56 protein-coding genes and 1 pseudogene (2 of these 57 cut by a window edge) are annotated in these 55,193 nt (G+C 69.0%); 34 read left to right on the forward strand and 23 right to left on the reverse strand.

All coding sequences use genetic code 11. The features are described from left to right. A protein-coding gene (locus G6N45_RS01425; RefSeq protein WP_163720097.1) for an acetoin reductase crosses the window boundary here: on the reverse strand, window positions 1-311 show its 5' end (the start). Its footprint begins 469 nt before the window's first position; the window shows 311 of its 780 coding nt (coding positions 1-311); the start codon lies at window positions 309-311; the stop codon falls past the left edge of the window. Window position 312: 1 nt separating this feature from the next. Continuing rightward, window positions 313-1,365: a 2,3-butanediol dehydrogenase gene (locus tag G6N45_RS01430; RefSeq protein WP_163720099.1), complete on the reverse strand. Its 1,053-nt coding sequence runs from the start codon at window positions 1,363-1,365 to the stop codon at window positions 313-315. Between the two features lie 261 nt (window positions 1,366-1,626). On the opposite strand from G6N45_RS01430, the gene G6N45_RS01435 reads away from it, so the two are divergent. The 8 genes from G6N45_RS01435 (at window position 1,627) to G6N45_RS01470 (ending at window position 8,838) form a co-directional block, all read left to right on the forward strand. Continuing rightward, on the forward strand, window positions 1,627-3,447 hold the full coding sequence (locus tag G6N45_RS01435) for a flavin-containing monooxygenase (RefSeq protein ID WP_163720101.1): 1,821 nt from the start codon (window positions 1,627-1,629) through the stop codon (window positions 3,445-3,447). A gap of 91 nt (window positions 3,448-3,538) precedes the next feature. Beyond that, entirely contained in the window at window positions 3,539-5,569 is a 2,031-nt protein-coding gene (locus G6N45_RS01440) for a prolyl oligopeptidase family serine peptidase (RefSeq protein WP_163720102.1), read from the forward strand. Window position 5,570: 1 nt separating this feature from the next. Continuing rightward, the gene (locus G6N45_RS01445) at window positions 5,571-6,200 is read left to right on the forward strand and encodes an LpqN/LpqT family lipoprotein (protein ID WP_163720103.1); all 630 of its coding nucleotides are present in this window, start codon (window positions 5,571-5,573) and stop codon (window positions 6,198-6,200) included. Continuing rightward, window positions 6,197-6,514, forward strand: a complete 318-nt coding sequence (locus G6N45_RS01450; RefSeq protein WP_163720104.1) for a hypothetical protein — start codon at window positions 6,197-6,199, stop codon at window positions 6,512-6,514. Before G6N45_RS01445 ends, G6N45_RS01450 begins: the two co-directional genes overlap by 4 nt. Before the next feature lie 46 nt (window positions 6,515-6,560). Next, window positions 6,561-7,031 (forward strand): YkgB family protein, encoded by a 471-nt coding sequence (locus G6N45_RS01455; RefSeq protein WP_163720105.1) that lies wholly within the window; start codon window positions 6,561-6,563, stop codon window positions 7,029-7,031. A gap of 25 nt (window positions 7,032-7,056) precedes the next feature. Next, a complete protein-coding gene (locus G6N45_RS01460) occupies window positions 7,057-7,692 on the forward strand; it encodes an RNA polymerase sigma factor (protein ID WP_170312422.1) in 636 nt (211 codons plus the stop codon). A gap of 14 nt (window positions 7,693-7,706) precedes the next feature. Continuing rightward, window positions 7,707-7,931 (forward strand): anti-sigma factor family protein, encoded by a 225-nt coding sequence (locus G6N45_RS01465; protein WP_163727581.1) that lies wholly within the window; start codon window positions 7,707-7,709, stop codon window positions 7,929-7,931. A gap of 10 nt (window positions 7,932-7,941) precedes the next feature. Next, window positions 7,942-8,838, forward strand: coding sequence for a crotonase/enoyl-CoA hydratase family protein (locus G6N45_RS01470; protein WP_163720107.1), 897 nt, complete (start codon window positions 7,942-7,944; stop codon window positions 8,836-8,838). Window positions 8,839-8,851: 13 nt separating this feature from the next. On the opposite strand, the gene G6N45_RS01475 is transcribed toward G6N45_RS01470, so the two are convergent. Then, window positions 8,852-9,286, reverse strand: a complete 435-nt coding sequence (locus G6N45_RS01475) for a GbsR/MarR family transcriptional regulator (protein WP_179965330.1) — start codon at window positions 9,284-9,286, stop codon at window positions 8,852-8,854. A 145-nt stretch (window positions 9,287-9,431) separates the two neighbouring features. On the opposite strand from G6N45_RS01475, the gene G6N45_RS01480 reads away from it, so the two are divergent. Genes G6N45_RS01480 through G6N45_RS01490 form a run of 3 tightly spaced genes read left to right on the forward strand, consistent with a single transcriptional unit; the run spans window position 9,432 to window position 11,769 of the window. Continuing rightward, window positions 9,432-10,307 (forward strand): ABC transporter ATP-binding protein, encoded by an 876-nt coding sequence (locus G6N45_RS01480; protein ID WP_163727584.1) that lies wholly within the window; start codon window positions 9,432-9,434, stop codon window positions 10,305-10,307. Continuing rightward, window positions 10,304-11,014 carry a fluoroquinolone export ABC transporter permease subunit gene (locus tag G6N45_RS01485; RefSeq protein WP_163720108.1) on the forward strand — a complete coding sequence of 237 codons (711 nt, stop codon included), beginning with the start codon at window positions 10,304-10,306 and terminating at the stop codon, window positions 11,012-11,014. The genes G6N45_RS01480 and G6N45_RS01485 overlap by 4 nt, the downstream gene beginning before the upstream one ends. Then, window positions 11,014-11,769, forward strand: coding sequence for an Rv2686c family ABC transporter permease subunit (locus tag G6N45_RS01490; protein ID WP_163720109.1), 756 nt, complete (start codon window positions 11,014-11,016; stop codon window positions 11,767-11,769). The genes G6N45_RS01485 and G6N45_RS01490 overlap by 1 nt, the downstream gene beginning before the upstream one ends. Before the next feature lie 7 nt (window positions 11,770-11,776). On the opposite strand, the gene G6N45_RS01495 is transcribed toward G6N45_RS01490, so the two are convergent. Both G6N45_RS01495 and G6N45_RS01500 read right to left on the reverse strand, forming a co-directional pair. Then, window positions 11,777-14,314 (reverse strand): DEAD/DEAH box helicase, encoded by a 2,538-nt coding sequence (locus G6N45_RS01495; protein ID WP_163720110.1) that lies wholly within the window; start codon window positions 14,312-14,314, stop codon window positions 11,777-11,779. 41 nt (window positions 14,315-14,355) lie between these two features. Beyond that, window positions 14,356-15,597, reverse strand: coding sequence for a cytochrome P450 (locus tag G6N45_RS01500; RefSeq protein ID WP_163727587.1), 1,242 nt, complete (start codon window positions 15,595-15,597; stop codon window positions 14,356-14,358). Between the two features lie 123 nt (window positions 15,598-15,720). Between G6N45_RS01500 and G6N45_RS01505 the strand changes: the two genes are divergently transcribed. Next, entirely contained in the window at window positions 15,721-18,327 is a 2,607-nt protein-coding gene (locus G6N45_RS01505; RefSeq protein ID WP_163720111.1) for a helix-turn-helix transcriptional regulator, read from the forward strand. On the opposite strand, the gene G6N45_RS01510 is transcribed toward G6N45_RS01505, so the two are convergent. Continuing rightward, entirely contained in the window at window positions 18,315-18,722 is a 408-nt protein-coding gene (locus tag G6N45_RS01510; protein ID WP_246228839.1) for a nuclear transport factor 2 family protein, read from the reverse strand. The genes G6N45_RS01505 and G6N45_RS01510 overlap by 13 nt on opposite strands. A gap of 111 nt (window positions 18,723-18,833) precedes the next feature. Between G6N45_RS01510 and G6N45_RS01515 the strand changes: the two genes are divergently transcribed. Next, complete coding sequence (locus G6N45_RS01515; protein WP_163720112.1) at window positions 18,834-19,019, forward strand: hypothetical protein; 186 nt, start codon at window positions 18,834-18,836, stop codon at window positions 19,017-19,019. On the opposite strand, the gene G6N45_RS01520 is transcribed toward G6N45_RS01515, so the two are convergent. The 5 genes and pseudogenes from G6N45_RS01520 to G6N45_RS01540 form a co-directional block, all read right to left on the reverse strand. Further along, the gene (locus tag G6N45_RS01520) at window positions 18,976-19,860 is read right to left on the reverse strand and encodes a hypothetical protein (protein ID WP_163720113.1); all 885 of its coding nucleotides are present in this window, start codon (window positions 19,858-19,860) and stop codon (window positions 18,976-18,978) included. The two genes, G6N45_RS01515 and G6N45_RS01520, sit on opposite strands and share 44 nt — an antisense overlap. Window positions 19,861-19,919: 59 nt before the next feature. Then, window positions 19,920-20,717, reverse strand: a pseudogene (gene ppk2 / locus G6N45_RS01525) (polyphosphate kinase 2). A 120-nt stretch (window positions 20,718-20,837) separates the two neighbouring features. Next, window positions 20,838-22,358, reverse strand: a complete 1,521-nt coding sequence (locus G6N45_RS01530) for an aldehyde dehydrogenase family protein (RefSeq protein ID WP_163720114.1) — start codon at window positions 22,356-22,358, stop codon at window positions 20,838-20,840. Between the two features lie 53 nt (window positions 22,359-22,411). Next, window positions 22,412-22,930, reverse strand: a complete 519-nt coding sequence (locus G6N45_RS01535; RefSeq protein ID WP_163720115.1) for a mycothiol transferase — start codon at window positions 22,928-22,930, stop codon at window positions 22,412-22,414. Between the two features lie 9 nt (window positions 22,931-22,939). Then, entirely contained in the window at window positions 22,940-23,326 is a 387-nt protein-coding gene (locus tag G6N45_RS01540; RefSeq protein WP_057150894.1) for a VOC family protein, read from the reverse strand. Window positions 23,327-23,348: 22 nt separating this feature from the next. Between G6N45_RS01540 and G6N45_RS01545 the strand changes: the two genes are divergently transcribed. Continuing rightward, window positions 23,349-25,076 carry an N-acyl-D-amino-acid deacylase family protein gene (locus G6N45_RS01545; protein ID WP_163720116.1) on the forward strand — a complete coding sequence of 576 codons (1,728 nt, stop codon included), beginning with the start codon at window positions 23,349-23,351 and terminating at the stop codon, window positions 25,074-25,076. Window positions 25,077-25,099: 23 nt separating this feature from the next. Next, window positions 25,100-25,474 (forward strand): pyridoxamine 5'-phosphate oxidase family protein, encoded by a 375-nt coding sequence (locus tag G6N45_RS01550; protein ID WP_163720117.1) that lies wholly within the window; start codon window positions 25,100-25,102, stop codon window positions 25,472-25,474. Here the strand turns inward: G6N45_RS01550 and G6N45_RS01555 are convergent. Next, window positions 25,464-26,459, reverse strand: a complete 996-nt coding sequence (locus tag G6N45_RS01555) for a zinc-binding alcohol dehydrogenase family protein (RefSeq protein ID WP_163720118.1) — start codon at window positions 26,457-26,459, stop codon at window positions 25,464-25,466. The two genes, G6N45_RS01550 and G6N45_RS01555, sit on opposite strands and share 11 nt — an antisense overlap. A 130-nt stretch (window positions 26,460-26,589) precedes the next feature. Between G6N45_RS01555 and G6N45_RS01560 the strand changes: the two genes are divergently transcribed. Then, the gene (locus tag G6N45_RS01560) at window positions 26,590-27,420 is read left to right on the forward strand and encodes an endonuclease domain-containing protein (RefSeq protein WP_163720119.1); all 831 of its coding nucleotides are present in this window, start codon (window positions 26,590-26,592) and stop codon (window positions 27,418-27,420) included. Window positions 27,421-27,534: 114 nt separating this feature from the next. On the opposite strand, the gene groL is transcribed toward G6N45_RS01560, so the two are convergent. After that, window positions 27,535-29,160, reverse strand: coding sequence for a chaperonin GroEL (gene groL, locus G6N45_RS01565; RefSeq protein WP_163720120.1), 1,626 nt, complete (start codon window positions 29,158-29,160; stop codon window positions 27,535-27,537). A 176-nt stretch (window positions 29,161-29,336) separates the two neighbouring features. Next, window positions 29,337-29,891, reverse strand: coding sequence for a TetR/AcrR family transcriptional regulator (locus tag G6N45_RS01570; protein ID WP_163720121.1), 555 nt, complete (start codon window positions 29,889-29,891; stop codon window positions 29,337-29,339). A gap of 99 nt (window positions 29,892-29,990) precedes the next feature. On the opposite strand from G6N45_RS01570, the gene G6N45_RS01575 reads away from it, so the two are divergent. After that, window positions 29,991-30,911 (forward strand): SDR family NAD(P)-dependent oxidoreductase, encoded by a 921-nt coding sequence (locus tag G6N45_RS01575; protein ID WP_163720122.1) that lies wholly within the window; start codon window positions 29,991-29,993, stop codon window positions 30,909-30,911. Here the strand turns inward: G6N45_RS01575 and G6N45_RS01580 are convergent. Continuing rightward, the gene (locus G6N45_RS01580) at window positions 30,879-31,925 is read right to left on the reverse strand and encodes a PE-PPE domain-containing protein (protein WP_163720123.1); all 1,047 of its coding nucleotides are present in this window, start codon (window positions 31,923-31,925) and stop codon (window positions 30,879-30,881) included. The genes G6N45_RS01575 and G6N45_RS01580 overlap by 33 nt on opposite strands. A 43-nt stretch (window positions 31,926-31,968) precedes the next feature. Between G6N45_RS01580 and G6N45_RS01585 the strand changes: the two genes are divergently transcribed. Together G6N45_RS01585 and G6N45_RS01590 are read left to right on the forward strand one after the other, a co-directional pair. Further along, window positions 31,969-32,490: a cupin domain-containing protein gene (locus G6N45_RS01585; protein WP_163720124.1), complete on the forward strand. Its 522-nt coding sequence runs from the start codon at window positions 31,969-31,971 to the stop codon at window positions 32,488-32,490. Between the two features lie 117 nt (window positions 32,491-32,607). Further along, window positions 32,608-34,314 carry a DEAD/DEAH box helicase gene (locus G6N45_RS01590; RefSeq protein ID WP_163720125.1) on the forward strand — a complete coding sequence of 569 codons (1,707 nt, stop codon included), beginning with the start codon at window positions 32,608-32,610 and terminating at the stop codon, window positions 34,312-34,314. On the opposite strand, the gene G6N45_RS01595 is transcribed toward G6N45_RS01590, so the two are convergent. Further along, on the reverse strand, window positions 34,291-34,776 hold the full coding sequence (locus G6N45_RS01595; RefSeq protein WP_246228840.1) for an SRPBCC family protein: 486 nt from the start codon (window positions 34,774-34,776) through the stop codon (window positions 34,291-34,293). The genes G6N45_RS01590 and G6N45_RS01595 overlap by 24 nt on opposite strands. Before the next feature lie 35 nt (window positions 34,777-34,811). Beyond that, window positions 34,812-35,627, reverse strand: coding sequence for an HAD-IIA family hydrolase (locus G6N45_RS01600; RefSeq protein WP_163720127.1), 816 nt, complete (start codon window positions 35,625-35,627; stop codon window positions 34,812-34,814). Between the two features lie 75 nt (window positions 35,628-35,702). Between G6N45_RS01600 and G6N45_RS01605 the strand changes: the two genes are divergently transcribed. From G6N45_RS01605 to G6N45_RS01630, 6 genes are all read left to right on the forward strand, one after another. Further along, a complete protein-coding gene (locus G6N45_RS01605) occupies window positions 35,703-36,620 on the forward strand; it encodes an SDR family NAD(P)-dependent oxidoreductase (RefSeq protein ID WP_163720128.1) in 918 nt (305 codons plus the stop codon). Further along, entirely contained in the window at window positions 36,620-37,831 is a 1,212-nt protein-coding gene (gene moeA / locus G6N45_RS01610; protein WP_163720129.1) for a molybdopterin molybdotransferase MoeA, read from the forward strand. Before G6N45_RS01605 ends, moeA begins: the two co-directional genes overlap by 1 nt. Before the next feature lie 28 nt (window positions 37,832-37,859). Beyond that, a complete protein-coding gene (locus tag G6N45_RS01615; protein WP_163720130.1) occupies window positions 37,860-38,558 on the forward strand; it encodes a phosphatidylserine decarboxylase in 699 nt (232 codons plus the stop codon). Next, window positions 38,555-39,418, forward strand: coding sequence for a CDP-diacylglycerol--serine O-phosphatidyltransferase (pssA, locus tag G6N45_RS01620; protein WP_163720131.1), 864 nt, complete (start codon window positions 38,555-38,557; stop codon window positions 39,416-39,418). Before G6N45_RS01615 ends, pssA begins: the two co-directional genes overlap by 4 nt. A gap of 2 nt (window positions 39,419-39,420) precedes the next feature. Next, the gene (locus G6N45_RS01625) at window positions 39,421-41,616 is read left to right on the forward strand and encodes an AAA family ATPase (RefSeq protein ID WP_163720132.1); all 2,196 of its coding nucleotides are present in this window, start codon (window positions 39,421-39,423) and stop codon (window positions 41,614-41,616) included. Window positions 41,617-41,687: 71 nt separating this feature from the next. Then, a complete protein-coding gene (locus G6N45_RS01630) occupies window positions 41,688-42,149 on the forward strand; it encodes a DUF1707 domain-containing protein (RefSeq protein ID WP_163720133.1) in 462 nt (153 codons plus the stop codon). Here the strand turns inward: G6N45_RS01630 and G6N45_RS01635 are convergent. Then, complete coding sequence (locus G6N45_RS01635) at window positions 42,116-43,612, reverse strand: potassium/proton antiporter (RefSeq protein ID WP_163720134.1); 1,497 nt, start codon at window positions 43,610-43,612, stop codon at window positions 42,116-42,118. The genes G6N45_RS01630 and G6N45_RS01635 overlap by 34 nt on opposite strands. A 56-nt stretch (window positions 43,613-43,668) precedes the next feature. Between G6N45_RS01635 and G6N45_RS01640 the strand changes: the two genes are divergently transcribed. The 8 genes from G6N45_RS01640 (at window position 43,669) to G6N45_RS01675 (ending at window position 51,338) form a co-directional block, all read left to right on the forward strand. Beyond that, complete coding sequence (locus G6N45_RS01640; RefSeq protein WP_163720135.1) at window positions 43,669-44,352, forward strand: potassium channel family protein; 684 nt, start codon at window positions 43,669-43,671, stop codon at window positions 44,350-44,352. Between the two features lie 91 nt (window positions 44,353-44,443). Beyond that, entirely contained in the window at window positions 44,444-47,329 is a 2,886-nt protein-coding gene (locus G6N45_RS01645) for a Na+/H+ antiporter subunit A (RefSeq protein WP_163720136.1), read from the forward strand. Further along, window positions 47,326-47,796, forward strand: a complete 471-nt coding sequence (locus tag G6N45_RS01650) for a Na(+)/H(+) antiporter subunit C (RefSeq protein WP_163720137.1) — start codon at window positions 47,326-47,328, stop codon at window positions 47,794-47,796. The genes G6N45_RS01645 and G6N45_RS01650 overlap by 4 nt, the downstream gene beginning before the upstream one ends. Next, window positions 47,793-49,412: a Na+/H+ antiporter subunit D gene (locus G6N45_RS01655; RefSeq protein WP_163720138.1), complete on the forward strand. Its 1,620-nt coding sequence runs from the start codon at window positions 47,793-47,795 to the stop codon at window positions 49,410-49,412. Before G6N45_RS01650 ends, G6N45_RS01655 begins: the two co-directional genes overlap by 4 nt. Window positions 49,413-49,440: 28 nt before the next feature. Next, the gene (locus G6N45_RS01660; protein ID WP_163720139.1) at window positions 49,441-49,974 is read left to right on the forward strand and encodes a Na+/H+ antiporter subunit E; all 534 of its coding nucleotides are present in this window, start codon (window positions 49,441-49,443) and stop codon (window positions 49,972-49,974) included. Further along, window positions 49,971-50,258: a monovalent cation/H+ antiporter complex subunit F gene (locus G6N45_RS01665; RefSeq protein ID WP_082597851.1), complete on the forward strand. Its 288-nt coding sequence runs from the start codon at window positions 49,971-49,973 to the stop codon at window positions 50,256-50,258. The genes G6N45_RS01660 and G6N45_RS01665 overlap by 4 nt, the downstream gene beginning before the upstream one ends. Further along, entirely contained in the window at window positions 50,255-50,623 is a 369-nt protein-coding gene (mnhG, locus tag G6N45_RS01670; protein ID WP_163720140.1) for a monovalent cation/H(+) antiporter subunit G, read from the forward strand. The genes G6N45_RS01665 and mnhG overlap by 4 nt, the downstream gene beginning before the upstream one ends. Then, window positions 50,604-51,338 (forward strand): SAM-dependent methyltransferase, encoded by a 735-nt coding sequence (locus G6N45_RS01675; protein ID WP_163720141.1) that lies wholly within the window; start codon window positions 50,604-50,606, stop codon window positions 51,336-51,338. The genes mnhG and G6N45_RS01675 overlap by 20 nt, the downstream gene beginning before the upstream one ends. 9 nt (window positions 51,339-51,347) lie before the next feature. Here the strand turns inward: G6N45_RS01675 and G6N45_RS01680 are convergent, their stop codons facing one another. From G6N45_RS01680 to G6N45_RS01700, 5 genes are read right to left on the reverse strand one after another with little or no spacing between them, the layout of a single operon-like run. Then, window positions 51,348-51,980, reverse strand: coding sequence for an LON peptidase substrate-binding domain-containing protein (locus tag G6N45_RS01680; protein ID WP_163720142.1), 633 nt, complete (start codon window positions 51,978-51,980; stop codon window positions 51,348-51,350). Between the two features lie 2 nt (window positions 51,981-51,982). Then, on the reverse strand, window positions 51,983-53,125 hold the full coding sequence (locus G6N45_RS01685) for a glutamate--cysteine ligase (protein ID WP_057150378.1): 1,143 nt from the start codon (window positions 53,123-53,125) through the stop codon (window positions 51,983-51,985). Further along, the gene (gene sodC, locus G6N45_RS01690; protein ID WP_163720143.1) at window positions 53,106-53,816 is read right to left on the reverse strand and encodes a superoxide dismutase[Cu-Zn]; all 711 of its coding nucleotides are present in this window, start codon (window positions 53,814-53,816) and stop codon (window positions 53,106-53,108) included. Before sodC ends, G6N45_RS01685 begins: the two co-directional genes overlap by 20 nt. A gap of 10 nt (window positions 53,817-53,826) precedes the next feature. Next, the gene (locus G6N45_RS01695; protein ID WP_163720144.1) at window positions 53,827-54,285 is read right to left on the reverse strand and encodes a LytR C-terminal domain-containing protein; all 459 of its coding nucleotides are present in this window, start codon (window positions 54,283-54,285) and stop codon (window positions 53,827-53,829) included. 31 nt (window positions 54,286-54,316) lie between these two features. Then, a complete protein-coding gene (locus G6N45_RS01700) occupies window positions 54,317-54,634 on the reverse strand; it encodes a nucleoid-associated protein NapA (RefSeq protein ID WP_163720145.1) in 318 nt (105 codons plus the stop codon). Window positions 54,635-54,771: 137 nt separating this feature from the next. Between G6N45_RS01700 and G6N45_RS01705 the strand changes: the two genes are divergently transcribed. Next, window positions 54,772-55,193, forward strand: the 5' portion of a protein-coding gene (locus G6N45_RS01705; RefSeq protein ID WP_163720146.1) for a peptide deformylase. 172 nt of this gene lie beyond the right edge of the window; 422 of the gene's 594 nt are visible here — the first part of the coding sequence; its start codon is at window positions 54,772-54,774; the stop codon falls past the right edge of the window.

The following is a 55,193-nucleotide window of genomic DNA, read 5'->3' on the forward strand; positions in this document are numbered from 1 at the left end:
GCGGGCGTCACGTCGATGATCGGGCCGACCAGGGCGATGCCGGCGTTGTTGACCATGATGTCGAGACCGCCGAGTGCGGAGGCGGTGTGCTCCACGGCGGCGAACACCTGCTCGCGCTCACTCACGTCGGCAACGAATGTTGTTGCTTTACCCCCGATTTCGGTGATCTCGTCGGCCACGCGATCGATGCCGTCCCCGGTGACGTCGACCAGCGCGATGTCGGCGCCGTCACGTGCCAGCCGCAGCGCGATGCCGCGCCCGATACCGCGTGCGGCGCCGGTGACCAGGGCGACTTTTCCGTTGAGTGTCATGTCAATTCGCTCCGTTGGGATCGACGAGAACCTTCATCTTGGTGCCGGCGTGCAGCGCCTCGAACCCCTCGTCGACGACGTCGTCGAGCGGGATCCGGGTCACCCAGCCGGTGGTGTCGTAGCGACCGTCGGCCATCAGCGCGATCACTGCTTCGAAGTCCGCACCGGTGTAGCACAGCGACCCCTGGATCCGGGACTCGTTCATCACCAGGTTCAGAAGCGGTGTCTCCAGCGGTTTCTCGTAGATCGCCACGCTGATCATCGGCCGCCGCGAGCCGACGCACGCCAGCGCCGCGCTCACCGCGGGCGTCACGCCCGCGGCGTCGAACACCGCGTCCGCGCCGTTGCCGGAGGTGTGCTCGGCGATGAACGCGGCGACGTCGGTGCCCGTCGGGTCGAGTGTCCGCGCGCCGAGCGCCTCGATGGCCGCACGCCGGGTCGGCGAGGGCTCGACGACGAAGACGTCCTCGAGCCCCTTGCCGCGCAGGGCGAACCACAATCCGATGCCGATGGGGCCGGCGCCGAACACCATCGCGGTGTCGCCGGCCTTGACGTCGCCGAGGGTGGCCGCGTGATAGGCCACCGACATCGGCTCGACGAGCGCACCGAGTTCCAGCGACACACTGTCGGGTAGCCGGTGCAGCATCGACGTCGGCACGACGGTGGACTCGGCCATGCCGCCGTCGGACATCAGCCCGTGGAAGCCGATCTGCTGACAGACGTTGTAGTTGCCTGCCCGGCAGGGTCCGCAGTGGTCGCATTTGTAGATCGGCTCGACGGCGACGCGGTCGCCCTCGCTCCACCCGGTCACGCCGTCACCGACTGCGGTGATGGTGCCGGAGAACTCGTGGCCCATCGTCAGGGGCAGCTGCGCGCCGGTCAGGGGGTGCGGGGACGTCGGCACGAAGATGGGTCCGGCGTAGTACTCGTGCAGGTCGGTGCCGCAGATGCCGTTGTAGCCGACCTGAAGTTTCACAGTGCCGGGGCGGACCTCCGGTTCGGCGACGTCGTCGATCTCGAGCTTGTTCGGTCCGTAGTAGACAGCTGCTTTCATAGCGGCATGTCTATGTGACCGCGGCCACACCGCGAAAGAGTTGCAGGGGGTTGCAGCGGGCGTGCCCTGGGGGTTGCAGCGGGCGTGCCCTGTTACCCACCTGCCCGCCCAAACGTCGGTTTGGGCGCCCATACGCGGCGTGTCGCCACCCAAACGTTGGTTTGGGCGCACGAGGGGGGCGGCGTCAGGGTCGCCGACCGGATAGTTGCAACGCTTCGCAACTCTTGTGCCGCCCTGGCTCCAGGGTGTGGTCTGGCTCACATGACTTCTACTCTCGACCCTCAGACCACCATTGATCTGACCCCGCAGCAGCGCGTCGACGCCTGGTTGGCCGACTTCGAGGCGGCGCTGGCCGTCCGCGACATCGAACGCGCCGTCGGCATGTTCGCCGTCGACAGCTTCTGGCGCGATCTGGTGTCGTTCACCTGGAATCTCAAGACCCTCGAAGGCCGCGACCAGATCGCCGACATGCTGGGTGCGCGGCTGATCGAGACCGACCCGTCGGGCTTCCGCACCAAGGAGGCGCCCACCCAGGACGGGGACGTGACCTCGGCGTTCATCGAGTTCGAGACCGGTACCGGCCGCGGCACCGGACATCTGCGGCTCAAAGGTGATCAGGCCTGGACGCTGCTGACCGCGCTGCAGGAACTCAAGGGTCACGAGGAGCCCAAGGGCGTGACCCGGGTGATGGGGGCCGTGCACGGCGACGACCCCGATCCGCGGTCGTGGGCCGAGAAGAAGGCCGCCGAGGACGCCGAACTCGGCCGCAGCACGCAGCCCTACACGCTGATCATCGGTGGCGGCCAGGGCGGCATCGCGCTCGGCGCGCGGCTGCGCCAGCTCGGCGTGCCGGCGATCGTCGTGGACAAGCACGAGCGCCCGGGCGACCAGTGGCGCAAGCGGTACAAGTCGCTGTGCCTGCACGATCCGGTCTGGTATGACCACCTGCCGTACCTGCCGTTCCCGCCGAACTGGCCGGTGTTCGCGCCGAAGGACAAGATCGGTGACTGGCTGGAGTTCTACACCCGCGTGATGGAGGTGCCGTACTGGTCGAAGACGACCTGTCTGTCAGCCACCTTCGATGACGCCAGCGGAACCTGGACCGTGGAGATCGACCGCGACGGCGAGCGCCTCACGCTGCACCCGACCCAGCTGGTGCTCGCGACCGGCATGTCGGGCAAGCCGCACGTGCCCACGCTGCCCGGCCAGGACGTCTTCCGCGGCGAGCAGCACCACTCGTCGGCGCACCCCGGACCGGACCCGTACGTCGGCAAGAAAGCCGTCGTCATCGGTTCGAACAACTCAGCCCACGACATCTGCAAGGCGCTGTACGAGAACGGCGTCGATGTGACCATGGTGCAGCGGTCCTCCACGCACATCGTCAAGTCGGACACCCTGATGGACATCGGCCTCGGCGACCTGTATTCCGAACGCGCGCTGGCGGCGGGCATGACGACCGAGAAGGCCGACCTGACGTTCGCGTCGCTGCCCTACCGGATCATGCACGAGTTCCAGATCCCGCTGTACGACCAGATGCGGGAGCGCGACAAGGAGTTCTACGACCGCCTCGAGGCGGCCGGCTTCGAATTGGACTGGGGCGCAGACGGATCCGGTCTGTTCATGAAGTACCTGCGCCGCGGTTCGGGCTACTACATCGACGTCGGCGCATGCGACCTGGTCGCCGACGGCCGGATCAAGCTGGCGCACGGGCAGGTCGACCGCCTGACCGAGGACTCGGTGGTGCTGGCCGACGGCACCGAGTTGCCCGCCGACGTGGTGGTCTACGCGACCGGGTACGGGTCGATGAACGGCTGGGCCGCCGACCTCATCGGCCAGGAGGTGGCCGACCGCGTCGGCAAGGTGTGGGGTCTGGGCAGCGACACCCCGAAAGACCCGGGGCCGTGGGAGGGCGAACAGCGCAACATGTGGAAGCCCACCCAGCAGCCCAATCTGTGGTTCCACGGCGGCAACCTGCACCAGTCGCGGCACTACTCGCTGTATCTGGCGCTGCAGCTCAAAGCCCGCTACGAGGGCATGGCCACCCCGGTGTACGGCCTGCAGGAGGTGCATCACCTCAGCTGAGCGCCCTAGCCGCCGAAACTGTATTCCCTGCGCGAAAAACGCGGTTGAGCCCGCGTGGAATACAGTTTCGGCGCACCCGCAGAATGGGGGCGTGACGAACGCGCCTGAAGCCCCGGATCCCTACCTTTGGTTGGAGGAGGTGACCGGCGACGACGCGCTGGCGTGGGTGCGCACCCACAACGAACCGACGGTCGCCGAACTCGGTGGTGAGCGCTTCGAGCAGATGCGCGCCGAGGCGCTGGAGGTGCTCGACACCGACACGCGGATCCCCTACGTGCGTCGCCGCGGCGGGTTCCTCTACAACTTCTGGCGCGATGCGACCAACACGAAGGGTCTGTGGCGGCGCACCACCCTCGAGAGCTACCGCACCGAGACGCCCGAGTGGGACGTCGTCATCGACGTCGACGAGCTGGCGCGCGCCGACGACACCAACTGGGTGTGGGCCGGGGCCGACGTCATCGAACCGGATCACACCCGGGCGTTGGTCAGCCTGTCCCGGGGCGGCTCCGACGCCGCGGTGGTGCGTGAATTCGACATGGATACACGGTCTTTCGTCGACGACGGGTTCGAGCTCGCCGAAGCCAAGTCGCAGACGACCTGGGTCGACGAGGACACGCTGCTCATCGGGACGGACTTCGGGGAGGGGTCGCTCACCGAGTCGGGGTATCCGCGGCTGGTCAAGCGGTGGAAGCGCGGTCAGCCGATCGACGACGCCGAGACGATCTTCGAGGGCGATCCGGCCGACGTCCTGGTCGCCGCGTCGGTCGACCGCACCCCCGGTTTCGAGCGCACGCTGATCAGCCGCGCACTGGATTTCTTCAACGAAGAGGTCTACGAGCTACGCGGCGACGAGCTGATCAGGATCGACACCCCCACCGACGCCAGCATCTCGATCCACCGCACCTGGCTGCTGATCGAGCTGCGCACCGACTGGCACTACAACTACGGGACGGCGTCGACGACATACCCGGCCGGTTCCCTGCTCGCCGCGGACTACGCCGAGTTCGTCTCGGGGACGGCCGAACTCAAGCCCGTCTTCACACCCGACCCGCACACCAGCCTGCACCACTACGCCTGGACCCGCGACCGACTGGTCGTGGTCACCCTCGCCGACGTGGCCAGCCACGTCGAGGTGATGACCCCCGGAACGTGGACCTCGGAGCCGGTGAGCGGGCTTCCGGACAACACCAACACCGCGATCGTGGCGGCCGATCACCTCGGCGACGAGATCTTCCTGGACTCCTCGGGTTTCGACACGCCGTCGCGGCTGCTGTACGGCGCGGCGGGCGGCCCGCTGAGCGAGATCAAGCGGGCGCCGTCGTTCTTCGACGCCGCAGACCTGTCGGTGAACCAGTACTTCGCGACCTCGGATGACGGCACCGCGATCCCGTACTTCGTGGTCGGCCACCGCCACCTGCACGCCCCCGGGCCCACTCTGCTCGGCGGATACGGCGGCTTCGAGGTGGCCCGCACTCCCGGCTACGACGGGGTGCTCGGTCGGCTGTGGCTGTCCCGCGGCGGCACCTACGTGCTGGCCAACATCCGCGGCGGCGGCGAATACGGCCCCACCTGGCACACGCAGGCCATGCGCGAAGGCCGGCATCTGGTCGCCGAGGACTTCGCCGCGGTGGCCCGCGACCTGGTGGCGCGCGGCATCACGACCGTCGAACACCTGGGCGCACAAGGCGGCAGCAACGGCGGGCTGCTGATGGGCATCATGCTGACGCAGTACCCGGAGTTGTTCGGCGCGCTGGTGTGCAGCGTGCCGCTGCTGGACATGAAGCGCTTCCACCTGCTGCTCGCGGGTGCGTCCTGGGTCGCCGAGTACGGCGACCCCGACGATCCCGACGACTGGGAATTCATCTCGAAATACTCTCCCTACCAGAACATCTCGACAGACCGGCGCTACCCGCCGGTGCTGATCACCACGTCGACGCGCGACGATCGGGTGCACCCCGGCCACGCCAGGAAGATGACCGCCGCGCTGGAGGCCGCCGGACACCGGGTGCGCTACTACGAGAACATCGAGGGCGGGCACGCCGGCGCGGCGGACAACCCGCAGGTGGCGTTCCGCTCCGCGCTGATCTACGAGTTCCTGCTGCGCACGCTGGGAGGCAACTGACGTGACGATCACCCGAGCGTGCAGCGCCGCGCTGCTCGCCGCCGCGCTGCTGCTGACCGGTTGCGCCCGTGACATCACCGGCACCGCGGTGACCGCTGCCGGCGGCGCGCCCGATGGCGAAGCGCAGTGCGCCACGGTGACGGCACCGCTGACCGACGTCCCGCAGAAGAATCCCCGCGAGCCCAAGCTGCGCGTCCCCGTACCGTCGGGGTGGGAACGCAACACGGTGATGGACAACCAGATCATCCGCTTCGCGATCGTCGCGCAGGACCTGATCTCCGAACAGTTCGCCCCCAACGCCGTCGTGACACTCGAGTCGGTGCCCGGCACGCAGGATCCCGAAAACGTGTTCACCCAGAACCGCAACAACCTGACCGCGATGATGGGCGCGTACGACCTGCGCACCGAGACCAACACCACCTGCGGATTCCCCTCGGAGACAACCCGATACACCGCACCCCCGATGGGTCCGGCACCGCTGCGGCCGGTCATCATGCACGCCGTCGTCGCACAGAGCCAGACCTCGACGTATCTGGCGACGCTGACCCTGCAGACCACCGACGCCGGTAACCCGACCTACATGCGCGACTCCTCGGAGATCGTCGACGGGTTCCAGCTCGTCCTGCCATGACGACATCGGAGATCCTGCTGATCGCCGGCGCCGCGATGCTGCTGGCCGGCATCGCCGTCCCCGGGTGGGACACCGCGCGACTGCCGCGGCGCGCGGTCAAACGGCGGATCTACTGGACGGGCACGAGCGCCGGTGTGGTTCTGCTGGTCCTCGGCGGGCTGCCCGACGTCCGCAGCTCGGTCGCGCTGGCGGCGGCGGCGCTGATCCTGACGACCGGCTGGGCCTACTTCCGGACGCCCAACATCAAGATCGGCGACCGGATCCACTCGGCCGACCCCCCGATGCGCGAACCCGATCCCCCACCGGGCATGTAACGCCCCCGGCTCCTGCGGGCACTACCCGTCAACGGAAGGAGCCTCCATGACCACCCTCACCCACCGGCCCCGTCTCGCCGCTCTCGACCATGCCGCCGCGCTGACGGCCCGGTACGGCCTCGTCGTCGTCATCGCCTGGATCGGCGCGCTGAAGTTCACCGCATTCGAGGCTCAGGGCATCATGGGCCTGGTCGCCGGCAGCCCACTGATGAGCTGGGTGTACGACATCGTGTCGGTCCGGACGTTCTCCGCGGCGCTCGGCGTGCTCGAGCTCACGGCGGCCGCGCTGATCGCGGTGAAGCCCTGGTGGCCAAGGCTTTCCGCAGTCGGCAGCCTGATCGCGGTCGGGCTGTTCATCGCCACGCTGAGCTTCCTGTTCACCACCCCGGGCGTCCTCGAGGCGTCGGCGGGATTCGCGGTGCTCTCCTCGACCGGCCAGTTCCTGATCAAAGACGTTGCGTTGCTGGGCATCTCCGTGTGGACGCTCGCCGACGCGCTGCGGGGTTCCCAGGCGTGACATGTCGGGTTACGATCTCGCAGACATGACCGTCACCTCCGCGGAAGAGGCCGACCTGATCGCGGCGCTACGCGCCCGCGACGAGTCGGCCTTCGCCGCGCTGGTCGACAGGCACACACCTGCCATGCTCCGGGTCGCGCAGGGCTACGTCAGCTCCCGCGAGGTCGCCGAGGACGTCGTTCAGGAGGCGTGGATCGCACTGCTGAAGGGCATCGACGGCTTCGAGGGCCGATCCTCGCTGCGCAACTGGCTTTTCACGGTGCTGATCAACATCGCCAAGAAGCGCGGCCTGCGCGACCGCAGGGACACCGAGGTGCAGATCGCCGCGTACACCGGCGGCACCGTGAGCCAGGAACGGTTCTGTGACCGCGACGAGCGGTGGTCCGGGCACTGGCGGGACGGCGAGGAGCCCTCCCCCTTCCCCGAGTCACCGGAGGGTTCGGTGCTCGGCGCCGAGCTGATGGCTGTGACCCGGCGTGAGCTCGACCGACTGCCGGAGCGGCAGCGTGTCGTCGTCACGCTGCGCGATGTGCTGGATGTCGACTCGGCGGAGGTATGTCGGCTGCTCGGTATCACGATGGCCAATCAGCGGGTACTCCTGCACCGCGGGCGGGCGGCGATTCGGCAGGCGCTCGAGGATTACGTGAGGGACGCGACGTGACCGGACAGCGATCGATGAACTGCAACGAGCTCGTAGAGCTGGTGACCGCCTACCTGGACGGAGCCTTGGATCCCGACGCGCGGGCGCGTTTCGAGGAGCATCTGAACGGCTGTGACGGCTGCGGGAACTATCTGCAGCAGTTCCGCACCACCGTGGGAGCGCTGAGCGCGATCTGCGAAGACACCGTGGAAGCCGCCTTCCGGGACCGTCTGCTCGACGCGTTCCACGATTGGCGATAGAACTGCTCAGGTGACGGATTTCGAGACCATCCTCTACCGCGCGCAGGAGCCTGTCGCCACGATCACGCTGAACCGGCCTGAGCGGCTGAACACGATCGTCCCGCCGATGCCCGACGAGATCGAGGCGGCGATCGGGCTGGCCGAACGGGACCCCGCCGTCAAGGTCATCGTGCTGCGCGGCGCCGGACGCGCGTTCTCCGGCGGCTACGACTTCGGTGGCGGGTTCGAGCACTGGGGCGAGGCGATGAACACCGACGGGCGGTGGGATCCCGGGAAGGACTTCGCGATGGTCAGTGCCCGGGAAACCGGGCCGACAAACAAGTTCATGGCGATCTGGCGGGCCTCGAAGCCGGTGATCGCGCAGGTGCACGGCTGGTGTGTCGGTGGGGCCAGCGACTACGCGTTGTGCGCCGACCTCGTGATCGCCAGCGACGACGCCGTGATCGGAACGCCGTACGCCCGCATGTGGGGTGCCTACCTGACCGGCATGTGGCTCTACCGGCTGAGTCTGGCCAAGGTGAAGTGGCATTCGCTCACCGGCGAGCCGCTGACCGGGAAAGAAGCTGCCGCAGTCGAACTCATCAACGAGTCGGTTCCGTTCGAGCGTCTCGAGGCTCGGGTCGCCGAGATCGCGGCGAAGCTGGCCACGATTCCGCTGTCACAGCTGCAGGCTCAGAAGCTGATCGTGAACCAGGCCTACGAGAACATGGGGCTGGCTTCGACGCAGACGCTGGGTGGGATCCTCGACGGCCTGATGCGCAACACGCCGGCCGCACTGGATTTCATCGGCACCGCCGCCACCGACGGTGTGCGCGCCGCGATCGAACGCCGCGACGGCCCGTGGGGCGACTACAGCCAGGCGCCGCCGGAGCGCCGGCCCGACCCGTCCCACGTGATCGAGCCCTGACGGCTGCTCCGGGTCATCGCGACGACCAGCGGGCGAGCAGGTCAGGTATCTCTGCGATCAGGAACTCGTAGAAATCTCTCATGTCGGCCAGCCGCTGTCTGGCCGGGCTGCCACGCTCGGCCACCGCAAGCCCGGCCGCGGCGGCGTGCCGCATTGCAGCGAGAGTTTCATTCTGGCTGGTGAACAGCACCGCCCAGGCATCGTCACGCAAGCGAAAATGCGCGCGCCTGCTGGCCGGGACGGGAACCCGTTCGGCCAGACCGACCGATGTGAGGGTCTTCAAGGCGCCGGAGATCGATCCGGCGCTCGCCTGCAGTCCCGCGGCCAGGTCGGCCATCGTCACACTGGGCTGTTCGCTGAACAGCAACGCCGCGAGCACGCGGGCAGTCATCCGCTGCAGGCCCAGACCGGTCAGCACGAGCGCCAGGCGCTCGGCCTCGTGTTCCAATTCGGCGGATGCCATCTGCGGTCAAACCCCCTCTGCGCCGGATGTCTTCAATTATCTCTGAAACTTCAGTATTGTCTTGGATGGTGCTCCGGGAAGTCTGGTCGGAATCGTGAATTCTCGCTACCCCGCGAAAGGCGGCACCGGCATGCGCAGCAGCGGCGACGTGATCGACGTCGAACACTTGACCTACACCTATCCCAAATCTGCCGAACCTGTCCTTCGCGGCATGGACTTCACCGTCGGCCGCGGCGAGATCCTCGGGTTCCTCGGCCCCAGCGGAGCAGGCAAGTCCACCACCCAGAAACTGCTCATCGGCCTCCTCCGCGGTCACGGCGGTCAGGTACACGTCTGGGGCCGCGAACCGGTGGACTGGGGCCCGGACTACTACCAGCGCATCGGGGTGTCATTCGAGCTGCCCAACCACTATTCCAAGCTGACCGGCCTGGAGAACCTGCACTTCTTCGCGTCCTTGTACGACGGGCCCACCTTGGACGCGTCGGAACTCATGCGCGCGGTGGGCCTCGCCGATGCGGCCGACACCCGGGTCGCCAAGTACTCCAAAGGGATGCAGATGCGACTGACCTTCGCGCGGTCCCTGATCAACGATCCGGAACTGCTGTTCCTCGACGAACCCACCTCAGGGCTCGATCCGGTCAACGCCCGCACCGTCAAGGACATGATCCTGGACCTGAGGGCCCGGGGCCGCACCATCTTTCTCACCACCCACGACATGTCCACCGCCGACGAGCTGTGCGACCGAGTGGCATTCGTCGTCGACGGTGTCATCGTGGCCATCGACAGGCCTGCTGAACTCAAGATCGCGCGCAGCCGACGGCTGGTGGAGGTCACCTACCGCGGCGCCGAAGGCACTCTTCAGAGGGCGGAGTTCGCGATGGACGGGCTGGCCGGCGACCCCGACTTCCACGCGGTGCTGGGCCGGCACCACGTCGAGACGATCCACAGCAGGGAGGCCAGCCTCGACGACGTCTTCGTCGAGGTCACCGGCAGGAGCCTGGTGTGAGCAGGTGGTCGAGCGCGCTGCGGCTCGAAGTGTCCACCCAGGTGCGGCAGAAGTTCCTGCACGCCGCGCTGATCTCCGGGCTGCTGTGGCTTGCGCTGCTGCTTCCGATCCCCCGCGACGTGCGACCGATCATCGAGCCCTATGTCCTCGTCGGCGACATCGCGATCATCGGTTTCTTCTTCATCGGCGGCTCGGTGTTCTTCGAGAAGCAGGAACGCACGCTGGGCGCTCTGATCTGCACTCCTCTGCGATTCCGCGAGTATGTATCGGCGAAGATCGCTGTGCTGGTAGCGATCTCGCTGGGCGTGGCTGTCTTCGTCGTCGTCGTCACCCACGGCATGGGCCGCCACTTGCTGCCGGTGACGGCCGGAGTCGTACTCGGGACGCTGGTGATGCTGCTGACCGGATTCGCGTCGGCGCTGCCGTTCGACTCGGTCAGCGATTGGTTCCTTTCCACGACAGTGCCGCTCGCGGTGTTGGCGCTCCCGGTGCTGCACCTTTCCGGCATCTGGCCCAACCCGGTCCTCTATCTCGTTCCCACCCAGGGTCCCCTGCTGTTGTTCGGCGCCGCGTTCGGCCAGCTGACGCTCGCACCCTGGCAGATCGTTTACGCACTCGGGTATCCCCTTGCGTGCGCGGCCGGTCTCTACCTTTTGGGCAGAACGTTGTTCGCCCAGTTCGTGGTCGAACGGTCAGGGGTGGCGTGATGGCCGTTACCGCGCTGGTGAACCGGAGAGCCTGGGCGGCCTTCGGGCACAATGACCTCCGTGGCACGTACCGGGATCCGCTCCTGGTGATGCTTGTTCTGGCACCGGTGATCTGGACCGTCGGCACGCTGGTCCTGGTCCCACCGGCAACAGAAACACTTTCTCGCCGTTATGATTTCGACCTCGTACCGTACTATCCGCTGCTTATCACCGCGCTGTTGCTACTGACCAGCATCATCATCGCAGGCGGCCTCGGTGCGTTCCTGGTGCTCGACGAGATCGACGCCGGAACACTGACCGCGCTGCAGGTCACCCCGGTGTCCCTGTCGAGCTTCTTCGCCTATCGCGCGAGCACCGTCATCGCGGTCACGACGGTCTACGTGGTGGGGACGATGTCGTTCAGCGGCATCCTCGCACCCGGACTCGTGTTGCCACTGGTGCCGATCGGCATGGTGGCCGGGCTGTCGTCGGTGGTGACGCTGTTGCTCATCGTGGCTGTGGCGCGCAACAAAATTCAAGGTATCGCGATGGTGCGCCTGCTCGGTATCGTCATCGCCGGACTACCCTGCCTGCCATGGTTCGTCGATTCCGGATGGAACCTGGCCTTCGGGGTGTTGCCGCCGTATTGGGCCGCCAAGGCTTTCTGGGTTGCCACTGAGCACGGCTTGTGGTGGCCGTATCTGGCCGGTGGCGTGGCCTACAACGTGGCGCTGGCATGGCCGCTGCTGCGCAGGTTCGTTCGCGTGAACACCTGATCGAGCCCTAGTCCATCCGCGCTACGTCCACCACGCGGAGCACCGCCACGCCCTCTTCGTCCGAGGCCGCCAGATCGACCTCGACGTCAATGCCCCAATCGTGGTCGCCGGCCGGGTCGTCGAGAATCTGGCGCACCCGCCACATCCCGGCCTGGCGTTCGATGATCAGCAGGGCCGGGCCGCGGGCGTCGGGGCCGGTGCCCACGTCGTCGTGCTCGTCGAAGTACGCGTCGCCGGCGTCCTGCCAGCGCTGCGCCGTCCAGCCCGAGCCGGTGTCCAGCGCGCCCAACTCGTCGTACCGTTCGCGTGCGAACAACTCGACGCGCCGGAACAGCGCGTTGCGAACCATCGCGGTGAAGGCGCGCTCGTTGCCTGTCAGTGGCCGCGGCCGCACCGGCACCGCGACCGGCGCGTCCAGCGGCTGATCTGGACTGGTCAACTGCTCCCACTCGTCGAGCAGACTCGAATCCACCTGGCGGACAAGCTCGGCCAGCCACTCCGTGATGTCGGTGAGTTCCTCGGTCCGCGCGGCGGTCGGCACGCCGGAGCGCAGCGCCTTGACCGCGTCGGACAGGTAGCGCAGCACCGCACCCTCCGAGCGGGTCAGCCCGTAGACGCTGACGTACTCGCGGAACGTGAACGCGCCCTCCCACATCTCGCGCACCACCGACTTGGGGGCGAGTTGCCCGTCAGCCGCCCACGGGTTGGACTGCAGGTAGATCTCGAAGACCCCGGTGAGCAGATCGTCCAGCGGCTTGGGATAGGTCACGTCGTCGAGCAGCGCGATGCGCTCGTCGTACTCGATGCCTTCGGCCTTCATCGCCGCCACCGCCTCGCCCCTGGCCTTCTTCAGCTGAGCGGCCAGGATCTGCCGCGAATCCTCCAGCGTCGCCTCGATCACCGAAACCACGTCGCGCGCATAGCTTTCCGCGTCCTGATCGAGGACGTCGATCGCGGCGAGGGCGAACGTCGACAGCGGCTGGTTCAGCGCGAAGTCCGGCGGCAGGTCGACGGTCAGCCGGTAGCGCCGCCCGTCGGCCTCGGGTGCGGGCAGCCGCTCGACGACACCCGCCTGCAGCAGGGAACGCGCGATCCCGACCGCCTCGCGGATCAGCCGCAGCTGACGCTTACGGGGTTCGTGGTTGTCGGTGAGCAGCCGGCGCATGGCCTCGAACGGATCACCCGGACGGTCCACGACGTCGAGGATCATCGCCGTGAACACCCGCATGTTGCTGGTGAGCGGCTCGGGTGCAGCGTCGACCAGACGCGTCATCGTCTTCTCGCTCCACGGCACCATTCCCTCGGGGACCTTGCGCCGCACCAGTTTCCGCCGCTTCTTCGGATCGTCGGCCACCTTCGCGAACTGCTTGAGGTTTTCCACCTCGTGCTCGGGCGCCTGCACCACGACGGTGCCGGCCGTGTCGTAACCTGCCCGTCCGGCCCGGCCGGCGATCTGGTGGAACTCACGGGCGGTGAGCAATCGAGTCCGGGTGCCGTCGTACTTCGACAGCGCGGTGAACACCACGGTGCGGATCGGCACGTTGATGCCGACACCGAGGGTGTCGGTACCGCAGATGACCTTCAGCAGGCCGGCCTGAGCGAGCTGCTCCACCAGCCGCCGGTACTTGGGCAGCATGCCGGCGTGGTGCACGCCGATGCCGTGCCGCACCAGCCGCGACAACGTCGAGCCGAACGCCGTTGAAAAACGGAAGGAACCGACCATCTGAGCGATAGCGGCCTTTTCGTCCTTGGTGCTGACGTTGACGCTCATCAGCGCCTGTGCCCGCTCCAACGCCGAGGCCTGCGTGAAATGCACGATGTAGATCGGCGCCTGGCGGGTGTCCAGCAGCTCGCCGATGGTCTCGTGCATCGGGGTGGTGGCATAGGAGTAGAACAGCGGAACCGGACGCTCGGCATGGGCCACCAGTGCGGTCGGCCGCCCGGTGCGCCGGGTCAGGTCCTCCCGCAGGAACGTGACGTCGCCCAGCGTCGCCGACATCAGCAGGAACTGGGCGCGGGGTAACTCGAGCAGCGGCACCTGCCACGCCCAGCCGCGGTCGGGGTCGCCGTAGAAGTGGAACTCGTCCATCACCACCACGCCGATGTCCGACGTCGCGCCTTCGCGCAGCGCGGTGTTCGCCAGTACCTCGGCCGTGCAGACGATGATCGGCGCGTGTGCATTGACCGCGGCGTCGCCGGTCAGCATGCCGACCTGATCCGCGCCGAAGATGCCGCACAGCGTGAAGAACTTCTCGCTCACGAGCGCCTTGATCGGCGCTGTGTAGTAACTGCGCCGCCCGGCCGCCAGCGCGGCGTACTGAGCGCCCGTCGCAACCAGGGATTTTCCCGATCCCGTGGGTGTCGCGAGCACGACGTTGGCGCCGCTGACGAATTCGATCAGCGCCTCCTCCTGCGCCGGGTACAGCGGGGTGCCTGCGGCGTCGGCCCACTCCGCGAACGCGGTGAACAGTTCGTCGGGGTCGGCGCCGGCGGCGCGCAGCGCGGAGAGGTCGCTGGGAGTGTCGAGCAGGGGCCGGCCAGTCATCGTGGATACCAGCCTGCCCGATCGGTGATCGGGTGGTGCGGTCAGGCTGCGACGTCGAAGACGACGGGCAGGGAGACCGGCCCGCTGAGCGCCGTGAGCGGCTTCCACCGGACCGGCCCCGCCAGCCGCATGTTCGGCATTCGCGCGGCCATCACAGCCAGGCCCTCCGCGATCTCGAGGCGCGCAAGGTGGGAGCCGAGGCAGAAGTGCATTCCGCCGCCGAAGGTCACCATCGCCGACCCGCCCTCACGGGTGATGTCCAGTCGGTCGGGTTCGTCGAACACCGAGGGGTCCCGGTTGGCCGACGCGAGATTCGCGACCACCAGTGTGCCTGCGGGGATTCTCAACCCGGCCAACTCCACATCCTCCACGGCGGTGCGGATCATGCCGAACGCCACCGGGAAATGCCGGAACACTTCTTCGGCGGCCCGCATCGCCAAGTCGGGGCGCCGGGCCAGCAGCTGCCACTGATCGGGATGATCACACAGGGCGTGCACGGCGGCGGCGAGTTGATTGCGGGTGGTGTCGGTGCCCGCCATCAGCAGCCCCGCCACCAGCATGCGGAGTTCATCGAGACTCAGCCGTTCCCCGCCCTCCTCAACGCGGATGAGGTCGGAGAGCAGATCATCGGTGAGACTGTGTCGCCGCCGATCCACCATGGCGTCGACGTAGTCGTCGAGTTCCTGCCAGGCAGCCAGGATGCGGTCCTGCTGATCGGACACATTCCAGGCGAAGACCCTGAAGATGTCGTCGGTCCAGTCGGAGAACGCCTGCCAGTCCTCCGGCGGCGCACCCAGCATCGCGCAGATGATCGGGATCGGGTACTTGCGGGCGATGTCCGTGACCACCTCGCAGTGCCCGCACCCCGTGCAAAGGTCGACCAGATCGGTCATCACGTCGATGACCGTTGACCGCAGACGCGCCGTTCCGCGAGGTGTGAACGCAGGCGCCACCAGCCGCCGCAGCCGATGGTGCTCGGCTCCATCGAGGCTGATCAGGTTCGCCGCGACACGGTCCCACAGCGGACCCGACGTGATGCCTTGCGCTTGGAGGAACATTCCTTTCGGAACGCAAAATCGTGGGTCTCTCAGTACCCTGCGCACCAGTTCGTAGCTGAGGACCTCTGGGCCGTGGGATCCGATAGCGATCGGTCCGCGCGAACGGGCCTCCGCGATCAGCCGATGCGCCTCGGCGGGCTCGTCGACGTGCTCGTATGCCAATACGGGCAGCTGCGCGTCAAAGACATCCGGGCAGTGGCGCGAAGGCGCCGTCTCCACGTTCATCAATCCATCGTCGACGGGAGTGCTCAACCCACTCTCAGTAGTCCGGTACTGAGATCTTCCCGATGCGGGCCAAGATCACCTGATACGCCCTCCGCGGCGGTGCTGCGCTCCTACGCTTGACAGGTGCGGTTGACATGGCCGCTCACCGGGCGGACGCAGGAGACACGGCTCATCGAAGCCGCGTTGCTCGATCATGATTCAGCAGGCATCGTGGTCAGTGGCGCGGCCGGGGTTGGAAAGAGCCGGATCGTGCGGGAGACGCTCACCGCCTTCGCGGCGCGCGACTGGTTGCTGCACTGGGTGGTCGGCACGTCGGCGGCACACAAGCTCCCCTTGGGTGCCCTGACACCCTGGACGGCGACAAGCGGCGACGACAGCCTCGAGCTCGTCCACGGTGTCATCGAGGCGCTGACCTCGTCTGAGGCGCCGGTGGTGGTGGCAGTCGATGACGTGCCGTTGCTCGACGACCTGTCGGCCGTCGTCGTGCACCAGATCATTCACCGCCGGCTCGCGAAGGTCGTGCTGACCATGCGCACCGGCGAACCGGTCAGCGATGCGACGCGTGAACTCTGGAAGGCCGGCGACTTCGACTGGCTCGACATTGCGCCGCTGACGCCGGAAGACACCGAGCGGCTGGTGCGCCTCGCCGTCGGGGGTCCGGTCGATGACGTTGCGGCACAACGCTTGTGGATGTTGACCGAGGGCAACCCGTTGTATCTGCGGTTGATCGTGGAACACGAGGTCGCCGACGGACGGCTCGCCTACGACAACGCCGTATGGACGTGGACCGGTGATCCCGTGATTCCGCCGGGTCTGGTCGAGCTCGTCGAGGCGCGTACGGGCGGGCTGCCCGAGGCCGTCAGTGATGTCATCGACGTGCTGGCCGTCGGCGAGCCCCTCGAACTACGGTCATTGACCCGGATCACCGGCGCCGAGGCCGTCGAGGAGGCCGACAGGCGAGGTCTGATCTCCTGCGAACCGGTCGATGGCGCCGTGCATGCCCGTCTGGCTCATCCGCTGTACGGCGAGGTGCGTCGCCGCCGTGCCGCTCAGACCACGTTGCGTCGCCTCCGAGGCGTCGTTGCCTCCGAACTGGCCGCGACCATACCGCGGGACGACGTCCATGCCGTGGTCCGCCGGGCGGCCCTGAGCGTTGACTCCGATCTCGAACCCGACGTCAACCTCCTTCTCGACGCAGCGCGCGGGGCCGCCTGGATGCTGGATCTGCCTCTGGCCAACCGGCTGGCCGAGGCCGCGATCGCCGCAGGCGGACGGGTCGAGGCGAGCCTGATCCGCGCCTTCGTGCTGTCCTGGGTCGGTAAGGGCGCCGTTGCAGAGGCCGTGCTCGCCGACGTCGACACAGACACGCTCACCGCGGTCGAACAGGCACGGGTGACGTACCTGCGGGCGGTCAACCTGTTCTTCACCCTCGCCGACCCGGACGCCGCCGTGGCTCTGGTCGACCGCGCCACGAGCATCGAACCGCCCGAGCGGCATTGCTTCGACGCTTTTCGGTGTGTGGCCGCGGCGGCGCTGGGCGATCCTCAGACCGCCCGCGCGCTCGCGCATTCCTTCGACGCGAGTCTGCTGCCCGATCACCTCGAGCGCCGCCTGACGGCATGGGCCGTGACGGTTGCCTGCGGAGAAGCCGGGGCCGCAGCCGAGGCAGTGACCGTCGCGAGTGCGGGCTACCCCATTCCGGTGCGGGCGTTCATCGTCATCTCCGACGCCCACATCAACGCCTTGCTGCTGGCGGGTGACACGGCGGGGGCCCAGGAGGTCGCCGAGATGATGCGTGGCCGCGCCATGGCCTCGCGGGGCGCTCCGTTCGGACAGATCGCCATCGCCGTGACCGGGCAGGCAGAGCTCGGCGCAGGTCACCTCGACCAGGCCTGTACCGATCTGTCCACCGCATTGCAGCGCGTCACGGCATGGAACACCGCAACCGGCTTCCGCTACCGGTACGAGATCCTGCTCACCACTGCGCTCGCGATGCGCGGGCAGACCCACGACGCCCTCGTGGCGCAGGCTGCGATGGAAGCTCACCGCCATCCCGGTTGGCGGTACCTCGACTACGCCCGAGCGATCGCCGCCGGATGGGTCGCCGGAGCGCAGGGTGCGGTCAGCGAAGCGATCTCGATGGTCCGGAAGGCGGCCGAGATCGCCGGTAGTCGTGGGCAATACGCGGCCGAGGTGATGTGTCTGCAGACGGCGACCCAGTTCGGTGATGCGTCCACCGCCGGCCGTCTCCATGAGCTGCAGGGCCATGTCGAGGGTCCGCGTGCCGGCATCGCGGCGCGCTTCGCTGATGCCCTGGGTTGCTCAGACGGCCGCGAACTCGAGGTCATATCCCGACATTTCGAAGAGATCGGCGACCTGATCGCTGCCACCGACGCGGCGGCGCACGCCGCGATCTGCTTCCGCGCCAAGAGCCTGCGCGGTTCCTCATTGCGGTGTTCGCTGCGCGCCGACGCCCTGGCGGAGACCTGCGGCGGCGCCCGGACCCCAGCGCTCCGTCGATGCACCGACCACCTGCCGCTGACCGCTCGCGAGCGCGAGATCGTGATGCTCCTCGGGACTTCGGCATCCAACCGCGACATCGCCTCCCTGCTGAAGGTGTCTGTGCGCACAGTGGAGAGCCACATCTACAACGCCATGGCCAAGACCGGCGCGATGAGCCGCGAGGAACTCGGTGCACTCCTGCCCGGCGGCAACGGTCAGCTCAACTGAGCCATTACCGAGGCACCGTCGAGCCAGACGTTCTCCCGGCTGATCAGCCCATCCCGGAACTCGAACACGTGCAGCATGCGGAACGTGATGCGCCTGCCCCTGCCCGGCATGCCGAGCATCGAGCCGATCACGGTTCCGGTCATGTCCTGTTCGAGGATCATCGCGTCGTCCGTGACGAACCGGCGGCGTTCCGACCACGTCTCGGCCCGGAAGTTCGCGGTGAGCTGAACGTAGAATTCTCGGGCACCACCCTTCGAATGGTGCAGTCCGTCGGGGAAACCGACGACGTCGTGTTCCACGTCCTCGGTGTAGACCGCGAGCGCCCCGTCGATGTCACCGCGACCCTCGGCCTCGATGTGGCGGTCGATGAGCGCCCGCATGTCGCGCTCCTGCATGTACTCAGGGATAGCACCTCATGGCACCGCGAAATTCAGTACTGCACTACTGACGTCTCCGTGGTTGACGCGAGCGACGATTTCCGTCAGGTCGAACGAACGGGGAGCATCATGACGATCCACATGCCACACATCCACATGCCGCACCCGCACATGCCGCATCCGGTCACAGCGGTGACGCACTGGCGGGACCACCACCCGAAGCACGTCAAGTCCGACTGGGACATCCACCTGCATCCGCACCATCAGGCGTTCATCGAGGCTGCGGCGATGTCGCGGATGATGGATCGGCTGTAGTCCGGCGCAGGCCGGCGCCCAGGGCCGCCCCGACCGCACCGAGCAGGACGAGGGCGACCCCGGCGATCAGCGAGTAGTTCAGCCACTGGTGCGCACTGCCTTCGGCGGTGCCGACCATCACCTCGGCGACGGCGCGGATGTCGCCGGTGGTGCGGTTGAGCGCCGCGTCGACGAAGCGGCGCCCCATCTCGATACCCGCCCATCCCGCGGCGCCGACCAGCAGGGCCGATACCCCGAGCGCGGTGAGCGCCCGGCCACGTGAGCGCGCGGCGGCGAAGGTCAGCAGGGCCAGCACAGCGGTCAGCACGGCGGTCGCGATACTCACCCACGGGCCCCAGGTGGCCAGCGGCCGCAGCTTTCCCGGCCGCAGGTCCGGCGAGTCCACGGTGATCGGCACGGTCAGCGTCTGAGGCACGGCGAGATCCAGGGTGCCCAGCGTGGCGCTGAACGAGGGATCCGACAGCATCGGCGCGACGTCGATCAGCCACTGATCGGTCGAGTTGCCCGCCGGCACCGCGCCGGTGAACATCCACCGGTGCGCGATCCGGTTGGCCTGCGCGAACTGCCCGGGAAAACCGGAGTTGCCGGTGTAGGAGTCGGCGACCGTGCGGACCAGCTGGGGGTTGAGCGTGTAGCCCTTGTCGGCGCCCAGCGCGAGCACCTGGGTGCTCAGCTCACCTGCCATCGCGTCCTGCAGCCGTGGGTCACTCGCGGCCCGTGCCGCCAGCGCGGCGTAACCGTCCTCGTCGACGATGTGCAGCTGCGCCCACACCGCCGGCACCGCCGCCGCCAGTGCGACGGTGGTGAGCAGCCACAGCATCAGCGCGGCGAGAAAGCGCACGGACGCGTCCTCCTGTCGGGACGCCTGCTGGGCCCCATTCGGCCGCGGGGGCGGCTCGGTCAGTCGGCCAGGGCGCGTCCCACGATGAGCGGGTCGGGCCGGCCGACGACCTCGTGGTCCTTGTTGTCGTAGTCGAACTTACTCAGCACGTAGCGCATCGCGTTGATGCGGGCGCGCTTCTTGTCGTTGCTCTTGACCACCGTCCACGGCGCGATCTCGGTGTCGGTCCAGGCGAACATGTCCTCTTTGGCAGCGGTGTAGTCGTCCCATTTGTCCAGCGAGGCAAGGTCGGTGGGCGAGAGTTTCCACTGCCGCACCGGGTCCACCTGGCGGATGGTGAACCGGCTGCGCTGCTCGGACGGCGAGACCGAGAACCACAGCTTGGTCAGGCTGACGCCGTCGTTGACCAGCATCTGCTCGAACAGCGGCACCTGGCGGATGAACTCGGCGTGTTGCCTGGGCGTGCAGAACCCCATCACCCGCTACACACCCGCGCGGTTGTACCAGGACCGGTCGAAGAGCACGATCTCACCCGCCGAGGGCAGGTGCTCCACGTACCGCTGGAAGTACCACTGCGTGCGTTCCTTCTCCGTGGGCTTCTCCAGTGCGACGACGCGCGCGCCGCGCGGGTTGAGATGCTCGGTGAAGCGCTTGATCGTGCCGCCCTTGCCGGCGGCGTCGCGGCCCTCGAAGACGATGACGTGCCGGTGGCCGTGGGCCTGGCTCCACTTCTGCAGCTTCGGCAGTTCGATCTGCAGCAGCCGCTTCTGCTCCTCGTAGTCCTCGCGCTTCATCCGCTCGGCGTAGGGGTAGTTCTCGCGCCAGGTGTCCACGATCTCGCCGCTGGGGCGCAGCATCAGAACGGGATCGTCATCGTCGTCGTCGACGACGTGGTAGCCGGAGAGGTCCGCAGTCACCGGCAGAAGTTATCGAGTCCCGCGGACGGGAGCGTGACCTGCCGGTGAACGGCCGGTGGACTACTTGGCGATGCGCTTGGGCCTGATCAGCGCCAGCTTCGTCATCATCGTGTTCATCCGCTTGAGCGCCCGCTGCGAGTTGTTGTAGTAGTTGCCGCCGGCGCCGACGTTGGTCCGGGGACTGACCACCGTCTCGATGCGGCAGTACTTGCGCAGGCCCTCCGGGCCGCCGAAGCGCGCCCCGATGCCCGAGGTCTTCCAGCCGCCCATCGGGGCGGTGGTGCACATCAGGTTGGAGATCACGTCGTTGATGTTCACTCCCCCGCAATCGAGTTGCAGCGCAACCTTTCTGGCACGCTCGATGTCCCGGGAGAACACGGCGGCCGACAGTCCGTAGGGGCTGTCGTTGGCCAACCGCACCGCCTCTTCGACCGAGGAGACCTTCATGATGGGCAGCGTCGGACCGAACGTCTCCTCGGTCATGCACGCCATCGAGTGGTCGACGTCGACCAGCACGGTGGGCTCGTAGAAGCTGCCCCCGCCGCCGCTCCGCTTGCCGCCGGTCAGCACGCGCGCCCCCTTGGCGAGCGCGTCGGCGACATGGCGTTCGGCGACGGCGACCTGGCTGTCGTCGATCATCGCGCCGAAATGGTTGCCGTCACCGGCGCCCATCTTGAGGTTCTCGACATCGCGCACCACAGCCGCGACGAACTGGTCGTAGACCGGTTCCAGCACGTAGACCCGCTCCACGGACACGCACGTCTGCCCCGCGTTGAACATCGCGCCCCAGACCGCGGCATGCGCGGCGAGGTCGACGTCGGCGTCCTCGAGCACGATCATCGGATCCTTACCGCCCAGTTCCAGGCTCACCGGGGTGAGCCGGCGCGCAGCCCGCTCGGCCACCTTCGCGCCCGTCGCACTGGACCCGGTGAACTGGATGTAGTCGCTGACGTCGATGACGGCCTCGGACACCTCCCGCGCGCCCTGCGCCAGCGCGAGAACGTCCGGTGCGCCGGAGTCGAGCCAACCCCGCATGAGCAGTTCGGCGGTCAGCGGCGTGCGCTCGGACGGTTTGAGCAGAACCGCGCAGCCGGCCGCGAGCGCACCGATGGCGTCCATCAGCGCGTTGGCCACCGGATAGTTCCACGGCGCGATGATCCCGACCACCGAGCGCGGCCGGTAATGCACCTCGATCTTCTTGATCGACAGGAACGGCAGCGCCGCGGGGCGCTTGTCCGGAGCGAGCGCCTTCTCCATGGTGCGGATGTAGTAGGAGGCGATCATCAGGATCAACGGCACCTCCTGCGCCGCGTCCGTGGCGGATTTGCCCGTCTCCTTGATCAGCAACTCTTCGATCTCTGCGCGGTGTTTCCCCAGCCACACCGCGTAGCGGGCCAGCACCTTCGCGCGGCCCGCGGCACCGCGCGCCTCCCACTCGCGCTGCGCGTCCCGCAACCCCGCCGCGATGCGGGTCACGTCGGCGGGGTCGGTCCAGCGCACCTGACCGGCGGGCGCGCCGGTGGCCGGGTTGGTGATCGTGCCGGTGCCGGTGAACGGCTTGACGTCGGAAGTCGCAGTCATGCCCCCACTCTAACCAGACATGTGACCCAGGTCGCACCCGGGGTTGACACCTGTCAAGTAGCCGGGGCGATGCCCCGGATGTACGCGGCCTGACCCAGATGCTGCGCGGCGTCGTCGATGATGCTGACCAGCCGCGCGCCGGCCGTCACCGGTGGTGTCCACCGCTCGTCGATGATACGGGCGAGTTCGTCGGCCGACACCGAGGCCACGTAGGACAGCGACTCGCGGTGCACCGCGTGGTAGTAGCCGCCGAGCAGTTCGGCCGACGCGCGGACCTTGGCCACCTCCTCGGGGGTGTGGCCGTAGCCGTGGGCGTCGCGCGGCAGGTCGAGGCCGAACTGGTCGACCCAGCCCTCCCGGAACCAGATCTGTTCCAGGCCGGCGATGTCGCACAGCTGCGCGTCCTGCATGCGGGCGGTGTGCCAGATCAGCCACGCGATGGTGTTCGCCTCCGGCGTCGGCCGGTAGTACGCGACGTGGTCGGTGAGGCCGTCGGTCAGATCGTCGGCGTGCTCGATCAGCCGGGTGAAGGAGTCGCGCAGGAGTTCGCGGGCAGCATCGATGTCAGCCATGGGGCCAAGCTACGCGGGACCGCCGCCGTGGAAAACCGCCTCGACGTTGTTGCCCTCCGGGTCGCGCACGAACGCGCCGTAGTAGTTCGGGTGGTACTCCGGCCACAGCCGCGGCTCGTGCAGCGGCTCGACCCCGAGCGCCAACGCGGTGCGGTAGAACGCCTGCACCGATTCGGCATCCTTCGCGGCGAACGCGATGTGTGTCTCGCGGTTGGGCCCGCCGACCTGACCGGCGGAGGCATCGGCGATCCAGAAGGCGGGATGGCCGTCGGCGCCGTAGCCGATGGCGACCTCCATGTCCATCTGCCGCGTGTACCCGAGGACGCCGAGAACCTTGTCGTAGAACGTCTTCGACTCGTCCCAGTTCGAGCAGTTGATTCCGAAGTGGTCGATCACGCCCTCACCGTACATTCGGGGGATGACAGTTGACCTGATCATTCGCGGCGGCACCGTGGTCGACGGCCTGGGCGGCGAACCCTTCGTCGCCGACGTGGCAGTCAGCGACGGCGTGGTGGTCGCCGTCGGAGACGTCCGCGAGACCGCCTGGCGCGAGATCGACGCCACCGGCCTGCTCGTCACCCCCGGTTTCGTCGACCTGCACACCCACTACGACGGCCAGGCGATCTGGTCGGACCGGTTGACCCCCTCCTCCGCGCACGGCGTCACCACCGCGGTGATGGGCAACTGCGGTGTCGGCTTCGCGCCCTGTCGCCCGTCAGACCACGACGTCCTCGTCGATGTGATGGCCGGCGTCGAGGACATCCCCGGCGTGGTGATGGTCGACGGACTGCCGTGGCACTGGGAGACGTTCCCGGAGTTCCTCGACGCCGTCGACGCCGGACGGGGGCGCGACATCGACGTCGCCGCCTTCCTGCCGCATTCCCCGCTGCGGGTCTACGTGATGGGACAGCGCGGTGTCGACCGCGAGCCCGCCTCCGCCGAAGACCTGGCGATGATGCGCAAGCTGGCCGCCGAGGCGGTCCAGGCCGGTGCGCTGGGTTTCGCGTCGTCCCGGCTCACGCTGCACAAGTCCGAGAGCGGCCACCCCATCCCCAGCTACGACGCCGGCTACGCGGAGATCGAGGCCATCGCCCGCGGCGTCGACGACGCCGGCGGCGGGCTGATCCAGTTCGTGCCGGACCTGATGGCCGGTGACTACGAGCCGGCGCTGCGCACGGTCTTCGACGTCGCTGCCGACGTCGGGCTGCCGGTGACGTTCACGCTCGCGATCGGCAACGCCGGTGATCCGTTCTTCCTCGATGCGCTGACCATGGTGGAGAAGGCCAACAGCGACGGTGGTCAGATCAGCGCCCAGATCTTCCCACGTCCCATCGGGTTGGTGCTGGGCCTCGACCTGTCGGGCAATCCGTTCGTGATGTACCCGTCCTATCAGGCGATCGCGGACCTGCCACTGGCCGAGCGGGTGGCCGAGATGCGCAAACCCGAAGTGCGCGAACGCATCCTGACCGACACCCCGGCATCCGACGGACATCCGCTGATGTTCGCCGCCCAGGCCTGGAACTACATGTTCCCGCTCGGCGACCCGCCGAATTACGAACCGTCACCGTCGGATTCGATCGGTGCGCGCGCGAAGGCCCGTGGTGTGAGCCCGGCCGAAGAGGCCTACGACCGCCTGCTCGACGACGACGGCCACGCCATGCTGCTGGTCACGCTGGCGAACTTCCGCGACGGCTCGCTCGACACGGTCGCCGAACTGATCCGCCGCGACGACGTGGTGCTGGGTCTCGGCGACGGCGGCGCGCACTACGGGATGATCTGCGACGCAAGCTTTCCCACCTACATGCTGACGCACTGGGTGCGGGACCGACCCAACGGCCGGCTGACGGTGGCCGAGGCCGTGCGCGAGCTGACGTCGGTGCCGGCGAAGGTGGCGGGGCTGGCCGACCGCGGCCGGATCGCGGAGGGCTACAAGGCCGATCTCAACGTCATCGACGCGGCCGCGCTGCGGTTGCACCGGCCGGTCGTGGTCAACGACCTTCCTGCCGGTGGCCGCCGGCTCGACCAGGCCGCCGACGGGTATGTGGCCACCATCGTCTCCGGTGAGGTGATCGCCGAGAACGGTGTGCCGACGCAGGCCCGGCCCGGGAAGCTGATCAGAGGACGCCGGCCCGCGCCGACGGCGTGATGACCCGGCCTCGACTACTTCCGATGAGCGTCAAGGTGGATCTCGACACGCTGGCCGATACCATCGTCGACTTCTCGTTCGCCTACCTCGTCACCGTCGGCGACGACTACCGCGCCCATACCGTCGCGGTCGACCCGGTCCTGACCGACGGCGCGCTCGTCATCGACTCGGTGGGCAACAGCACCCGCCGCAATGCCGGCGCACACCCGGACGTGACGCTGGTGTGGCCGCCGCACGAGCCAGGCGGTTACACGCTGATCGTCGACGGCACGGCGGCGGACGCTGGAGCCGGATTGCGCGTCGAGCCCGTGGGCGCGGTGCTGCACCGCAAGCCGAACCCGAACTCCGCGCTGTCGGCGACGGGATGCGGAGACGACTGCGTGCCGCTCAGCGAGTGACCACGACCTTGCCCGCCATCCGGCCGGACTCGACATCGCGGTGCGCGTCGATCAGCCCGGCCGCCGAGAAGTCGGTGATCGTCTTGGTAACCGTGGCGCGCAGCGTTCCCCCATCGACCAGCTCCGCGGTGCGGGCCAGCAGCCGCTGCTGTTCGATCATGTCGGGGGTTTCGAACATCGCACGGGTGAACATCAGTTCCCAGTGCCAGGCGATGCTCTTGGCCTTGAGCCCGACCAGTTCGAGGCCCTCGGGTTCGTCGATCGCGGTGATGTGACCGAACGGTTTGACGATCGCCTCGTAGTCGTCGACGTTGCCCGCCGAATGCGGCGAGAACAGATACTCGACGCCGCCGGGCACCGCCGCCAGCGTCTCGGCGCGCAGATGGTGGTGGTTCACCACGATGTCGGCGCCCATCTGCTGCGCCCACGCCCGGGACTCGTCGCGGCTCGCCGTGGCGATCACCCGCACGCCCGTCAGTGCCTTGGCGAGCTGGATCATGATCGAGCCCACGCCGCCGGCGCCGCCGAGCACCAGCAGGTCACCCTTCGACTCCGGGGTCAACCCGAACCGGTCGAACAGCGACTCCCAGGCGGTGATCGTGGTCAGCGGCAGCGCCGCCGCCTCGGCGAACGACAACGACACCGGCTTGCGCGACACGATCCGCTCGTCGACCGCCTGCAGCTCGGCGTTGCTGCCCGGCCGGGTGATGTCGCCGGCATACCAGACCTCGTCGCCGACCGACAGCGTCGTCACGTCCGGTCCAACCGCCTCGATCACCCCGGCGGCGTCGTACCCGAGAATCTTCGGCCGCCCTGGATCTTCGAGGGCGGCACGCTGTTTCACGTCGACCGGATTCACCGACACCGCCCGCACGCACACCAGCACGTCGCGCGGGCGCAGCTCGGGGACGTCGATGGTGATGTCGCGCAGGCTGTCGTCGAGGGAGTCGGCCGCGAAGGCCCCGATCGCCGTCATCGTGGTCATGTCAGAGGTGAACCGGCGGACGCCCGGTTTTCATCCACGGCTGTCACACCGAGAGCACGTTGAGACTCGGTTATCCACAGGCGGAGGCGGGGCCCTTTCGACGGCCGTGGTGGTGCGCTGCGATCAAGCGATGACGATCGAGCACATCCTTGCGGCTAATGGCGGCATCGTCTCCGCGGCGCAACTGCGCACAAGTGGATGGTCGTACTCGCAGATCGAGAAAGTCCCTGGGTTGCGCCAGCTCCGACGAGGTTGGTACGTCGGTCCGTCCGCCCATCCTCATGTAGTGCGCGCCGTCTCGGCCGGTGGAGTACTGAGTTGTGTGTCGGCGTTGCGTCTGCGCCACGTCTGGGTGCCCGACTCGGACCTGCACGTCCGCTACTCGGCACGAGCACGCCGGTCACGACCCGGAGTCCGCTCCTGTCACCCGTACCGACTGGATCCACCGATTGTCGGGGCGATCGACCCGCTGGACATCGCGGCGGCGTCTGCAGCGAACTATGTCGATGCCGAGGGATTGATTGTCGTCTTGGACTCGATGCTGAACACCAGGATGATCGGCATGGCGGATGCTCGATCGATCGTCGCCGCGTCGCGTTTCGCCCGGTTGAATCTCGCCGAGCGGTGCGACCCCGCCAGCGAGTCGGGCACGGAAACCATGGTCCGACTGCGGCTACGGGCCGCCGGAATCCGCCTGCAGACTCAAGTGGTGATAGCGCGCGTGGGGCGCGTCGACTTTCTCATCGGCAATCGCCTCATCATCGAAGTCGACAGTCGCGAGCACCATCTGTCCAAGTACCAGTCGGACCGTACGCGCGACAGAGTTGCGGCCGGGCTGGGGTATCTGGTGGTCCGGCTGACGTATCAGGATGTCGTGCACCGATGGGAGACGGTGTTGGCAGACATTCTTGCGATCATTCGGCGGCGTGCGCACAGAGGTCCGATGACAACGTCAGCCTGAGAGCGTCCCGGTAGATATATGGCCGCGAAAGCGTTCTCAGCGCGACATTGCGTTCGACCACAACGAAAAAGCCCCGGCTCGCCAAGCGAGCCGGGGCCTTTCTCGTACTGGGACTTAGAAGTCCATACCGCCCATGCCACCGGTCGGGTCGCCGGCGGGTGCGGCGGCCTTCTCCGGCTTGTCGGCGACGACGGCCTCGGTGGTGAGGAACAGCGCCGCAATCGAGGCTGCGTTCTGCAGCGCCGAGCGGGTGACCTTCACCGGGTCGGCAACGCCGGCCTTCAGCAGGTCCTCGTACTCACCGGTGGCGGCGTTGAGGCCGGTGCCGGCGGGCGAGTTGGTGACCTTCTCGGCGACGACGCCGGGCTCCAGGCCGCCGTTGAAGGCGATCTGCTTCAGCGGAGCCGACAGCGCAACGCGGACGATGTTCGCGCCGGTGGCCTCGTCACCGGTGAGGTTGAGCTCGTCCAGCGACGGAGCCGACTGCAGCAGGGCGACGCCGCCACCGGCGACGATGCCCTCCTCGACGGCGGCCTTCGCGTTGCGGACGGCGTCCTCGATGCGGTGCTTGCGCTCCTTGAGCTCCACCTCGGTGGCAGCGCCGGCCTTGATCACCGCAACACCGCCGGCCAGCTTGGCCAGGCGCTCCTGCAGCTTCTCGCGGTCGTAGTCGGAGTCGCTGTTCTCGATCTCGGCGCGGATCTGAGACACCCGGCCGGCGATGGCGTCGGAGTCACCGGCGCCCTCGACGATCGTGGTCTCGTCCTTGGTCACGACGACCTTGCGGGCCTTGCCCAGCAGCGAGACGTCGGCGGTCTCGAGCGACAGGCCGACCTCTTCGCTGACGACCTGGCCACCGGTGAGGATCGCCATGTCCTGCAGCATCGCCTTGCGGCGGTCACCGAAGCCCGGGGCCTTGACGGCGACGGACTTGAAGGTGCCGCGGATCTTGTTGACCACCAGGGTCGACAGGGCTTCGCCCTCGACGTCCTCGGCGATGATCAGCAGCGGCTTGCCGGACTGGATGACCTTCTCCAGCAGGGGCAGCAGATCCTTGACGGTCGACACCTTGGAGCTGACCAGCAGGATGTAGGGATCCTCGAGGACGGCTTCCTGACGCTCGGCGTCGGTCACGAAGTAACCCGAGATGTAGCCCTTGTCGAAGCGCATACCCTCGGTGAGCTCGAGCTGCAGGCCGAACGTGTTCGACTCCTCGACGGTGATGACACCCTCGTTGCCGACCTTGTCCATGGCCTCGGCGATGAGCTCGCCGATCTGGGTGTCGCCGGCCGAGATCGCGGCGGTGGCAGCGATCTGCTCCTTGGTCTCGACCTCCTTGGCCGACTTCAGCAGCGTCTCGGTGACCTTCTCGACGGCCTTCTCGATGCCGCGCTTGAGACCGAGCGGGTTGGCGCCGGCGGCCACGTTGCGCAGGCCCTCGCGGACCAGTGCCTGGGCCAGCACGGTGGCGGTGGTGGTGCCGTCACCCGCGACGTCGTCGGTCTTCTTGGCGACTTCCTTGACCAGCTCGGCGCCGATCTTCTCGTACGGGTCCTCGAGCTCGATCTCCTTGGCGATGGACACACCATCGTTGGTGATCGTGGGGGCACCCCACTTCTTCTCGAGAACGACGTTGCGGCCCTTGGGGCCCAGCGTCACCTTTACCGCGTCGGCGAGGGCATTGAGTCCCCGCTCGAGGCCGCGACGGGCCTCTTCGTCATACGCAATTGTCTTGGCCATTGCGAAGTGTTTCCTCCGGATTGGGGATGCACGTCTTGGTCGGGCGCAGTGCCCGCGACGGACGGCTGGGGTGTGCTCGCTGATGCGGCCCCGGCCTCACCGTCCCGACCTAGCACTCGCCGGTCGCGAGTGCCAACTGCATTCTTAGCACTCGCCCAGGGTGAGTGCAAGGCCGTTCACCCAGCGCGTAGGCCGTCGAGCACGACGTCGATGAGCCGGCCTGCGGCGGCGTCGTTGTAGCCCTGCATCGCCTGCAACCCGACCAGCAGCGCCTTGACGTCGGCGACGTCCACATCACGGCGCACGGTGCCTGCGTCCTGCGCGGCACGCAACAGCGCACCGAGCATGTCCATGAAGTCTTTCTCCGCCTCGGGAATCGCCGCATTCACATCGATCCCCATGCCGGCCAGTGCCTCGCTGAGCCCGCGGTCGGTCGCCCCCCACTGCAGCACCATGGACCGCAGGAAGGTGAACAACGCGTCTGCAGGCTCCGCGTCGTCGAGCAGGGCGCGACCCGAGGCGACGATCCCGCGGATGCGGTCCTCGACGACGGCGCGGAACAGATCCTCTTTGGTGGGAAAGTGCCGGTAGACGGTGCCGGCGCCGACGCCGGCCCGCCGGGCGATCTCGTCGATCGGCACCGCAAGCCCGTCGGCGGCGAAGGTGTCGTAGGCGACCTCGAGCACGCGCGCGCGGTTGCGCGCGGCATCTGCGCGCAGGGGCCGACTCATGCACACCTCCCGCGGGAATACGAAAGCGGGGCGCGCGTTCCGTATAGTGATCAACAACCGGAGCGAACGCCCCGTTTCACTTCATTCTAGGAGAAGCTCATGAGCAAGTGGACCACCGCCGACATTCCCGACCAGACCGGCCGCACCGCCGTCATCACCGGCGCCAACACCGGGCTGGGCTACGAGACGGCCGAGGCCCTGGCCGCCAAGGGCGCGCGCGTCGTGCTCGCCGTCCGCAATCTCGACAAGGGCAAGGACGCCGCCGACCGCATCGAGCGGGCCGTACCGGGCGCCGCGGTCGAACTCCAGGAACTGGACCTCACGTCGCTCGACTCCATCCGGGCCGCGGCCGAGCAGCTCAGGGGCGACCATCCAGCCATCGACCTGCTCATCAACAACGCGGGCGTGATGTTCACCCCGCGGTCGACCACCAAGGACGGGTTCGAGCTGCAGTTCGGCACGAATCATCTCGGCCACTTCGCGTTGACCGGCCTGCTGCTCGACCGCGTGCTGGCAGCGCGGGGCTCGCGGGTCGTGACGGTCAGCAGCGTGGGGCACCGCTTCGCCCGCAGCGGCATCGACTTCGACGATCTGCAGTGGGAGCGGAGCTACAGCCGGGTCGGGGCCTACGGGCGGGCCAAGCTCGCCAATCTGATGTTCACCTACGAGCTGCAGCGCCGCCTGCTCGGCACGAAGACGGTCGCGGTGGCCGCCCACCCGGGCGGCTCACGCACGGAGCTGACGCGCAACCTGCCGCCGCTGGTGGGAGCGGCGACCAGACTGGTCGAGCCGCTGTTCCAGAGCGCGGACATGGGCGCGCTGCCGACCCTGCGCGCAGCGACCGACCCCGGCGTGCTCGGCGGCCAGTACTACGGACCCGACGGCTTCGGCGAGCAGCGCGGCTACCCCAAGGTGGTGGCGTCCAGCGCCGTCTCGCATGACACCGCCGCCCAGCGCAGGCTGTGGGCCGTCTCCGAAGAGCTGACCTCAGTCACCTACCCCGTCCCCGTGGCGTCCTGACCGAGCCGGGCGGTGGGCTCGCGGGGCCGCACCTCGCGTCTTACCCACCGCCCGCGGGAGACCGGCGGAGGCGTGCCGTTCCGCGCGCTGCTCAGCGGCCCGTGTCGTCGGCTCCGTCACGTCCGCGCGTGCGCCGTTGCGGCGGATCCTGCCGTCCGACAGGTAGGGACGCCGGTCGCCGGGCCGATCGTGGCGGCGGTAGCCGGCGTCGACGAGTGGACGAAGGATCCGGTCGGCCGCGTCGACGAGCCGGTCCGGCACGCCGAGGTCGCGCAGCGGCCGGGTCAGCGGCAGGTGCTCGGTCGGGACGAAGTACCTGGTGACCGTGTCGTCGACGGTGATGTTCTCCGGCGGAATGTCCGACAGGTCGACGTCCCAACTGGGCGGGCCGTGGACGTAGATCATGCCCATCAGCGCGTTCGCGTCGGCGACGACGTTCCACGGTCGATCGGGCGGATCGGCCCAGGGGTCGTATTCGCCCGTCACCACCGCGGTCGGGTACCGCGTCGCCGGAATGCGGCGGACCGTGTATCGCAGCAGCGGGATGCGCGCGCCTTCCCGGAACCAGTTCGCGACACCGGCTTCCGGGGAGGCGATGAGCACGAACCTGACGTCACTCGGCTGGGGCGGATCCGCCCCGGCGGCCAGCTCGGCGGCGAGCCGCGCGGCGACCATGCTGCCCATCGATTCACCGATCACGATGACCGGACCATCGGCCGCGCGCACCGCAGCGCCGGCCCGCTCGACCCCCTGCGCGAGTGCGCGGTCGGTGGCGAACGGATTCTGCGAGTAATCGACGATCAGCGGGTCGTCATCGTCATGCAGGTTGATGCCGATGTTCGGATAGCTCCTGGCGATGATCGGGTAGAACGGGTCGATCCTCTTGAAGAGGGTGGCTCCCGGAATCAGGACCGCCTCGTCGGCGGCACTGACGGGCCTGCCGAGGGCGCCGCCGACCAGCAGCACCGCCGCCACGGCGATGACTGCGACAAAACTGCTGCGTGCTCTGGCCATTCCACGGTCAGCGTGGCACGGCCGGCCTCGGTAGGGGCTGGATATGCTGCGAAGTGTGTCGTTGTGGGACGTCAGGCAGGTGCCGCCCTATCCCCCAGTGCGCTACACCGCGGACCACCCGGAGGTGAGCGCCTGGGTCAAGCGCGGTGACGAGCCGCCCGACTACGACTCGTTCGGTGTCGTGCAGTACCACTACCTGGCCGGCCAGGATGCGACGAACGGCGACTACGGCCTGTACCGGGTGCAGATCGCCCCGCGCGGCGGCGGTCCAGGACCGCACTTTCACCGCGGCATGTCGGAGGCGTTCTACGTCCTCTCGGGCGGGGTGTCGCTGTACAACGGCACCGAATGGACTGACGGCGGAGCGGGAGACTTCCTGTACGTGCCGCCGGGCGGGATCCACGGCTTCCGCAACGAGGCCGACGACGCCGCGACGATGCTGATGCTGTTCGCCCCCGGCGCGCCGCGCGAACACTACTTCGAGGGATTGGCCCAGCTCGGCGAGCTCACCGAAGAGGGACGTCGCGAGTGGTTCATCAAGAACGACAACCACTTCGTCGAGTAGCCGACGGACACGCCGACCGCGGACACGCCGCGAAGATGCGGCCACGGAAGCGCCTGCCCTAGACTGCGATTCGGTCACGCTGTCGGAGACGGCATTTCAGTCTGAGGGGAGTCATGGGTGCGGGCTGACGCAGCGCCCGGCACCCAGACGCTTCGAGGCTGGCAGCGACGGGCGCTGGTGAAATACCTGTCCGCGCAGCCGCGCGACTTTCTCGCCGTAGCCACGCCCGGTTCGGGCAAGACCACCTTTGCTCTGCGCGTCGTCGCCGAGCTGCTGGCGCAGCGCACCGTCGAGGCCGTGACGATCGTCGTGCCCACCGAGCACCTCAAGATCCAGTGGGCGCAGGCGGCCGCGCGCCAGGGCATCGCGCTGGACCCGAAGTTCTCGAACTCGAACTCCCAGACCTCCTCGGAGTACCACGGCGTCGTCGTCACCTACGCCCAGGTGGCCAGCCATCCCTCGCGGCACCGCGTCCGTACCGAGAATCGCAAGACGCTCGTCGTGTTCGACGAGATCCATCACGGCGGGGACGCCAAGAGTTGGGGCGACGCGATCCGGGAGGCCTTCGACGATGCCACCCGCCGGCTCGCGCTGACCGGTACACCGTTCCGCAGCGACGACAGCGCGATCCCCTTCGTCACCTACGAGCCCGATAAGGCGAATGCGCACTTGAAAGTTTCGAAGGCGGACCACACCTACGGCTACTCCGACGCGCTGGCCGACGGCGTGGTGCGGCCCGTGATGTTCATGGCGTACTCCGGTGAGGCCCGGTGGCGCGACAGCGCCGGCGAGGAGCACGCGGCGCGCCTCGGCGAGCCGCTGACCGCAGAGCAGACCGCCCGGGCGTGGAAGACCGCGCTCAACCCGGCGGGACAGTGGATGCCCGCGGTGATCGCCGCCGCCGACACCCGGCTGCGCGGGCTGCGCCGGCACGTGCCCGACGCAGGCGGGATGGTCATCGCCTCGGATCAGACGGCTGCCCGCGCGTACGCCGACCTGCTGACCACGATCACCGGCGAGGCGCCCACGGTGGTGCTCTCCGACGACAAGGGCGCGTCGGACCGCATCTCGCAGTTCTCCGCAGGCACGTCGCGGTGGCTGGTGGCGGTGCGCATGGTGTCCGAAGGGGTCGACGTGCCGCGCCTGGCGGTCGGGGTCTATGCGACCAGTGCGTCGACGCCGCTGTTCTTCGCCCAGGCGATCGGACGTTTCGTGCGGTCCCGGCGGCCCGGCGAGACGGCGAGCATCTTCCTGCCGTCGGTGCCCAACCTGCTGCTGCTCGCCTCGGAAATGGAGGCGCAGCGCAACCACGTGCTGGGCAAGCCGCACCGCGAGACGCTCGACGACCCGCTCGACGCCGAACTGGCCGAGCAGAAGCGCGACGAGCCCGACGACGGCGAAGGCAAAATCGAGTACCTCGGTGCCGACGCCGAGCTGGATCAGGTGATCTTCGACGGCGCCTCTTTCGGGACGGCGACGCCCGCCGGCAGCGACGAGGAGGCCGACTACCTCGGCATCCCCGGCCTGCTCGACGCCGCCTCGATGCGAGACCTGTTGCGGCGCAGGCAGGATGAGCAGCTGCAGAAGCGCACCGAGTCCGGCGCGGTGGTGCCGCCGACCACGCACGGCCAGTTGCGCGAGTTGCGCCGCGAACTCAACACGCTGGTCTCGCTGGCGCACCATCGCACCGGCAGGCCGCACGGCTGGATCCACAACGAACTGCGCCGGCGGTGCGGGGGTCCGCCGGTCGCCGCGGCCACCCGCGAGCAGCTGGCGGAGCGCATCGAGGCGGTCCGGGTGCTACAGCGCGAACTGACGGCCTGAAGCCAGCTTCGCGAGATTCGCCAGCGAGTTCTCCAGGTGGCTGGTCGGGAACGGCGGGAAGGTGATGCGCTGCCGCAACTCCCCGGGAACCCCCGACCAGTCGTAGGTGAGCGCGACGCGGGTCTGCCCGGGACCGGCGGCGTCGAGGTCGTATCGCCATGTCCAGCCGCCGAATTCGAGCCGGCCGTCCTCGCCCTCCTGTCCCGGTTCCCAGGCGATGGTCCGGTGCGGTTCCCAGGCGATCACCTTGTTGGCCATCTCGTAACGCCCGTCGGGGTGGTTGTCGTGGTACATCGCGACGCGGAAGATCTGCCCCTCTCCGCTGATGGGTTCGCCGTCGAGGGATTCGCGGACCCACCCGGTGCCGTCGATGGCGGCGTGGTTGGCGGGGTCGGCCAGCACCGCGAACACCGCGGCGGGTTCGACGTCGACGACGGTGGTGACGGTCAGTGTTTCGGTCATGCAGGTCCGACTCCGCATGATCGCGGAACTCATCGCTACAGGCCGAGCAGTGTCGGCAGGTCTGCCACCGAATCGATGACGTGGTTGGGCTGCATCGCGAATTCGTCTGCGGCCCAACGGTCCAACGTGTCCTGCCGGAACTTGCCCGTCCGCACCAGCACGCCCGTCATCCCCACCACCTGCGCGGCGAGCACGTCGTTGTTCAGGTCGTCGCCGATCATGTACATCTCGTCCGGGTCGACGCCGAGCCGGCTCGCGGCCGACAGGAAGCCCTCGGGCGCCGGCTTGCCCACCGCGGTGGCTTTGCGCCCTGAGGTCTCCTCCATGCCGATCAGGTACATGCCGGTGTCCACCCGCAGCCCGTCGGTGGTGGTCCACGCGGTGCTGCGGTGCATCGCCACCACCGGCACCCCCTGGGCCATCCAGTCGTACACCCAGGACAGCGTCAGGTGGGTGTACTCGGGTCCGGCGCCGCCGAGCAGCACGACGTCCGGCGCCTCGGGCGCCCGCGGACCGCTGAACTCGGTCGAGTAGACGAGGTCGAGGCCGGGCATGTCCTCGCCGATCTGCCCGCTGTTGACCAGGAAGCATCGGGCATCGGGGTAGCGGTCGCGGACGTAGTCCGCGGTCAGCACCGCCGCGGTGATCACCTCGTCGGCACTCACCGCCATCCCCGCCTCGGTCAACAGGTCGGCGATCTGCACCCGGGTGCGGGTCGTCGTGTTGGTCAGATAGGCGCACGCGACCTGATGCTCGGCGAGCGTGCGCAAGGTGTCGGCCGCGCCGGGGATCGGCTGCCACGAGGTCACCAGAACGCCATCGATGTCGAAGAGCACTCCACCGATCGCCATGGTGCGACAGTAAACCGCCGCCGGTCGAGCGCAACCGGAGGCAGCCGGGGGACGAAACCTCAGTATCTTGATGCCATGACCGCGAAATGGACCGCCGACAATGTGCCCGACCAGTCCGGGCGGACCGCCGTGGTCACCGGAGCGAACTCCGGCATCGGCTACGAGGCCGCGCACGTCCTCGCCGGCCGCGGCGCGCGCGTCGTGCTCGCGGTGCGCGACCTCGCCAAGGGCCGGCGCGCCCAGGAGACGATCCTGGCCGCGCATCCCGGTGCCGACGTGACGGTGCAGGAACTCGACCTGTCCTCGCTGGCGAGCGTGCGCAACGCCGCCGAGGCGCTGCGCACGGCGCTTCCCGCGATCGATCTGCTGATCGACAACGCCGGCGTCATGTACCCGCCCAAGCAGGTCACCGCCGACGGCTTCGAATTGCAGTTCGGCACGAACCATCTCGGCCACTTCGCGCTCACCGGTCTGCTCCTGGACCGTCTGCTGACCGTCGCCGGATCCCGAGTGGTCGTCGTCGCCAGCATCGCCCACAACATCCGGGCCGACATCCACTTCGACGACCTGCAGTGGGAACGCGGCTACAACCGCGTCGCCGCCTACGGCCAGTCCAAGCTGGCGAACCTGATGTTCACCTACGAGCTGCAGCGCAGGCTCGCGGCCGCGGGCGCCCAGACCATCGCCGTGGCCGCCCACCCCGGCATCTCCAACACCGAGCTGATGCGCCACGTGCCCGGCTCCGGACTGCCCGGTTTCGCCAAGCTCGCCGGCCTGGTCACCAACAGCCCGGCCGTCGGCGCGCTGGCCACGCTGCGCGCGGCCACCGACACCGGCGCGCGCGGCGGCCAGTACTACGGACCGTCGGGGTTCCGGGAGCTGGTCGGGCATCCGGTGCTGGTGCAGTCCAACCGCAAGTCCCACGACGAAGCGGTGCAGCAGCGACTGTGGGCGGTGTCCGAAGAACTCACCGGCGTCAGCTACCCGGTCTGATGCGCAGCGTCGAGGAACACCGCCGGGTGGTGGCCGGTCTGATCACCGCGCGGCCGCCGACGGCGCTGCCGCTGGCCGACGCGCTCGGCCTGGTGCTCGCCGAAGAGGTGGTGGCCGGGGTGTCGCTGCCCGGCTTCGACAACTCCGCGATGGACGGGTACGCCGTGCTGGCCGCCGACGTCGCGACCGCCTCCGACGCCGCCCCGGTGCAACTGCCCGTCGCCGAGGACATCCCGGCCGGCCGCACCGACATCCCCACGCTGGCGCCCGGGACGGCGCACCGCATCATGACCGGCGCGCCGCTCCCCCACGGCGCGACCGCCGTCGTCCCCGTCGAGGCGACCGACGGCGCCGTCGACACCGTGGCGATCCGCGCCCGCGCCGCCGAGGGGCAGCACGTCCGGCGCGCCGGGGAGGACGTGACCGCGGGGACGACGGTGCTGCAGGCCGGGCAGGTGCTCACCCCGGCGGCGCTCGGCCTGGCCGCGGCGCTGGGGCTGCGGGAGCTCACGGTGACGCCCCGTCAGCGCGTCCTGGTCGTCTCCACCGGTACCGAGCTGGTGTCGCCCGGCACCGCGCTCGCACCGGGGCAGATCTACGAGTCCAACGGTGTGATGCTGGCCGCCGCGGTCCGCGATGCCGGCGCGGAGGTGATCGCCTCGCCGACGACCGGCGACGACGTCGACGCGTTCCGTGAGACGCTGCAGCGCCACCTCGGCGGTGAGCACCCAGCCGACCTGGTCCTCACCACGGGCGGCGTCAGCGCCGGAGCCTACGAAGTGGTCAAGGACGCGCTGGGCGGACCGTCGGGCGGCGTCGAGTTCGTCAAGGTCGCCATGCAGCCGGGGATGCCGCAGGGCGCCGGCTCGCTGGAGGGCACCCCGACGGTCACGCTGCCCGGCAACCCGGTCAGCGCGCTGGTGTCCTTCGAGGTGTTCGTCCGCCCGGCGTTGCGCGCGGCGATGGGCCTGACGCACCCGGACCGGCCACGACGCACCGCGATGCTGACCGAGGACCTCACCTCCCCGCGGGGGAAACGGCAGTTCCGCCGCGGCGTGCTCGACCCCGTGACCGACACCGTCACCAGCTACGGCCCGCCCGCATCGCATCACCTGCGCTGGCTGGCCTCGGCGAACTGCCTGCTGGAAATCGACGAGGACACCTCAGAGGTGGCGTCGGGCTCGCGGGTGCAGGTCTGGGACCTGCGCTAGCGACCCTTGCCCGTAGAATCGCCGGACGATGGCCAGACGCCCCGACCTCAAAACAGGCCCCGCGCGGCTGGCGGCCCTGATCCGTACGTCCGTTCCCCCGATGCACGCTGCGGGTCTGCCGTTCGTCGGCGCGAGCCTCGCCGTTGCGTTGGCCGGACGCCGGAATCGCTGGATTCGCCGTGCCGGGCTCACCTCCGCCGCCGCCAACGCCGCGTTCTTCCGGCACCCGCCCCGGACACCTCCGGCCCGACCCGGGGTCGTCGTGGCCCCGGCCGACGGCCTGATCTGTCTGGTGGACGAGGAGGTGCCGCCGAGCGAACTCGGTCTCGCGGCAACGCCGCTGCCGCGAATCAGCATCTTCCTGTCGCTGCTGGACGCGCACGTGCAGCGGGCGCCGATCGGCGGTGAGGTGGTCACCGTCCGGCACCGCCCCGGCCTGTTCGGGTCCGCGGATCTGGAGGCCGCCAGCGCCGACAACGAGCGCAACAGCGTGGTGATCCGCACCCCGGAGGGTGCGGAGGTGATCGCGGTGCAGATCGCAGGGCTGCTCGCGCGCCGCATCGTCTGCACCGCCAAGCCGGGCGACAAGATCGGCATCGCGGAGACCTATGGCCTGATCCGCTACGGGTCGCGGCTCGACACCTATCTGCCCGCGGGGTCGAATGTGTTGGTCAGCGTCGGCCAGCGCACCCTGGCCGGCGAGACCGTGCTGGCCGAGCTGCCATGATCCAACCCCGCAAGCCCCGGCTCAAGACGCCGGTGGTCAGCGCCAAGATCCTGCCCAGCGCGATGACGGTCGCGGCGATCTGCCTCGGGTTGAGTTCGGTGAAGTTCGCGTTGGACGACCGGCCCACCGAGGCGATGGCGTTCCTGGCGATCGCGGCGATCCTCGACGCGCTCGACGGGCGCATCGCCCGCGCCCTCAACGCCACGTCGCGGATGGGCGAGGAGATCGACTCGCTGGCCGACGCCGTGAATTTCGGTGTGGCACCGGCATTCATCGTCTACGGGACGCTGCTGTCCACCTCGCGGGTGGGGTGGATCGTCGTGCTGCTCTACGCGGTGTGCATCGTGCTGCGGCTGGCGCGCTTCAACGCGATGCTCGATCTCGAGAGACCGGACTACGAGAAGAAATACTTCGTCGGGATGCCCGCCCCGGCCGGGGCGATCGGGGCGATCGGTCCGCTGGCCGCCAAGATGCAGTTCGGCGACGGCTGGTGGACCTCCGAGCCGGCCGTCGTGATCTGGATGATCGGGATCTCGCTGCTGGTGGTCAGCACGCTGCCGATGCGCAAGATCCACACGTTCTCGGTGCCACCCAACATGGTCGCGCCGCTGCTGGCCCTGCTCGCGATCGGTGTGGCCGCATCGATCCTCTACGGCTATCTCGTGATCCTGGTGATCATCCTCGGCTACATGCTGCACATCCCGTTCGCGATCCGGACCCGACGGTTCCTCGCGGCGCACCCGGAGGTCTGGGATGACAAGCCGCGCCAGCAGCGCGCGGCACGCCGGGCCATCCGCCGCGCCCAGCCGCACCGCCGGTCGATGGCGCGCCTGGGGCTGCGCAGACCGCCCAGGAGGTGACGATGGCCCCGACGACGGCGCACCTCACGCTGACCGCGCGGCTGAACACCTCGGCCCTGGACTCCCGCCGCGGCGTCATCCGGCTACACCCCGAAGCGATTGCGGCGCTCGGCATCCGGGAGTGGGACGCGGTGTCCCTGACCGGGTCGCGCACGACGGCCGCTGTGGTCGGCATCGCATCCGACGGCACGCCGACGGGCACCGCGCTGCTCGACGACGTGACGCTGTCCAACGCCGGCCTGCGGGAGGACGCCGCGGTGATCGTCGCCCCGGTCACCGTCTTCGGCGCCCGGTCGGTGACGCTGACCGGCTCCAACCTGGCGACCCGGTCGATCACCCCCGCGACACTGCGGCAGGCGCTGCTGGGCAAGGTGATGACCGTCGGGGACACCGTGTCGCTGCTGCCGCGCGACCTCGGTCCGGGCACCTCGACATCGGCGGCCAGCGCCGCGCTGGCCGCGTCGGTCGGCATCACCTGGACCTCTGAGCTGCTCACGGTCACCGAGGTCGACCCGACGGGACCGGTCAGCGTGCAACCCAATTCGCTGGTCTGCTGGGGAAGTGCGCAGGCGGGCGCGGTGACCGACCAGCGCGCCCCGACCGGGACGCACGTCGTCACCGAGGAGACCGCGCCCACGCTGAATTTCGACGACCTCAAGGGGGCGCACGCGCAGGCCGGTCGGCTCGCCGAGTGGCTCAAGCTCGCCCTCGATCAGCCGGAGCTGCTCGAAAAGCTGGGTGCTGCAGCCAATCTCGGGGTGCTGGTGTCCGGTCCGGCGGGCGTCGGCAAGACCAAGCTGGTCCGGACGGTGTGCAGTGGCCGCCGGCTGGTGGAACTCGACGGCCCGGAGGTGGGGTCGCTGCGCCCCGAGGACCGGCTGTCCAATGTGTCCTCGGCGGTCGCCTCGGTGCGCGACGGCGGTGGGGTGCTGCTGATCACCGACGTCGACACCTTGCTTCCGGTTCCGGCCGACCCCGTCGCGACGCTGATCCTCGCCGAACTACGTTCGGCCGTCGCCACTCCCGGTGTCGCGTTCGTCGCGACGACCGCGGTGCCCGACGCCGTCGACCCCCGGCTGCGGGCGCCGGATCTGTGCGACCGCGAACTCGGCCTGAGCCTGCCCGACGGGGCCGTGCGCAAGCAACTGCTCGAGGTGCTGCTGCGTGACGTACCGTCGGCCGAACTCGACCTCGACGAGATCGCGGAGCGGACACCGGGTTTCGTGGTAGCGGATCTGGCCGCGCTGGTGCGCGAGGCCGCGCTGCGGGCGGCGGCACGGGCCAGCGACAACGGCGACGCGCCCGAATTGCGGCAGGAAGATCTCACGGGTGCGCTGAGTGTGATCCGGCCGCTGTCGCGGTCGGCCACCCAAGAGGTGTCGGTCGGGTCGGTCACCCTCGATGATGTCGGCGACATGGCCGAGACCAAGCAGGCGCTCACCGAGGCGGTGCTGTGGCCGCTGCAGCACCCCGACACGTTCGCCCGGCTCGGAGTGGAGCCGCCGCGTGGTGTGCTGCTCTACGGGCCGCCGGGCTGCGGCAAGACCTACGTCGTACGGGCGCTGGCCAGCTCCGGCCGGTTGAGCGTGCACGCCGTCAAAGGTGCTGAGCTGATGGACAAGTGGGTCGGCTCCTCGGAGAAGGCGGTGCGCGAGCTGTTCCGCCGGGCGCGGGACTCGGCGCCGTCTCTGGTGTTCCTCGACGAGATCGACGCGATGGCGCCGCGGCGCGGACAGAGCTTCGACTCCGGGGTCACCGATCGCGTGGTGGCCGCGCTGCTCACCGAACTCGACGGCATCGAGCCGCTGCGCGACGTCGTCGTGCTGGGTGCCACGAACCGCCCGGATCTGATCGATCCGGCGCTGCTGCGGCCCGGCCGGCTGGAGAAGCTGGTGTTCGTCGAGCCGCCGGACGCCGAGGCGCGCGCGCAGATCCTACGCACGGCGGGCAAGTCGGTGCCGCTGGCCCGCGAGGGCGCCGATGCCGTGGACCTCGACGCGCTGGCGGCCGAACTCGACGGGTACAGCGCCGCCGATTGTGTGGCGCTGCTGCGCGAGGCCGCGTTGACCGCGATGCGTCGCTCGATCGACGCCGCCGACGTCACCGCCGCCGACGTCGCCGCCGCCCGTGAAGCGGTGCGCCCCTCGCTGGATCCGCTGCAGGTCGAATCTCTGCGCGCGTTCGCCGCCGGCCGCTGACATTGCATCTTGACACTGCCTAGTTCAGTCGGCATCCTCGAACTAGGCATTGGCAAGATGAGGGAGGACCCATGACAGCACCGCTGACGGCGCGGGCCGGCGATCGCGACCGCGAGGCCACCGCCGATCTGCTCGGACAGGCACTGGCCCAGGGCTATCTCGACCTCGAGGAGTACGACGGCAGGCTGCGGCAGGTCTACGACGCGCGCACCACCCCCGACCTGCGGTACCTGACCGCCGACCTGCCGGTGGCGGAACTGCGACGCAACGATCCGCGCCGGCATGCCGCCCGGCGTGCGGCGGCCCGCCGCGGGGTGGCGTTCCATGTGGCCGGCTACCTCGCGATGGTCGTGATCGTGCTGACCGTCTGGCTGGCGGTCGGGATCGGCACCGGCGGCTGGTACTTCTGGCCCATCTGGCCGATCCTCGGCGCGGGCATCGGCGTGGCCTCCCACGCACTGCCGATCCGCTACGCGTTCCCGCCCTGCCGCGCGCGCCGCTACCCCGGCTCGCCGTACTCGTCGAACCAGTAGGCCAGCTTCCCGCGCCGGCTCACCGCCCGCAATCGGCGCTCGGCCGCCTCCCGCGTCGCCGTCGTCGTCACGATCATCACCTCGTCGCCGATCTGCAGCCGGGTCAGCGGCTCCGGGACGAACGCCCGCCCGGCCCGGATGATCAGCGTGATCACACTCGGATCGGGCAGCCGCAGTTCCAGCACCGTCACGTTGTGCAGCCGCGAGCCCCGCGCGACCGTCGTCGTCAGCAGCTCGGCGCCCAGGACGTCCAACGGGGCGGCGTCCACCTGCACTTCGCGGGTGGTGTCCCGCGGGATCAGGTCCAGCCACTCGGCGACCCGCCGCAGGCTGGGCCCCTGCACCAGGGTGAACAGCACGACGAGGATGAACACGATGTTGAGCAGCCGGTCGCTGCCGGGCACGCCCGCCACGATCGGATAGGTCGCCAGCACGATGGGCACCGCGCCGCGCAGCCCGGCATACGACAGGAACGCCTGCTCCCGCCACGGCACCCGAAAAGCCCACAGGGACAGCACAACCGACAGCGGCCGGGCCAACACCAGCAGCACCACGCCCGTCACGACCGCGGGAATCAGCTCGTCGAGCAGCTCGTCTGGCGACACAAGCAGACCCAGGATGACGAACAGCCCGATCTGCGCCAGCCAGCCCGACCCCTCGGCGAACGAGCGGGTCGCCGAGCGGTGCGGCAGCCCGGAATTGGCGAGCACCACGCTGGCCAGGTAGGCGGCCAGGAATCCGCTCGCGTGCGCCGTTCCCGCGGCGGCGAACGCCAGCATGCCGAGTCCGAACGTCGCCAGCGGGTACAGGCCCGCGGCGGGCAACGCGGTGCGGCGCAGCGCGATCGCGCCGAGGAAGCCGCATGCCAGCCCGATCAGCGCACCGACGGCCAACTCGTAGACCATAGTGCCGACGATCGTGACCGGCTCGAGCACCAGTGGTGTCACGCTGAAGAGCAGCACGAGGATCACCGCGGGCGCGTCGTTGAAGCCGGATTCGGCCTCCAGCAGCCCGCCGAGCCGCCGGGGCAGCGGCACCACCCGCAGTACCGAGAACACCGCCGCCGCATCGGTGCTCGACACGATCGCCCCCAGCAGCAGGGCCAGCTGCCAGTTCATCCCGAGCAGCAGATGCGCGGCCACCGCGGTGATGAGGGTGCTGACCACCACACCGACGGTGGCGAGCACCGCGGCCGGCGCGAGCACTCTGCGGATGTCGGCGAACCGCGTCGTCAGACCGCCCTCGACCAGGATCACACCCAGCGCCGCGGTGCCCAGATCCTGCGCCAGCTGCGCGTTGTCGAAGTGCAGGCCGAGTCCGTCCTCGCCGACCAGCACGCCGACCCCGAGGAACAGCAGAAGGCTCGGTAACCCGGCTCCGGTGGCCAGCCTGGTGGCGGCGATGCTCGCCAGCAGCACCAGGCCCCCGATGAACAGCGCCACGTACAGCTCGTGCAGAGTCACTGTTTCCTCGCTGCAGGCACTTGTGTCGCTGTCAGTAAATCAGCACAGTCTCATCTATGCGGATCGCGATAGCCGGTGCCGGTGCGGTCGGCCGCTCCGTGGCGCAGGAGTTGGTCGACTACGGCCACAAGGTGCTGCTGATCGAGAAGGAGGTCCATCGCTACGAGCCGGCGACGGTGCCGGGCGCGGAATGGTTCCTTGCCGACGCGTGCGAGGTGTCCTCCCTCGAGGAGGCCGAGATGCACATCTGCGACGTGGCGATCGCCGCGACCGGCGACGACAAGGCGAACCTCGCGATGGCGCTGCTGGCCAAGAGCGAGTTCGGCATCGGCCGGGTGGTGGCCCGCATCAACGACGCCCGCAACGAATGGTTGTTCACCGACGGCTGGGGCATCGACGTCGCGGTGTCGACACCGGTGGCCATGGTGGCCGCAGTCGAGGGCGCCATCGACGTCGGCCATGTGGTGCGGCTGATGGCGCTGGGCCGCGGCCCGCGCGAACTGCGCGGCGAGGGCAGCGCCAACGTCGCCTCGTTCACGCTGCCTGCGGGCAGCCCGCTGGTCGGCCGGCGCGTCGGAGACCTGGCGATGCCGCGGGACAGCGCACTGGTCACCGTGCTACGCGGCAACCGGTTGATCGTCCCCGAGGCCAACGACGTCCTGCGCGACGGCGACGAGATCCTATTCGTCTGCGGCCCCGACGGCGAGGACCGCATCGAGGTGATGGTGACCGGGCGCTGACGCGGCCGGGCGGGGCGGTCCCGCCCCGTAGACTGGGTGCCGGCTCTGCCGCCCACGACGAAACCGCCCGCCGACCGAGACGAACGGAGCCATGCTCGCCATCCTCGCTGCGCACGCAGTGGCCACCGTGCTGGCGCCGGTTCTCGTCCACCGCTGGGGGCGGCGCGCGTTCTATCCGCTGGCGCTGGTCCCGCTCGGCTCGCTGATCTGGGTCGCCGGGCACTGGCCGGGCAGCGGACCGGGGCAGCGGCTCACCGTGCCCTGGGTGCCCGACCTGTCGATGGACATCACACTGCGCTTCGACGCGCTCGCGGCGATCATGAGCGTGCTGGTGCTCGGCGTCGGGGCGCTGGTGCTGTTCTACTGCGCCGGCTACTTCCACCACCACGACGGGCACACCGAGAAGCGGCTGCCCAGCTTCGCCGCCGAGATGGTCGCGTTCTCCGGCGCCATGTTCGGCCTGGTCACCAGCGACAACATGCTCGTGCTGTACGTGTTCTGGGAGATCACGACGGTGCTGTCGTTCCTGCTGGTCGGCCACTACGCCGAGCGCGCCATGAGCCGGCGTGCCGCGACACAGGCGTTGTTGGTGACGACGCTGGGCGGGCTGGCGATGCTCGTCGGCATCGTCGTGATCGGCAACCGTGCCGGCACCTTCCTGATCTCCGAACTGGTCGCCGATCCCCCGACAGGGGTCGCCGCCTCGGTGGCCGTGGTGCTGATCCTCGTCGGCGCGCTGTCGAAGTCGGCCATCGTGCCGTTGCACTTCTGGCTGCCCGGCGCGATGGCCGCCCCCACCCCGGTCAGCGCCTACCTGCACGCCGCCGCGATGGTCAAGGCCGGTGTCTACCTGATCGCCCGGCTCACGCCCGGCTTCGCCGACGCCCCGGAATGGCGGCCGACCGTGATCTCCCTCGGGCTGCTGACCATGCTGCTGGCCGGGTGGCGCGCGATGCGCGAGTACGACCTGAAGCTGATCCTGGCGTTCGGGACGGTCAGCCAGCTCGGTCTGATCACGGTGATGGTCGGGGCGGGCGGCAGCGAGATGATGCTCGCCGGTCTGGCGATGCTGTGCGCGCACGCGATGTTCAAGGCCGCGCTGTTCATGGTCGTCGGCGTCATCGACCACGCCACCGGCACCCGCGACATCCGCAGGCTGGCCTGGCTCGGCGACCGGAGCAGACCGCTGCTGGTGATCGCCGGCTGCGCGGCGGCCAGCATGGCCGCGCTGCCGCCGTTCCTGGGCTTCATCGCGAAAGAGGCCGACTTCGAGACCGTGCTGCACAGCCCCACCCTGGGCGCGGCGGCGCCGGTGGTGCTCATCGGCATCGTCACCGGGTCGGTGCTGACGACGGTCTACACCCTGCGTTTCGTGTTCGGCGCGTTCGGGCGCAAAGGCCTGCCGAAGCCGAGCACCCGGGTGAGCGAGATGCACCGCCCCGAAACCCTTTTCCTCATTCCGCCTGCGATCCTGGCCGGCGCCGGACTGCTGTTCGGGCTGTGGCCCTCCAACCTCGACGATGTGCTGGACGACTACGCCGACACGGTTCCCGATCCGGCCGGCTACGAAGCCGACTACTACCTGGCGCTCTGGCACGGCCTGAATCTGCCCCTGCTGCTGTCGGTCCTGGTGCTCGGCGCCGGTATCGCGGTGTACGTGAGCCGCGGCCGTCTCCGCCGGGCCCGGCTGGCGTTCCTGCCGCTGGCCAACGCCGATCGCATCTACGACGCGGTTCTGCGCGGCGCCGACATCATGTCCGTGCGGTTGACCGCGGTCACCCAGCGCGGCTCGATCCCGGCGACCCAGTCGGTGATCCTGACCACCCTCGTGCTGGTGCCCCTGACCGTGCTGGCGCTGGGGGCGCGCGACCGGCCGCACTTCGAGCTGTGGGAGTCCCCGCCCCAGGCGGTGGTCGGCGTGCTGATGCTCGCTGCCGCGTTCGCCGCCACGGTCATGCGCAACCGGCTGGCCGCGGTGCTCCTCGTCGGCGTCACCGGTTACGGGTGCGGGGTGATCTTCGCGTTCCACGGCGCACCCGACCTGGCGCTGACGCAGTTCCTGGTGGAGACGCTGACGCTGGTGGTGTTCGTGCTCGTGCTGCGGGTGCTGCCCGCCGAGACGGGCGGCGCCGACATCCGGCGCTTCCGGGTTCCGCGCGTCGCGCTGGCCGTGGCCGTCGGCGCGACGGTCACCACCCTCGCGGCGTTCGCGATGGCCGCCCGCTCCGGCAGGCCCATCGCCGATCTGCTGCCCGACGCGGCGTACCTGCGCGGCCACGGCGCCAATACCGTCAACGTGCTGCTCGTCGACATCCGCGCCTGGGACACCCTGGGCGAGATCTCGGTGCTGCTGGTCGCGGCCACCGGGGTGGCGTCGATGGTGTTCCGCAACAGGCGCTTCGGTGCGGCGCCCCGCGTCGCCGACGTGCGCGACGCGGGCCAGCCCGACATCGGCAAGCTCGCCGTCCACACCACCAACAGCCCCGCGGCCGGTGACGTCACCTGGCTGCGCGGCAGTGAACTGCGCGACCCCCGCAACCGCTCCCTGGTGCTCGAGGTCGCCACCCGGCTGATCTTCCCCGTGATGATGGTGCTGTCGGCGTACTTCTTCTTCGCCGGTCACAACACCCCCGGCGGCGGGTTCGCGGGCGGCCTGATGGCCGGCCTCGCCCTGGTGCTGCGCTACCTGGCCGGCGGCCGTTACGAACTCGGCGAGGCGCTGCCCTTCGACGCAGGCAAGATCCTCGGCGCGGGCCTGATGCTCTCGGCCGGCACGGCGGCCGCGTCGCTGCTGGCCGGCGCCCCCGTCTTGTCGTCGGCGCTGATCCAGTTCGACGTGCCGGTGCTGGGCACGGTCAAGTTCGTCACCGCGCTGTTCTTCGACATGGGCGTCTATCTGATCGTCGTGGGCCTGGTTCTCGACGTGCTGCGCAGCCTCGGGGCGCGGATCGACGAGGAGTTGGGGAAGTCACGATGACGACCTATCTGGTTCCGCTGGCCATCATCGGCGGGCTCACCACCGCCGGGGTGTACCTGCTGCTGGAACGGCACCTGACCCGAATGTTGCTGGGGCTGTTGCTGATCGGCAACGCGATCAACCTGCTGATCCTCACCGTGGGTGGGCCGTCGGGCAACCCGCCGGTGCGCGGCCGCACCAGTGCCGACAACACGACGACGGCAGATCCGTTGGCGCAGGGCCTGATTCTGACCGCCATCGTGATCACGATGGGGGTCGCGGCGTTCGTGTTGGCGCTGACCTACCGGTCCTACCGACTGAACACCCGCGAAGAGGTGAGCAACGACCCCGAGGACATCCGGGTGTCCCAGCAGTCCGGCACCGAGGTCGGCGAGGAACTCGAGGGTCGTCTGGAACCCGACCGCACCCGCGACACCGACCTGCCCGACGAACTCGACGCGCTGCCGGGATACGAGGGGTCACGATGATCGGCGGTCACCTCGCCGCGGTGTTGACCCCGCTACCCGTGCTGGTGCCGATGCTGGCCGCGGCCCTGACACTGCTCGCCGGCCGCAAGCCGCGTCTGCAGCGCGGCATCGCAGTGCTGGCGCTGTCGGTGGTGCTCGTCGTCGCGGCGATGCTGGTGCACCTCGCCGACCGCGACGGCACCATCGCGCTGCAGGTCGGCGGATGGGGGCCCACGGAACCGGGCATGGGGCCGCTGGGCATCACGCTGGTCGTCGACCGACTGTCGGCGCTGATGCTCGTCGTGTCGTCGGTCGTGCTGCTGGCCGTCGTCTTCTACGCCATCGGGCAGGGCATCCGGGACGGCGACGGGAGGCAACCGGTGTCGATCTTCCTGCCGACCTACCTGGTGCTGTCGGCGGGTGTGTTCATGGCGTTCCTCGCCGGTGACCTGTTCAACCTGTTCGTCGGTTTCGAGGTGCTGCTCAACGCGAGTTTCGTGCTGCTGACGATCGGCGCGAGCCGGGAACGCGTGCGGGCGGGCATCTCCTACGTGATGGTCTCGATGGTGTCCTCTCTGGTGTTCCTGTTCGGCATCGCGCTGGTGTACGCCACCACCGGGACACTGAACATGGCCGAGTTGTCGGTGCGCCTCGACGGCGTCTCCGAGGGGACACGCACCGCGCTGTTCGCGGTGCTGCTGGTGGCCTTCGGTATCAAGGCCGCGGTGTTCCCGCTGTCGACATGGCTGCCCGACTCCTACCCGACCGCGCCGGCTCCGGTCACCGCCGTGTTCGCCGGCCTGCTGACCAAAGTCGGTGTGTACGCGATCATCCGCTCCCACTCGCTGCTCTTCCCCGGCGGCGCCATGGACAACGTTCTGCTGGTCGCCGGGCTCGCGACGATGCTGATGGGCATCCTCGGCGCGATCGCGCAAAGCGACATCAAGCGGCTGCTGTCCTTCACGCTGGTCAGTCACATCGGCTACATGGTGTTCGGCATCGCGCTGTCGAACCAGCTGGGCATGTCGGGCGCGATCTACTACGTCGCCCACCACATCCTCGTGCAGACGACCCTGTTCCTGGTCGTCGGACTGATCGAACGGCAGGCGGGGGCGTCCACGCTGGAGCGGCTCGGCGGACTCGCCGCCGCGAGCCCGGTGCTGGCGTTCGTGTTCGTCGTCCCGGCGCTGAATCTGGGTGGTATTCCGCCGTTCTCGGGGTTCATCGGGAAGGTGGCGCTGCTCGAGGCCGGGTCGCAGTCCGGCTCGGTGCTGGCCTGGATGCTGGTCGCCGGCAGTGTCATCACCAGCCTGCTCACGCTCTACGTCATCGCGCGGGTGTGGACCAAGGCGTTCTGGCGCTCCCGCAAGGATGCGCCCGAAGGGCATCTGTCGGGCGGCGCACCGACGGTGCTCCTCGACGACCCCGAGGACTCGGTGGACATCGAGTTCGTCGACCGCGACGACGTGGGCCGGATGCCGATCGGCATGCTGGTGCCGACCGGTGCGCTGATCGTCGTCGGCCTGACGCTGACCGTCGCGGCCGGTCCGATCTTCGCCTACAGCGACCGGGCCGCGGCCGAGGTGCTCGACCGGGGGCAGTACATCAGCGCGGTGCTCGGGGAGGTGCCGAGATGAGCGCTTGCGCGAAGAGCCGAGGGCAGAGATGAGGACTCTGGCGCTGCGGGTCTGGATGGTGTGTTGGCTGATCCTGGTGTGGGTGCTGCTGTGGGGCACCATTTCTGCGGCCAACGTCCTCTCCGGTCTGGTTGTCGCGTTGGTGGTGACGCTGCTGCTGCCGTTGCCGCCGGTGCCCGTGGAGGGGCGGCTGCACCCGATCTCCCTGCTGCGCCTGGGCGTGCTCGTCGTCTACTACCTGCTGAGCTCCTCGGTGCAGGTGGCCGCGCTGGCGCTCAAACCCGGTCCGCCCCCGCTCACCGCGGTGCTCCGGGTCCACTTCGCGGTCAAGTCCGACCTCGTTCTGGTGCTCGCGGTCAACATCATCAACCTGACCCCGGGCACCATGGTGCTCGAGATCGATCAGCCCCGCCGGATGCTCTACGTACACGTGCTCGACGTCGGATCAGAGCGGACGGTGGTGCGCTTCTACCGCCAGGTGGCGACGCTGCAGAGGGTGTTGGTCGCGTCGTTCGAGCGGGACGCGGACTGGCGGGCCGCCGAGAAGGAGGCCACGCCGTGACCGTCGTCTGGATCGTCGCCGGGGCCATGCTGTCAGCTGCCGCCCTGGCCACCATGTTCCGCATGCTGCTCGGACCCACCACGCTCGACCGGCTGGTGGCGTTGGACACCCTGGTCGCCGTCGCGATGTGTGCCATCGGCACCTGGGCGGCGTTCAGCCTCGACACCACGGTCACCTACAGTCTGACCGCGCTGGCGCTGATCACGTTCGTGGGATCGGTCAGCGTCGCCCGATTCCGGGTGCCCGACGTCGACGACCCTGCGCACAAGGGACGGCACCGGTGACCGGCTTCGACATCGTCGCCGCGGTGCTGATCCTCAGCGGATCGGTCCTCGCGCTGACCGCGGCCATCGGGGTCGTGCGGTTTCCCGACACGCTCTCGCGGATGCACGCGGCTACCAAGCCGCAGGTGCTGGGACTGCTCCTGGTGCTGCTGGGCGCAGCGCTGCGGCTGCGCGGACACGTCGACGTCGGCATGCTGATCTTGACGGGGCTGTTCACCGTGATCACCGCGCCGGTGATCGCGAATCGGGTGGGCCAGCTCGCCTACCGCGAGCAGAACATCCGCGACGATCTGATGACCACCGACGAGATGCATGGTTTCGGCGACGATCGGGAATCCGGCGACCATGATTCGCCACGACGCTGACAGCCCGGGCCACCACGGGGCGCTCGGCGTCGCGATGGTGCGGGCGTGGGAGAACGACTCCGAACACCCCCTGTTCACCGATCCGTATGCGCGGCTGCTGGTCGAGGCCGCCGGCGCGGCGCTGCCGAGCGGCAGGCCCTGCGCCGGCGCGGACTACGCCGCGGCGCGCACGAAGTGGTTCGACGACTACGTGCTGTCGGCCAGTGCGGGCGGAGTCTCGCAGGTCGTGATCCTGGGCGCGGGCCTGGACACCCGTCCCTGGCGGCTGCCGTGGCTCAGCGACACCGTGATCTTCGAGGTGGAGGAACCGACGTTGTTGGCGTTGAAGGCCGCGACGATGGATGCTTCCGACGCGCAGCTGGGAGCCAAGTACATGCCGGTGCCGGTGGAGTCGGGCGACGACTGGACGCGCGCACTGCAGGCGGCCGGCTTCGACCACCTGGAGCCGACGGCCTGGTCGATCGAAGGGGTGCTGCCCGAGCTGTCCGCCGAGGCGCAGGATGCGCTGCTCTCCGAGATCGCCCTCTACAGCGCGCGGGGAACCCGCATCGCGGTCGAGGCGGCGACGAATCCGGATGTGGCGCAATGGTTGTGCTGCAACCGCTGGGAGGCGACGTCGATCGAGGTGCGCGACGTGATGGCCCGCTACCATCGGGCCGTCGACGACGACGCCACGGTTCCGCCGTACGTGTTCGTCCAGGGCAAGCTGCTCTAGGCAGGCCGCTCACTCCGAGAGCTGGAACTCCACCATCGCGGTGACGGTGTCGACGGCCTCGGAGAGCGCCAGCACCCGGTCGGCCGCCGTCGGAGCAGACAGCACCGAGTACCGGTCGGCCTGCCCCATCGGGAGCCGGGCGGTCAACGCGTACAACCACATCGCCGCATCGCCCGACTCGTCGGCACCGTGCACGATGTCGCGCGCATTGACCTGCGCCCCCCGCGCCGAGGCGATCCGCTCGAACAGCGCCACCATCCGGTCTTCGATGTCGCGGATCTGGTCGACCGTGACGGGCGCTCCGGGTTCATCGGGCCACAATTCGATCACCGCCCGCGGGTACGGATCGTCGGGCAACCACTCGATGACCCGAAACCTCTCGGCCATCGCACATTTCAAGCCGTAGCGGCCCTCACCGAGGTCGACGTGCTCGACGATGTGGGCCAGCGTGCCGACGTCGCTGCGACTGTCGCCGCCGCCGACTTCGCGACCCGCCGCGATCAGCACCACCCCGAAGGCGGGGTCGTCGGCAGCCAGACACGCCTGCACCAGGGCTGAGTATCGCGGCTCGAAGATGCGCAGCGGCAGCTCCTCGCCCGGCAGCATCGCCGTCTCGAGCGGGAACATCGGGACCGTGGGCACGCTCAGATCACCAACTCGCCGACCAGCGCGTCGACGACGGCGCGCAGGTCACCGTCGGCCTCCTCGGCCACCCGGCGCTGCCGCTGATAGGACGCGCCGTTGCGGCAGATCTCGGCGACGGCCGCGAGTTCGTCGACGCACGACAGGGATTCGGCGACGGGCACCAGCCGCTCGAGCTGATCGTCGAGATCCTCGGTGACCAGCCGTTCGTTGCTGTCAGCGTCGAGGATGATGATCGCGTCGAGGCCGTAGCGCGCGGCGCGCCACTTGTTCTCCTGCACGTGCCACGGCGGCATCACGGGCAGCGTCTCGCCGGCATCGAGGCGGCGATCGAGATCGACGATCAGGCAGTGCGTCAGCGCGACGAGCGCCGAGAGTTCCCGCAAGTTGGACACCCCGTCGAAGATCCGCACCTCCACTGTCCCCAGGTGAGGGGAAGGCCTTATGTCCCAGCGGATCTCGTTCATGTGATCGATGATCCCGGTCTTCTTCTGGTCGGCGACGAAGCCTTCGAACTCGCGCCACTCCTGAAACTGGAACGGCAGACCGGCCGTCGGCAACTGCTGGAACATCATCGCCCGATTGCTCGCGTAACCGGTGTCCTCACCGTCCCAGAACGGCGACGACGACGACAGCGCCAGCAGATGCGGGTAGTAGTTCAGCATCGAGGTGATGATCGGCATCACCTTGTGCGCCGAGGACACCCCGACGTGGACGTGCACACCCCAGATCAGCATCTGCCGGCCCCACCACTGCGTGCGCTTGATCAGCTCGGCGTAGCGCGGCGCGTCGGTCAGCTTCTGCGCCGACCACTTCGCGAACGGGTGTGTGCCCGCACAGAACAACTCCATGCCGCGCTCCCGCACGACGGTGCGCACCGGCTTCAGATTGGACCGCAGATCGTCCATCGCCTCGGGAACGCTGTCGCAGACACCGGTCACGACCTCGACGGTGTTGCGCAGCAGTTCCTTGTGTACGTGTGGGTTCTCGCCGATCTCGGCGATCACCGAGGCGGCCTCGTTGCTCAGGTCGCGGGTCTGCGCGTCGACGAGCGCGAACTCCCACTCGACACCGAGTGTGGGCCGGGGAGATCCGGCGAAGTCGATGCGGCTGGCAGCCCGGCGATCAGCCCCGAGTGATGACACCGCACGCCACCCGAGCTCCGGCGTCGCCGGTCGCCAGGGTGGTCTGATCCGGCGGCGGTGCGCCGTTGACCTGCTGGTAGCGCTCCGGCGGGATGTTGGCGAAGTTGTCCGCCTTCTCGTGGATGATGATCGCCGTGCCGGCGCCGCCGAGCAGCTCCTCGGCGGTGAAGGCGTCGGTGGTCGTCACGAGCTTGGCCGAGCCGTCCTCGCGGACCTGCAGCGAGGCCAGATCGCCGCTGGCGGGGTGACCGCTGTGGCCGGGCACCTGGAGGTGGCCGCCGGCGGAGTTGAAGTTGGCCGGCGCGCCTCCGGTCGGCGCCACCGAGTTGGCCTCGCACTTACCCACCGAGTGGATGTGCATGCCGTGGAACCCGGGGGTCAGCTGGTTGGTGCCGGACGTCTGCACGGTGACGGTGGCGTATCCCCCGGAGAACGCGATGTCGGCGGTGGCCACGGTGGTGCCGTCGGGCAGCTTGAGATCGGCCTTGAGTGTCTCGCCGCCGGCGGCCTGGGCCTCGCCGCCTTCGCTCGGGCCCTCCTCGCCGGCGGACGCCGACGGGGACGGGGAGCCGGTCCAGATGGCGGGTGGGGTTCCGGTGGTGTTCGAGGGCACCTCACCGGGAGGTGCGCAGGCGGCCAACGCGAGGGCTGGCGCTGCGAACAGGGTGGCGGCGGCGACGGTCCTGAGCATGTGCAAGAGCCTAGCCGGTGACTGCCACGATCACGCCTGGTGGCTGCTCTGTGAGTTCGGGGACCCGGGGCGCCACCGGCGCCTCGAGCAACCGGCCGACCTCTTCGGCCGCCTGCTGCTCGCCTTCGGCGTCGCTGAAGAAGACGGTGGTGACCGTGGTGTCCGGCAGGGTCAGGTTGCCGGTCTCGGTGACATTCCAGCCGGCCTCGCGCAGCCGATTGGCTGTGGTCTCGGCGGCGCCTTCGGTGCTGGAGATGTTGAAGACCCGCACGTCGGCCTTCGCCGGCGCAGCGGCGCTCGACGGTGTGGTCGGGGTGCTGGTGATCGAGGTGGTGATCGAGTCGCTGTCGGACGCGTCGTCGCCTCCGCTCAGCGCCTGGAACCCGACGAGGAGGAAGACCACACCCAGGAACAGCAGCACCATCACGATGGCGCGCAGGGGCAGACCGGAGGCTTCTCGCTGGTTCATCGGCGCCTACTGTATCGGCTCGCCGCCGCGGTCAGGTCACGTCGAAGCCGAGGCGCCGCGCCGCGCGGGCCTTCTGCCGGCTCGCTCGCAGCCTGCGCAACCGCTTGACCAGCATCGGGTCCGCGGCCAGGGCTTCCGGCCGGTCGACCAACGCGTTCAGCACCTGGTAGTACCGGGTCGCCGACATCGAGAAGAGCTCCTTGATGGCGTCTTCCTTGGATCCGGCGTACTTCCACCACTGCCGTTCGAACGCCAGGATGTCGTGCTCCCGACGGGTCAGACCGTCGGCGGGTTCAGCGCCGTCTGCGGAGTCCCCTGACTTATCAGCCCGCGCGATCGCGCCGTCCATATCGCCTCTTGGACCCTTCCAACGGTCGAAATGACACCAGTGTGGTTTCGGCTGGTATTCAATCACGGCTCGGTCACCGACGGCGGCACCAATGACCGCGAGTCGGCGCCGGCGCGGGCCACTTTAAGCTTTCGGGCATGGCTGTCCGACCGATCTGCATCGTGGGAGATCCCGTTCTCCACACCCCCACCGAGCCGATCCCCGTCGGCGACGACGGAAGTCTGCCCGCCGATCTCGCGGATCTGATCACCGATCTGTACGACACGATGGACGCCGCCCACGGAGTCGGCCTGGCCGCCAACCAGATCGGCGTCGGCAAACGGGTCTTCGTCTTCGACTGCGCCGACGCCCGCGGCAAGACCGTCCGGCGCCGCGGCGTCGTCGTCAACCCGGTGCTGGAGACCTCCGAGGTGCCCGAGACGATGCCGGATCCGGAGGACGACGACGAGGGCTGCCTGTCGGTGCCGGGCGAGTCGTTCCCGACGGGCCGCGCCTCGTGGGCGCGGGTGACGGGCCTGGACGCCGACGGCAACCCGATCACGTTGGAGGGGACGGACCT

Source organism: Mycolicibacterium psychrotolerans, assembly GCF_010729305.1.
In the GTDB taxonomy this organism is placed as follows: domain Bacteria; phylum Actinomycetota; class Actinomycetes; order Mycobacteriales; family Mycobacteriaceae; genus Mycobacterium; species Mycobacterium psychrotolerans.

Excerpts from the sequence above, each read along its gene's own strand:
- G6N45_RS01530 (WP_163720114.1), bottom strand. The coding sequence starts at position 22,358 with ATGACTGCGACTTCCGACGTCAAGCCGTTCACCGGCACCGGCACGATC.
- G6N45_RS01580 (WP_163720123.1), bottom strand. The coding sequence starts at position 31,925 with ATGGCCAGAGCACGCAGCAGTTTTGTCGCAGTCATCGCCGTGGCGGCG.
- G6N45_RS01430 (WP_163720099.1), bottom strand. The coding sequence starts at position 1,365 with ATGAAAGCAGCTGTCTACTACGGACCGAACAAGCTCGAGATCGACGAC.
- groL (WP_163720120.1), bottom strand. The coding sequence starts at position 29,160 with ATGGCCAAGACAATTGCGTATGACGAAGAGGCCCGTCGCGGCCTCGAG.
- G6N45_RS01640 (WP_163720135.1), top strand. The coding sequence starts at position 43,669 with ATGCGGATCGCGATAGCCGGTGCCGGTGCGGTCGGCCGCTCCGTGGCG.
- G6N45_RS01645 (WP_163720136.1), top strand. The coding sequence starts at position 44,444 with ATGCTCGCCATCCTCGCTGCGCACGCAGTGGCCACCGTGCTGGCGCCG.
- moeA (WP_163720129.1), top strand. The coding sequence starts at position 36,620 with ATGCGCAGCGTCGAGGAACACCGCCGGGTGGTGGCCGGTCTGATCACC.
- G6N45_RS01465 (WP_163727581.1), top strand. The coding sequence starts at position 7,707 with ATGAACTGCAACGAGCTCGTAGAGCTGGTGACCGCCTACCTGGACGGA.
- G6N45_RS01630 (WP_163720133.1), top strand. The coding sequence starts at position 41,688 with ATGACAGCACCGCTGACGGCGCGGGCCGGCGATCGCGACCGCGAGGCC.
- G6N45_RS01460 (WP_170312422.1), top strand. The coding sequence starts at position 7,057 with ATGACCGTCACCTCCGCGGAAGAGGCCGACCTGATCGCGGCGCTACGC.
- G6N45_RS01655 (WP_163720138.1), top strand. The coding sequence starts at position 47,793 with ATGATCGGCGGTCACCTCGCCGCGGTGTTGACCCCGCTACCCGTGCTG.
- G6N45_RS01490 (WP_163720109.1), top strand. The coding sequence starts at position 11,014 with ATGGCCGTTACCGCGCTGGTGAACCGGAGAGCCTGGGCGGCCTTCGGG.
- G6N45_RS01545 (WP_163720116.1), top strand. The coding sequence starts at position 23,349 with ATGACAGTTGACCTGATCATTCGCGGCGGCACCGTGGTCGACGGCCTG.
- G6N45_RS01650 (WP_163720137.1), top strand. The coding sequence starts at position 47,326 with ATGACGACCTATCTGGTTCCGCTGGCCATCATCGGCGGGCTCACCACC.
- G6N45_RS01510 (WP_246228839.1), bottom strand. The coding sequence starts at position 18,722 with ATGCAGGAGCGCGACATGCGGGCGCTCATCGACCGCCACATCGAGGCC.
- G6N45_RS01575 (WP_163720122.1), top strand. The coding sequence starts at position 29,991 with ATGAGCAAGTGGACCACCGCCGACATTCCCGACCAGACCGGCCGCACC.
- G6N45_RS01625 (WP_163720132.1), top strand. The coding sequence starts at position 39,421 with ATGGCCCCGACGACGGCGCACCTCACGCTGACCGCGCGGCTGAACACC.
- G6N45_RS01660 (WP_163720139.1), top strand. The coding sequence starts at position 49,441 with ATGAGGACTCTGGCGCTGCGGGTCTGGATGGTGTGTTGGCTGATCCTG.
- G6N45_RS01535 (WP_163720115.1), bottom strand. The coding sequence starts at position 22,930 with ATGGCTGACATCGATGCTGCCCGCGAACTCCTGCGCGACTCCTTCACC.
- G6N45_RS01500 (WP_163727587.1), bottom strand. The coding sequence starts at position 15,597 with ATGAACGTGGAGACGGCGCCTTCGCGCCACTGCCCGGATGTCTTTGAC.
- G6N45_RS01605 (WP_163720128.1), top strand. The coding sequence starts at position 35,703 with ATGACCGCGAAATGGACCGCCGACAATGTGCCCGACCAGTCCGGGCGG.
- G6N45_RS01515 (WP_163720112.1), top strand. The coding sequence starts at position 18,834 with ATGACGATCCACATGCCACACATCCACATGCCGCACCCGCACATGCCG.
- G6N45_RS01600 (WP_163720127.1), bottom strand. The coding sequence starts at position 35,627 with ATGGCGATCGGTGGAGTGCTCTTCGACATCGATGGCGTTCTGGTGACC.
- G6N45_RS01585 (WP_163720124.1), top strand. The coding sequence starts at position 31,969 with ATGCTGCGAAGTGTGTCGTTGTGGGACGTCAGGCAGGTGCCGCCCTAT.
- G6N45_RS01550 (WP_163720117.1), top strand. The coding sequence starts at position 25,100 with ATGAGCGTCAAGGTGGATCTCGACACGCTGGCCGATACCATCGTCGAC.
- G6N45_RS01480 (WP_163727584.1), top strand. The coding sequence starts at position 9,432 with ATGCGCAGCAGCGGCGACGTGATCGACGTCGAACACTTGACCTACACC.
- pssA (WP_163720131.1), top strand. The coding sequence starts at position 38,555 with ATGATCCAACCCCGCAAGCCCCGGCTCAAGACGCCGGTGGTCAGCGCC.
- G6N45_RS01615 (WP_163720130.1), top strand. The coding sequence starts at position 37,860 with ATGGCCAGACGCCCCGACCTCAAAACAGGCCCCGCGCGGCTGGCGGCC.
- G6N45_RS01570 (WP_163720121.1), bottom strand. The coding sequence starts at position 29,891 with ATGAGTCGGCCCCTGCGCGCAGATGCCGCGCGCAACCGCGCGCGCGTG.
- G6N45_RS01455 (WP_163720105.1), top strand. The coding sequence starts at position 6,561 with ATGACCACCCTCACCCACCGGCCCCGTCTCGCCGCTCTCGACCATGCC.
- sodC (WP_163720143.1), bottom strand. The coding sequence starts at position 53,816 with ATGCTCAGGACCGTCGCCGCCGCCACCCTGTTCGCAGCGCCAGCCCTC.
- G6N45_RS01560 (WP_163720119.1), top strand. The coding sequence starts at position 26,590 with ATGACGATCGAGCACATCCTTGCGGCTAATGGCGGCATCGTCTCCGCG.
- G6N45_RS01695 (WP_163720144.1), bottom strand. The coding sequence starts at position 54,285 with ATGAACCAGCGAGAAGCCTCCGGTCTGCCCCTGCGCGCCATCGTGATG.
- G6N45_RS01675 (WP_163720141.1), top strand. The coding sequence starts at position 50,604 with ATGATTCGCCACGACGCTGACAGCCCGGGCCACCACGGGGCGCTCGGC.
- G6N45_RS01595 (WP_246228840.1), bottom strand. The coding sequence starts at position 34,776 with ATGACCGAAACACTGACCGTCACCACCGTCGTCGACGTCGAACCCGCC.
- G6N45_RS01555 (WP_163720118.1), bottom strand. The coding sequence starts at position 26,459 with ATGACCACGATGACGGCGATCGGGGCCTTCGCGGCCGACTCCCTCGAC.
- G6N45_RS01435 (WP_163720101.1), top strand. The coding sequence starts at position 1,627 with ATGACTTCTACTCTCGACCCTCAGACCACCATTGATCTGACCCCGCAG.
- G6N45_RS01495 (WP_163720110.1), bottom strand. The coding sequence starts at position 14,314 with ATGACTGGCCGGCCCCTGCTCGACACTCCCAGCGACCTCTCCGCGCTG.
- G6N45_RS01450 (WP_163720104.1), top strand. The coding sequence starts at position 6,197 with ATGACGACATCGGAGATCCTGCTGATCGCCGGCGCCGCGATGCTGCTG.
- G6N45_RS01700 (WP_163720145.1), bottom strand. The coding sequence starts at position 54,634 with ATGGACGGCGCGATCGCGCGGGCTGATAAGTCAGGGGACTCCGCAGAC.